This window comes from Streptomyces sp. NPDC001980 (assembly GCF_040296885.1).
Lineage (GTDB): Bacteria > Actinomycetota > Actinomycetes > Streptomycetales > Streptomycetaceae > Streptomyces.
The window spans coordinates 1-56262 of the sequence record NZ_JBEOYD010000033.1; the positions used below are offsets into that span (position 1 = coordinate 1).

At 72.8% G+C, this 56262-nt stretch carries 51 protein-coding genes (1 of these 51 only partly in view); 25 read left to right on the plus strand and 26 right to left on the minus strand.

The window, feature by feature from the left end:
* Nucleotides 1-107: 107 nt before the first annotated feature.
* Nucleotides 108-1328 carry an alpha/beta hydrolase gene (locus tag ABT137_RS36915; protein ID WP_351715587.1) on the plus strand — a complete coding sequence of 407 codons (1221 nt, stop codon included), beginning with the start codon at nt 108-110 and terminating at the stop codon, nt 1326-1328.
* 118 nt (nt 1329-1446) lie between these two features.
* Entirely contained in the window at nt 1447-2472 is a 1026-nt protein-coding gene (locus ABT137_RS36920; protein WP_351715589.1) for an alcohol dehydrogenase, read from the plus strand.
* Nucleotides 2473-2513: 41 nt separating this feature from the next.
* On the opposite strand, the gene ABT137_RS36925 is transcribed toward ABT137_RS36920, so the two are convergent.
* From ABT137_RS36925 to ABT137_RS36935, 3 genes are all read right to left on the minus strand, one after another.
* The gene (locus tag ABT137_RS36925) at nt 2514-2804 is read right to left on the minus strand and encodes a hypothetical protein (protein ID WP_351715591.1); all 291 of its coding nucleotides are present in this window, start codon (nt 2802-2804) and stop codon (nt 2514-2516) included.
* Nucleotides 2805-2918: 114 nt separating this feature from the next.
* Nucleotides 2919-3863, minus strand: coding sequence for a polyprenyl synthetase family protein (locus ABT137_RS36930; RefSeq protein WP_351715592.1), 945 nt, complete (start codon nt 3861-3863; stop codon nt 2919-2921).
* A 111-nt stretch (nt 3864-3974) separates the two neighbouring features.
* A complete protein-coding gene (locus ABT137_RS36935) occupies nt 3975-5864 on the minus strand; it encodes a SpoIIE family protein phosphatase (RefSeq protein WP_351715594.1) in 1890 nt (629 codons plus the stop codon).
* A gap of 316 nt (nt 5865-6180) precedes the next feature.
* Here ABT137_RS36935 and ABT137_RS36940 point away from each other — a divergent pair, with 316 nt between their 5' ends.
* Nucleotides 6181-10233 carry a bifunctional nitrate reductase/sulfite reductase flavoprotein subunit alpha gene (locus ABT137_RS36940; protein ID WP_502984638.1) on the plus strand — a complete coding sequence of 1351 codons (4053 nt, stop codon included), beginning with the start codon at nt 6181-6183 and terminating at the stop codon, nt 10231-10233.
* 3 nt (nt 10234-10236) lie between these two features.
* Here the strand turns inward: ABT137_RS36940 and ABT137_RS36945 are convergent, their stop codons facing one another.
* Complete coding sequence (locus ABT137_RS36945) at nt 10237-11325, minus strand: helix-turn-helix domain-containing protein (protein WP_351715595.1); 1089 nt, start codon at nt 11323-11325, stop codon at nt 10237-10239.
* A 194-nt stretch (nt 11326-11519) separates the two neighbouring features.
* Here ABT137_RS36945 and ABT137_RS36950 point away from each other — a divergent pair, with 194 nt between their 5' ends.
* The gene (locus ABT137_RS36950; RefSeq protein ID WP_351715760.1) at nt 11520-13574 is read left to right on the plus strand and encodes a xanthine dehydrogenase family protein molybdopterin-binding subunit; all 2055 of its coding nucleotides are present in this window, start codon (nt 11520-11522) and stop codon (nt 13572-13574) included.
* A gap of 31 nt (nt 13575-13605) precedes the next feature.
* Nucleotides 13606-14064: a (2Fe-2S)-binding protein gene (locus ABT137_RS36955; protein ID WP_351715597.1), complete on the plus strand. Its 459-nt coding sequence runs from the start codon at nt 13606-13608 to the stop codon at nt 14062-14064.
* 276 nt (nt 14065-14340) lie between these two features.
* On the opposite strand, the gene ABT137_RS36960 is transcribed toward ABT137_RS36955, so the two are convergent.
* Nucleotides 14341-15315 (minus strand): alpha/beta hydrolase, encoded by a 975-nt coding sequence (locus ABT137_RS36960; RefSeq protein ID WP_351715599.1) that lies wholly within the window; start codon nt 15313-15315, stop codon nt 14341-14343.
* A 265-nt stretch (nt 15316-15580) separates the two neighbouring features.
* On the opposite strand from ABT137_RS36960, the gene ABT137_RS36965 reads away from it, so the two are divergent.
* Nucleotides 15581-16462 carry an LLM class F420-dependent oxidoreductase gene (locus ABT137_RS36965; RefSeq protein WP_351715601.1) on the plus strand — a complete coding sequence of 294 codons (882 nt, stop codon included), beginning with the start codon at nt 15581-15583 and terminating at the stop codon, nt 16460-16462.
* 62 nt (nt 16463-16524) lie between these two features.
* Here ABT137_RS36965 and ABT137_RS36970 read toward each other — a convergent pair whose 3' ends face one another.
* Nucleotides 16525-17082 carry an NAD(P)H-dependent oxidoreductase gene (locus ABT137_RS36970; RefSeq protein WP_351715603.1) on the minus strand — a complete coding sequence of 186 codons (558 nt, stop codon included), beginning with the start codon at nt 17080-17082 and terminating at the stop codon, nt 16525-16527.
* Nucleotides 17083-17182: 100 nt separating this feature from the next.
* Here ABT137_RS36970 and ABT137_RS36975 point away from each other — a divergent pair, with 100 nt between their 5' ends.
* Nucleotides 17183-17863: a TetR/AcrR family transcriptional regulator gene (locus ABT137_RS36975; RefSeq protein ID WP_351715605.1), complete on the plus strand. Its 681-nt coding sequence runs from the start codon at nt 17183-17185 to the stop codon at nt 17861-17863.
* On the opposite strand, the gene ABT137_RS36980 is transcribed toward ABT137_RS36975, so the two are convergent.
* Together ABT137_RS36980 and ABT137_RS36985 are read right to left on the minus strand one after the other, a co-directional pair.
* Nucleotides 17838-19004, minus strand: a complete 1167-nt coding sequence (locus ABT137_RS36980) for an FAD-dependent oxidoreductase (protein WP_351715607.1) — start codon at nt 19002-19004, stop codon at nt 17838-17840. The two genes, ABT137_RS36975 and ABT137_RS36980, sit on opposite strands and share 26 nt — an antisense overlap.
* A 9-nt stretch (nt 19005-19013) precedes the next feature.
* Nucleotides 19014-19685, minus strand: a complete 672-nt coding sequence (locus ABT137_RS36985) for a TetR/AcrR family transcriptional regulator (protein ID WP_351715609.1) — start codon at nt 19683-19685, stop codon at nt 19014-19016.
* A 159-nt stretch (nt 19686-19844) separates the two neighbouring features.
* On the opposite strand from ABT137_RS36985, the gene ABT137_RS36990 reads away from it, so the two are divergent.
* Entirely contained in the window at nt 19845-20891 is a 1047-nt protein-coding gene (locus tag ABT137_RS36990) for a LacI family DNA-binding transcriptional regulator (RefSeq protein ID WP_351715611.1), read from the plus strand.
* A 170-nt stretch (nt 20892-21061) separates the two neighbouring features.
* On the opposite strand, the gene trxA is transcribed toward ABT137_RS36990, so the two are convergent.
* Complete coding sequence (gene trxA, locus ABT137_RS36995; RefSeq protein WP_351715613.1) at nt 21062-21442, minus strand: thioredoxin; 381 nt, start codon at nt 21440-21442, stop codon at nt 21062-21064.
* A gap of 136 nt (nt 21443-21578) precedes the next feature.
* Here trxA and ABT137_RS37000 point away from each other — a divergent pair, with 136 nt between their 5' ends.
* Nucleotides 21579-23006: a dihydrolipoyl dehydrogenase family protein gene (locus tag ABT137_RS37000; protein WP_351715614.1), complete on the plus strand. Its 1428-nt coding sequence runs from the start codon at nt 21579-21581 to the stop codon at nt 23004-23006.
* Between the two features lie 123 nt (nt 23007-23129).
* Here ABT137_RS37000 and ABT137_RS37005 read toward each other — a convergent pair whose 3' ends face one another.
* On the minus strand, nt 23130-23774 hold the full coding sequence (locus ABT137_RS37005) for a peptide deformylase (RefSeq protein WP_351715615.1): 645 nt from the start codon (nt 23772-23774) through the stop codon (nt 23130-23132).
* 123 nt (nt 23775-23897) lie between these two features.
* On the opposite strand from ABT137_RS37005, the gene ABT137_RS37010 reads away from it, so the two are divergent.
* Genes ABT137_RS37010 through ABT137_RS37020 form a run of 3 tightly spaced genes read left to right on the plus strand, consistent with a single transcriptional unit; the run spans nt 23898 to nt 26712 of the window.
* On the plus strand, nt 23898-25310 hold the full coding sequence (locus ABT137_RS37010) for a PepSY-associated TM helix domain-containing protein (RefSeq protein WP_351715617.1): 1413 nt from the start codon (nt 23898-23900) through the stop codon (nt 25308-25310).
* A gap of 58 nt (nt 25311-25368) precedes the next feature.
* Nucleotides 25369-25785, plus strand: a complete 417-nt coding sequence (locus tag ABT137_RS37015; RefSeq protein ID WP_351715618.1) for a BlaI/MecI/CopY family transcriptional regulator — start codon at nt 25369-25371, stop codon at nt 25783-25785.
* Nucleotides 25786-25791: 6 nt separating this feature from the next.
* Nucleotides 25792-26712, plus strand: coding sequence for a M56 family metallopeptidase (locus ABT137_RS37020; protein ID WP_351715620.1), 921 nt, complete (start codon nt 25792-25794; stop codon nt 26710-26712).
* Nucleotides 26713-26779: 67 nt separating this feature from the next.
* On the opposite strand, the gene ABT137_RS37025 is transcribed toward ABT137_RS37020, so the two are convergent.
* On the minus strand, nt 26780-27139 hold the full coding sequence (locus tag ABT137_RS37025) for a tetratricopeptide repeat protein (RefSeq protein ID WP_351715621.1): 360 nt from the start codon (nt 27137-27139) through the stop codon (nt 26780-26782).
* Between the two features lie 201 nt (nt 27140-27340).
* On the opposite strand from ABT137_RS37025, the gene ABT137_RS37030 reads away from it, so the two are divergent.
* Together ABT137_RS37030 and ABT137_RS37035 are read left to right on the plus strand one after the other, a co-directional pair.
* Nucleotides 27341-27619 carry a DUF6343 family protein gene (locus ABT137_RS37030; RefSeq protein WP_351715762.1) on the plus strand — a complete coding sequence of 93 codons (279 nt, stop codon included), beginning with the start codon at nt 27341-27343 and terminating at the stop codon, nt 27617-27619.
* A 228-nt stretch (nt 27620-27847) separates the two neighbouring features.
* On the plus strand, nt 27848-28420 hold the full coding sequence (locus tag ABT137_RS37035; RefSeq protein ID WP_351715624.1) for a dihydrofolate reductase family protein: 573 nt from the start codon (nt 27848-27850) through the stop codon (nt 28418-28420).
* Between the two features lie 43 nt (nt 28421-28463).
* Here ABT137_RS37035 and ABT137_RS37040 read toward each other — a convergent pair whose 3' ends face one another.
* The 9 genes from ABT137_RS37040 to ABT137_RS37080 all read right to left on the minus strand — a co-directional run bounded on the left by ABT137_RS37040 (nt 28464) and on the right by ABT137_RS37080 (nt 38803).
* Nucleotides 28464-29411 carry an endo alpha-1,4 polygalactosaminidase gene (locus ABT137_RS37040; RefSeq protein ID WP_351715626.1) on the minus strand — a complete coding sequence of 316 codons (948 nt, stop codon included), beginning with the start codon at nt 29409-29411 and terminating at the stop codon, nt 28464-28466.
* Nucleotides 29408-30076, minus strand: a complete 669-nt coding sequence (locus ABT137_RS37045; RefSeq protein ID WP_351715628.1) for a spherulation-specific family 4 protein — start codon at nt 30074-30076, stop codon at nt 29408-29410. The genes ABT137_RS37040 and ABT137_RS37045 overlap by 4 nt, the downstream gene beginning before the upstream one ends.
* Nucleotides 30073-30966, minus strand: a complete 894-nt coding sequence (locus ABT137_RS37050; RefSeq protein ID WP_351715630.1) for an NAD-dependent epimerase/dehydratase family protein — start codon at nt 30964-30966, stop codon at nt 30073-30075. Before ABT137_RS37050 ends, ABT137_RS37045 begins: the two co-directional genes overlap by 4 nt.
* 7 nt (nt 30967-30973) lie before the next feature.
* Entirely contained in the window at nt 30974-31687 is a 714-nt protein-coding gene (locus ABT137_RS37055) for a nucleotidyltransferase family protein (protein WP_351715632.1), read from the minus strand.
* Nucleotides 31688-31730: 43 nt separating this feature from the next.
* Nucleotides 31731-32732 carry a GDP-mannose 4,6-dehydratase gene (locus ABT137_RS37060; RefSeq protein WP_351715633.1) on the minus strand — a complete coding sequence of 334 codons (1002 nt, stop codon included), beginning with the start codon at nt 32730-32732 and terminating at the stop codon, nt 31731-31733.
* 40 nt (nt 32733-32772) lie between these two features.
* A complete protein-coding gene (locus ABT137_RS37065; RefSeq protein ID WP_351715635.1) occupies nt 32773-34200 on the minus strand; it encodes a hypothetical protein in 1428 nt (475 codons plus the stop codon).
* Nucleotides 34197-35711 carry a GT4 family glycosyltransferase PelF gene (gene pelF, locus ABT137_RS37070; RefSeq protein WP_351715637.1) on the minus strand — a complete coding sequence of 505 codons (1515 nt, stop codon included), beginning with the start codon at nt 35709-35711 and terminating at the stop codon, nt 34197-34199. Before pelF ends, ABT137_RS37065 begins: the two co-directional genes overlap by 4 nt.
* Nucleotides 35712-35824: 113 nt before the next feature.
* Complete coding sequence (locus ABT137_RS37075; protein WP_351715639.1) at nt 35825-37957, minus strand: hypothetical protein; 2133 nt, start codon at nt 37955-37957, stop codon at nt 35825-35827.
* A gap of 318 nt (nt 37958-38275) precedes the next feature.
* Nucleotides 38276-38803, minus strand: a complete 528-nt coding sequence (locus ABT137_RS37080) for a hypothetical protein (protein WP_351715642.1) — start codon at nt 38801-38803, stop codon at nt 38276-38278.
* Between the two features lie 376 nt (nt 38804-39179).
* On the opposite strand from ABT137_RS37080, the gene ABT137_RS37085 reads away from it, so the two are divergent.
* A complete protein-coding gene (locus ABT137_RS37085; RefSeq protein ID WP_093508481.1) occupies nt 39180-39395 on the plus strand; it encodes a hypothetical protein in 216 nt (71 codons plus the stop codon).
* A gap of 140 nt (nt 39396-39535) precedes the next feature.
* Nucleotides 39536-40393, plus strand: coding sequence for a chitosanase (locus ABT137_RS37090; RefSeq protein ID WP_351715644.1), 858 nt, complete (start codon nt 39536-39538; stop codon nt 40391-40393).
* Nucleotides 40394-40465: 72 nt separating this feature from the next.
* Here ABT137_RS37090 and ABT137_RS37095 read toward each other — a convergent pair whose 3' ends face one another.
* The 3 genes from ABT137_RS37095 to ABT137_RS37105 are packed head-to-tail and all read right to left on the minus strand — an operon-like array spanning nt 40466 to nt 42454.
* Nucleotides 40466-41272, minus strand: a complete 807-nt coding sequence (locus ABT137_RS37095) for an SAM-dependent methyltransferase (RefSeq protein WP_351715645.1) — start codon at nt 41270-41272, stop codon at nt 40466-40468.
* Between the two features lie 37 nt (nt 41273-41309).
* The gene (locus ABT137_RS37100) at nt 41310-41582 is read right to left on the minus strand and encodes a DUF397 domain-containing protein (RefSeq protein ID WP_217545234.1); all 273 of its coding nucleotides are present in this window, start codon (nt 41580-41582) and stop codon (nt 41310-41312) included.
* Nucleotides 41579-42454, minus strand: a complete 876-nt coding sequence (locus ABT137_RS37105; protein WP_351715647.1) for a Sco1979 family transcriptional regulator — start codon at nt 42452-42454, stop codon at nt 41579-41581. The genes ABT137_RS37100 and ABT137_RS37105 overlap by 4 nt, the downstream gene beginning before the upstream one ends.
* A gap of 277 nt (nt 42455-42731) precedes the next feature.
* Here ABT137_RS37105 and ABT137_RS37110 point away from each other — a divergent pair, with 277 nt between their 5' ends.
* The 7 genes from ABT137_RS37110 (at nt 42732) to sbnA (ending at nt 52983) form a co-directional block, all read left to right on the plus strand.
* A complete protein-coding gene (locus ABT137_RS37110) occupies nt 42732-43172 on the plus strand; it encodes an ATP-binding protein (protein ID WP_351715649.1) in 441 nt (146 codons plus the stop codon).
* Between the two features lie 78 nt (nt 43173-43250).
* The gene (locus ABT137_RS37115) at nt 43251-43529 is read left to right on the plus strand and encodes a hypothetical protein (RefSeq protein WP_351715651.1); all 279 of its coding nucleotides are present in this window, start codon (nt 43251-43253) and stop codon (nt 43527-43529) included.
* A gap of 322 nt (nt 43530-43851) precedes the next feature.
* A complete protein-coding gene (locus ABT137_RS37120; protein ID WP_351715653.1) occupies nt 43852-46431 on the plus strand; it encodes a Pls/PosA family non-ribosomal peptide synthetase in 2580 nt (859 codons plus the stop codon).
* A gap of 13 nt (nt 46432-46444) precedes the next feature.
* Nucleotides 46445-49717, plus strand: coding sequence for a non-ribosomal peptide synthetase (locus ABT137_RS37125; protein ID WP_351715654.1), 3273 nt, complete (start codon nt 46445-46447; stop codon nt 49715-49717).
* Nucleotides 49718-49756: 39 nt separating this feature from the next.
* Complete coding sequence (locus tag ABT137_RS37130; RefSeq protein WP_351715656.1) at nt 49757-50761, plus strand: TauD/TfdA family dioxygenase; 1005 nt, start codon at nt 49757-49759, stop codon at nt 50759-50761.
* The gene (gene sbnB / locus ABT137_RS37135; protein WP_351715658.1) at nt 50758-51828 is read left to right on the plus strand and encodes a 2,3-diaminopropionate biosynthesis protein SbnB; all 1071 of its coding nucleotides are present in this window, start codon (nt 50758-50760) and stop codon (nt 51826-51828) included. The genes ABT137_RS37130 and sbnB overlap by 4 nt, the downstream gene beginning before the upstream one ends.
* A gap of 36 nt (nt 51829-51864) precedes the next feature.
* A complete protein-coding gene (sbnA, locus tag ABT137_RS37140) occupies nt 51865-52983 on the plus strand; it encodes a 2,3-diaminopropionate biosynthesis protein SbnA (protein WP_351715660.1) in 1119 nt (372 codons plus the stop codon).
* A gap of 82 nt (nt 52984-53065) precedes the next feature.
* Here the strand turns inward: sbnA and ABT137_RS37145 are convergent, their stop codons facing one another.
* Nucleotides 53066-54271 (minus strand): cytochrome P450 family protein, encoded by a 1206-nt coding sequence (locus tag ABT137_RS37145; RefSeq protein ID WP_351715662.1) that lies wholly within the window; start codon nt 54269-54271, stop codon nt 53066-53068.
* A gap of 39 nt (nt 54272-54310) precedes the next feature.
* Nucleotides 54311-55078, minus strand: a complete 768-nt coding sequence (locus ABT137_RS37150) for a hypothetical protein (RefSeq protein ID WP_351715664.1) — start codon at nt 55076-55078, stop codon at nt 54311-54313.
* 135 nt (nt 55079-55213) lie between these two features.
* On the opposite strand from ABT137_RS37150, the gene ABT137_RS37155 reads away from it, so the two are divergent.
* On the plus strand, nt 55214-55732 hold the full coding sequence (locus ABT137_RS37155) for a P-loop NTPase family protein (RefSeq protein ID WP_351715667.1): 519 nt from the start codon (nt 55214-55216) through the stop codon (nt 55730-55732).
* A gap of 16 nt (nt 55733-55748) precedes the next feature.
* Here the strand turns inward: ABT137_RS37155 and ABT137_RS37160 are convergent, their stop codons facing one another.
* On the minus strand, nt 55749-56147 hold the full coding sequence (locus ABT137_RS37160; RefSeq protein WP_351715668.1) for a VOC family protein: 399 nt from the start codon (nt 56145-56147) through the stop codon (nt 55749-55751).
* Between the two features lie 91 nt (nt 56148-56238).
* Here ABT137_RS37160 and ABT137_RS37165 point away from each other — a divergent pair, with 91 nt between their 5' ends.
* A protein-coding gene (locus ABT137_RS37165; RefSeq protein WP_351715670.1) for a helix-turn-helix transcriptional regulator crosses the window boundary here: on the plus strand, nt 56239-56262 show its 5' portion. 966 nt of this gene lie beyond the right edge of the window; only the first 24 of its 990 coding nucleotides appear in the window; the start codon lies at nt 56239-56241; its stop codon lies beyond the right edge, outside the window.

Below are 56262 nucleotides of genomic sequence, written 5' to 3' on the forward strand. Positions count from 1 at the left end.
ATATTCGAAAGTTTAAAACACAAACGAGTTCGAGTAAAACGCCAAGAGAGTATATTGCGGCGACCGGCCCCCACCGGCCCGCACCCGAACGAGAGACACGCACCTCCATGCACAACAACCCCCCAGCCACCCGGGCCCGGCGCACCGCCCGCGCCGCGTTGCTCGTGGTGGCCGTCGCCGTCGCCCTGTTCGTCCTCCTCGGACAGCTGACGGCGGTGCTGCCCGTCGGCTTCTGGTCGCCGGTCCTGTCGGTCCTGGCGCTCCAGCTGCCGATGCTCCTGCTCTCCATCGTCCGGGACACCTTCGGCTCCTGGAACATCGTGCTGGCGGCCCTGGCCCTGGCCGTCGGCATCCTCACCCTGCGCCGCCGGGGCGGGCGGCGGCTCCCCGTCGCCGTCACCGCGCTGAGCGGAACCGCGCTGCTGCTCACCCTGGTCACCACCACCGTGCAGGTGTTCTCGGTGCACGGCGCGACCGGCGACTGGTTCGTGTTCTCGCCGGCCTCTCCGGCGAAGGCCGCGGGCCGGGGGCCCGACCGGACCGTCACGTACGCCACGGTCGGCGGCGAGCAGCTGAAGGCGGACCTCTACCTGCCGAAGACGAAGGCCGCCGCGCCGCTCGTGGTCAGCATCCACGGCGGCGGGTTCATCTCCGGCTCCCGCGGCCCGACCCCGTACACGGGCTGGCTGGCCGACCAGGGCTACGCCGTCCTCGACGTCGACTACCGGCTGGCCACCAAGACCCGGCACACCTGGAACACCGCGGACGCCGACGTCGGCTGCGCCCTGACCTGGGCCACCGCGCACGCCTCCGAGTACGGGCTGGACATGGACCGGGTGGCCACCTTCGGTGGATCCGCCGGCGGCAACCTGGCCATCAACGTCGCCTACAAGGCCGACGCGGGCACGCTGAAGCCGAGTTGCGGCTCCGCCGCGCAACTGCCGAAGGTGAAGGCCGCGATCGGCTCGTACCCGGTGGTCGACATGACGGCCTCCGTGCCGGACTCCGCGTACGGCGGCCAGGTCGCCGACGAGTACGTCGGCGGCAGCCCCGCCCGCTACCCGGAGCGCTTCCGGGCCGTCGACGCCGCGAACCAGATCGGCCCCGCCGCCCCGCCCACCCTGATCCTCCAGGGCTCCCGCGACCACCTCGTCTTCGCCGACCACACCAAGGCGTTCGCCGACAAACTGACCGCGGCCGGCGTCACGCACCGCTATGTCGAGCTCCCGTTCCTGGAGCACGCCTACGACCAGTCCTCGGTGAACATCGGCACGAAGGCCACCCGGGCGCTGATGCTGCCGTGGCTGCGGAAGTACCTCGGGAGCTGACCGCCGGACCGGGGCGAGGGTGCCGCCCGGGGCTCGACGCGCGCGATCGGCGCGGAGCTGGTGTGCTGGGTGAGGGGGCTTCGGACCCTACCCGTCGTACCCGTTCCGGGAGAGACGCATGAGTATCTACCGAGTCGCGCAGGTGCCCGCCCTGGGCGGGCCGTTCGAGATCGTCGAGCGGGAGGTGCCCAGGCCGGGCCCCGGCCATGTGCGGATCGCCGTGGAGGCCTGCGGCATCTGCCACAGCGACACCTTCTTCGTCACCGCCGCACTGCCGGGTGTCACGTTCCCGGTGGTGCCCGGCCACGAGATCGCCGGGCGGATCGAGGAGCTCGGCGAGGGCATCGAGGACTGGGGCTGGCAGCTCGGCGACCGGGTGGGAGTCGGCTGGTTCGGCGGCAGCTGCGGCCACTGCAAGCCCTGCCGCCAGGGCGACTTCATCGTCTGCGAGAACCTGAAGGTGCCCGGCTGGTCCTACGACGGCGGCTTCGGCCAGCAGGTGATCGCGCCGGTCGACGCCCTGGCCCGCATCCCCGACGGGCTGACCTCGGCCGACGCGGCACCGCTGGGCTGCGCGGGCGTGACCACCTTCAACGGCCTGCGGCGCAGCCCGGCCGAGCCCGGTGACCTGGTCGCCGTCGTCGGGCTCGGCGGACTCGGCCACCTCGGGGTGAAGTACGCGGTGGCCATGGGCTTCGAGACGGTGGCCGTCGCCCGCGGCGCCGAGAAGGCCGACTTCGCCAAGCAGCTCGGCGCCCACCACTACGTCGACTCCACGACCGAGACCCCGGTCGCGGAGGCCCTCCAGTCGCTCGGCGGCGCCAAGGTCGTGCTCGCCACCGCGGGCAACTCCCAGGCGATCACGGCGGCCGTGGACGGGCTGGCGCCCCGGGGCGAACTGGTGGTGATCGGCATCGACCCCGAGCCGCTCGGGATCAGCCCGTTCCAGCTGCTCTCGGGCGCGCGGGTGGTCCGCGGCCATCCGTCCGGCACCGCCCAGGACGTGCAGGACACCATGGAGTTCAGCGCCCTGCACGGAATCCGCCCGACGATCGAGACCGTACCGCTGGAGCAGGCGGACGAGGCGTACCAGAAGATGCTCACCGGGGCCGCGCGCTTCCGCATGGTCCTCACCTACGACTGAACCTACGACTGAGAACGTACGGCTGAACCTACGACCGAGCGTCACGCACCGACCACCGCCACGGCCAGGGCGGTCCGGCCGGTCAGCGCCCACAGGGCCGCGGGCAGCAACACCCGCTCCGGCAGGACCAGCAGCAGGAACACCGGTGCGGTGGATGGCCCGAGCCGGCCCGGAAGCAGCAGCGCCCCGGCGTACCCGGCCACCGCCGGCGCGGCCAGCACCGTCCGCGCCCGGCCGGGACCCTGCCGTACCGGCAGGGTCCGGCAGCCCGCGCGCACGTCGTGCGGGCGGTCGTCGACGGCGAGCAGCAGATTGCCGAAGGTGCCCTGCACGCCCAGCAGCACCGGCGGGGGCGGCCAGCGCGGCGCCGAGCGCGGTGACGACCGGGGTGACCACCAGGTCGTACGGGCGCAGCGTCTCCAGATGGCCGGACAGCCGCCTCAGCGTCAACCGGTACCGCCCGCGCGCCCCGGCTCGGGCGCCAGCGCCTCGGCCGTCCGGCACAGCGCGGCCCGGTGCGGGCCCTGCGGCAGCGCCTCCAGTTCCCGGCGGGCCCGTTCCGCGTACACACGCGCCAGCCGCGTGCACTCCTCCAGCGCGCCCGTCTCCGCCAGCAGCCGCCCCACCTTCTCCGGGTCCTTCGAGACCGGCCCGGCCAGCAGCAGGGGCAGGCTGGGCCGGTCGTTGCGCAGGTCGCTGTCGGCGGGCTTGCCCTCCCGCCCGGCCTCCGGGCCGTACGGCAGCAGGTCGTCGCGGATCTGGAACGCCACCCCGAGCGCGTTGCCGTAGCCGGCCAGGGCCCGGGCCTGCCCCGGCGAGCCGCCGCCCAGCACCGCGCCCGTCTCGCAGCACGCGCTCAGCAGCGCCGCCGTCTTCAGCCGGACCATCTCCAGGTACCCGCCGACCGCGTCCGGCGCCCGGACCGGGTCCAGTTCCCGGGCCACCCCCTGCGCCATCCGCCGGCCGGCCCGCGCCAGCACGCCCACGGCCCGGTTCACGGCCGCCTCCGGCACCCCGCGCCGACCGCACTCCACCACCTGCTCGAACAGCGCGAACATCAGCGCGTCGCCGCCCAGCACGGCCGCGCCCGGCCCGAACCTGGCATGCCCCGACGGCTTGCCGCGGCGCAGCTGGTCGTCGTCGAGGATGTCGTCGTGCAGCAGGCTCGCCACATGCACCAGCTCCACCCCGACCGCCGCGGGCATGACCCGCTCGTACGACCCGCCCACGGCCGCCGCCGACTCCAGCAGCAGCACCGGTCGCAGCAGCTTGCCCGGCGGATGGAGCGCCCAGCGGTGCACCTCCGTGAGCGGACCCTCGGCGTCCCGGGACAGCCAGTCCCGCAGCGCCTGCTCCACGGCGGCCGCCGTGCCGTTCTCCTCGTGCCGCATACCCGGTCCTCACTGCTGATCGCTTCCCTGGCGGTGAACGAGCCACGCACGGCGGTGTCACAAGGCTGCCGGAGGCACGGCGGGCGCGTACCCCGGCGTACAGCCGTGCGCTCAGCCGCGTACCGCGCGGGCCGCGAGCAGCGCGATGTCGTCCTCGGAACCGGCGCCGAGGCGCGCGAGGACCGTGTCGAGGATCTTGTCCAGCGGATCGGTGGGACACAGCGACAGTCCCGTCAGCCGGGCCAGACCGCGGTCGATGTCCTCGCCGCGCCGCTCCACGAGCCCGTCCGTGTACAGGAGCAGCACACCGCCGCGCTCCGGGCTGACGCGCTGCTCGTAGCGGCCGAGCCCGCTGCCCAGCGGCGGACCGACCGGCACCGGGACCAGCTGTATCTCGCCCTGCGGGGTGAGCCAGACCGGCGGCAGATGGCCGGCGCTGGCGTAGGTGAGGGTGGCGACGTCCGCGTCACCGAGCGCGAGGAAGCAGGTGGCCACCCGCTCGAAGCCGGAGTCGGCGACCATGCGGTCCGCGTGCTGGAGGATGCGGCGCGGCGAGAGCCCCGCGAGGGCCAGGGCGCGCAGCGTCGAACGGTAGTGGCTCATCGCCACCGACGCGTCCACCCCGTGGCCCATCACGTCCCCGATGACCAGCATCGTGCGGCCGTCGGGCAGGGCCAGGACGTCGTACCAGTCGCCGCCGATCATCGAGCCGTCGTCGGCGGGACGGTAGCGGGCGGTGGTCTCCACACCGCCGTGCCGCCGCAGCTGGCCGGGCTCGGTCAGCAGGGCCCGCTGCAGTTCCAGGGCCATGGTGTGCTCGCGTTCGAAGCGGACCGCGCGGTCCAGGGCGCGGGCGGCGCGGGCGGCGAGCTCGCGGGCCACCGTGGCGTCCTCGTTCGAGAACGGCGCGGAGTCCCCGGCACGGGCCAGCAGCAGGATGCCGAGCACCCGGCCGTCCGAGACCAGAGGGGCGAGGAGCACCGAGTGGACCCGGGCGGTCAGACACGCCTGGGCGGGCGCCCAGCGCGGGATCAGCGACCGCCACTGCGCCGCGGTGATCGCGTTGCGGCGCCAGATCCGGCCCGCCGCCAGGTTCCGCCGGGTCCCGGTGCCGCGCGGCCAGCCGACCAGGTTGCCGCGCGCGTCGAGGGCCGCCAGCCCGGTGACCAGCCCGGGACGCGTGGCGTACGCCGCGAGCCTGGTCGGCGTCCGCCGTGCCGACACGGTGTCCGGCGGACTGAGCTCCACGCCGGCCGCGTCCGCCAGCTCCGGTACGACGAACTCCGCCAGCTCCCGGCAGGTCCCGGCGACGTCGGTGCCGGTGCCGATCCGGGACGCGGCCGAGTCCAGCAGCGCCAGCCGCCGATGGGCGCGCTCCAGCTCGTACACGTACTGCTGCGGCTCGCTGATCTCCAGGCCCACCCCGGCGACGCCCACCACCTTGCCCGTGCCGTCCACGAGCCGGTGGTAGACGCACCGCCACTCCCGGACCTGGTACGGCGAGTCCACCCAGGTCCGTCCGGTGACGATGGCCTCACGCGGCCGTCCGTCGCGGATGACGTCCCGCAGCACCTGGTCGGGCCGCTGGATGTGCGGCAGCACCTCGTGCTGGGTGCGGCCCAGGTAGGCGGCGGCGGGCAGGCCCGTCGCCCGGGCCATGTGCGGATTGACGTAGAGGTAGCGCAGATCGGTGCCGAGGACGGCGAAGCCCACGGCCGCGTCCTCGACGATGCCGCGCAGCATGTCGAGGTAGCCGATGCCGACGGGGGGTGCGTCCGCCGCGGCCGAAGCCGGTGTGCCCCGCGCGACGGGCGCGACCGGCGTCTTCAGGGTGTCCCGCGCGTCCGGTGGCGTCGGTGTCTTCCGCGCGTCCGGTGGTGTCGGGGTGTCCCGCGCGTCCGGTGGCGTCGGGGTGTCCCGCGCGCCCCGTGACGTCGGTGTGTCCCGCGCGGTCGCCGCCGCCGGTGCGGCCGGTCGTCGTGAGGAGGTGTCCCTGTCCACCCGGTCCTCCTCGCCTGCCCCCTCCCTCGGCCGCCCTCATCGTGCAACAGGTCCCGGCACGGCGCATCCCGGGACGGCTCCGGTCGGCATCCCGGGCGCCGTCGCTCACATCGCCCGGAGCGCGGCTGTGCGGCGGCCTTAACCCCCGTTGATCAGGAGCGGTGACGCCGGTGTAATCAGCCGTACATACCGTCGGGGTCGAATGGAAGAGGCTGACCAGCAGGAACAGGGGGCGCCCGTGGCCGCGCCGGACTCGCGCAGCACCGACACCGGACGGGTGCGGACCGTCTGCTCGTACTGCGGGGTCGGCTGCGGCATGGTCCTGGACATCGGCAGGGGCCCGGACGGCCGCCGTACCGTCCTGAAGGCGTCCGGCGACAAGGAGCACCCGGCGAACTTCGGCCGGCTGTGCACGAAGGGCGCCACCACCGCCGACATGCTGGCCGCTCCCGGCCGCCTGACCACCGCCCTGCTGCGGCCCGAGCGGGGCGCGGAGGCGGTGCCGTCGGCCGTGGACGCGGCGGTCGCCGAGACCGCGCGGCGGCTGCGCGCGATCGTCGACGAGCACGGCCCGGACGCGGTCGCCCTCTACGTCTCCGGCCAGCTGAGCCTGGAGGCCCAGTACCTCGCCAACAAGCTCACCAAGGGCTGGCTCCGCACCAACAACATCGAGTCCAACTCCCGGCTGTGCATGGCCAGCGCCGGCACCGGCTACAAGCTCTCCCTCGGCGCCGACGGCCCGCCCGGCTCGTACCAGGACCTCGACAAGGCGGACGTCTTCCTGGTCATCGGCGCCAACATGGCCGACTGCCACCCCATCCTCTTCCTGCGCCTGATGGACCGGGTGAAGGCGGGCGCGAAGCTGATCGTCGTCGACCCACGCCGTACTGCCACCGCCGAGAAGGCCGACCTGTTCCTGCAGGTCAGGCCCGGCACCGACCTCGCTCTCCTCAACGGCCTGCTCCACCTCCTGTACGAGAACGGGCACACCGACCCCGACTTCGTCGACGCGTACACCGAGGGCTGGGAGGCGATGCCGGAGTTCCTCGCGGACTACCCGCCCGCCGCCGTCGCCGACATCACCGGGATCCCCGAGGCCGACCTGCGCGCGGCGGCCCGGCTGATCGGCGAGGCGGGGGAGTGGACCAGCTGCTGGACCATGGGCCTCAACCAGTCCACGCACGGCACCTGGAACACCAACGCCCTGGTCAACCTGCACCTCGCGACCGGGAAGATCTGCCGCCCCGGCAGCGGCCCGCTCTCCCTCACCGGCCAGCCCAACGCCATGGGCGGCCGGGAGATGGGCTACATGGGCCCCGGGCTGCCCGGCCAGCGGTCGGTGCTCGTCGACGCCGACCGCGCGTTCGTCGAGGAGCAGTGGGGGCTGGCGCCGGGCTCGATCCGCGCCGACGGCGTCGGCAAGGGCACGGTGGAGATGTTCCGGAAGATGGCCGACGGCGAGGTCAAGGCCTGCTGGATCATCTGCACCAACCCCGTCGCCTCCGTCGCCAACCGCCGGACCGTCATCGAAGGCCTGGAGGCCGCCGAGTTCGTCGTCACCCAGGACGTCTTCACCGACACCGAGACCAACGCCTACGCGGACGTCGTCCTGCCCGCCGCCCTGTGGACCGAGACCGAGGGCGTCCTCATCAACAGCGAGCGCAACCTCACCCTCGCCCGCCCCGCCGCCGACCCGCCCGGCGAGGCCACCGCCGACTGGCGGCTGATCGCCGGCGTGGCCCGCGCGATGGGATACGAGGACGGCTTCTCCTACGACAGCGCGGAGGAGATCTTCGAGGAGATCAAGCGTTTCCACAACCCGCAGACCGGCTACGACCTGCGGGGCGTGACCTACGACCGGCTGCGCACCACCCCCGTCCAGTGGCCGGCCGCCACCGCCGACGGCCCCGACCGCAACCCCGTCCGCTACCGCGACGCCGACGGTTCCCTCACCTTCGCCACCGCCTCCGGACGCGCCGTCTTCCACGCCCGGCCGCACCTCGATCCCGCCGAGATGCCGGACGACGACTACCCGTTCGTCCTGAACACCGGCCGCCTCCAGCACCAGTGGCACACCCTGACCAAGACCGCGAAGGTCGCCAAGCTGAACAGGCTCAACCCCGGCCCGTTCGTCGAGGTCCACCCCGAGGACGCGGCCGCGCTCGGACTCGCCGACGGCGACTCGGTGGAGGTCGCCTCACGGCGCGGCCGTGCGGTGCTGCCCGCGGTCGTCACGGACCGGGTGCTGCCCGGCTCCTGCTTCGCGCCGTTCCACTGGAACGACCTGTTCGGCGAGTACCTCAGCGTGAACGCGGTGACCAGCGACGCGGTCGACCCGCTGTCGTTCCAGCCCGAGCTGAAGGTCTGCGCGGTGTCGCTGACCAAGGTGTCCACGCCGGTGAGTGTGCAGGTGCCCGGTGCGGAGGAGGCCCGGGCCGCCGTCGTACCCGCGCCTACCGCCGTCGTAGCCGGTGCCGGTGCCGGTGCCGGTGCCGTCGCGCCGACCGCCGTGCTGCCCTCCGCCGCCTCCGTCTTCGGCCTCGACCCCGCCCCGCCGCCGGTCCTCACCGCACCCGAGCGGCAGTACCTGGTCGGTTTCCTCGCCGGTATCCCGGTCGGCGCCCCCGGCGTCCCCGTGCTGCCGCCGGACGCGCCGTTCAGCCCCGAGCACGCCCTGTGGGTCAACGGCACCCTCGCCGGCATGTACTCCCGGTCCGCCGCGACCCCGGCTCCGCTGCCCACGCCCGGCCGCCAGGTGGTCGTCCTCTGGGCCTCGCAGACCGGCAACGCCGAGGACTTCGCCGCCACCACCGCCGAGCGCCTCACCGCGGGCGGCCACGCCGCCTCCCTCCTCGCCATGGACCAGGCCGACCCGGCCGCCCTGCCCACGGGCGCCGACCTGCTCCTGATCACCAGCACCTTCGGCGACGGCGACGCCCCCGACAACGGCGCCGGTTTCTGGGACGGCCTCGCCGCCCTCGACGCCGGGCGCCTCGAAGGCCGCCGGTACGCCGTGCTGGCCTTCGGCGACTCCAGCTACGACGACTTCTGCGGGCACGGGCGGCGCCTGGACAGCCGGATGGACGAGCTCGGCGCGGTCCGGATCGCGCCGCGCACCGACTGCGAACCGGACTACGGGACCCAGGCGGAGTCCTGGCTCGACCAGGTGCTCGCCGCCCTCAAGGACGAGGCCCCGTCTTCCTCCGCGGCAGCCCCCGCCCCGGCCCCCGTGCCCGCCAGGTCCCGGCGCCCCGCCCCCACCACCGCCCGCCTCGTCGGCAACCGGCCGCTCAGCCTGCCCGGCGCCGGCAAGGAGGTCCGCCGCTTCACCTTCGACACCCGCGACAGCGAGACCCCCCTGGTCTACGAGGCGGGCGACGCGCTCGGCGTCCGTCCTCTCAACTCCCCTGCCCTGGTGACGGAATGGCTGGATGCCGCGGGCCTCGACGCCGCAACCGGCGTGGAGATCAACGGAGTCGGCGAAGTCCCCCTCGCCGAAGCCCTCTCCCGCCATCTGGACATCACCCGCGTCACCCCGGACCTGCTCCGCTTCGCGACCGAACGCACCCGTGATCCTCGCGAGTTGCGGAAACTCCTTCGCCCCGACAACAAGGACGAGCTGGCCAAGTGGTCCTGGGGCCGGCAGGCGGTCGACGTCGTCGGCGAGTTCGGGATCCGCGCCGGCGCCCAGGAGTGGGCGGGCGTCCTCGGCAGGCTGCAGCCGCGCCTGTACTCCATCTCGTCCAGCCCGCTGACCGACCCCCACCAGGTCTCGCTCACCGTCTCCGTCGTCCGCTACGAGAACCTGCGCGGCACGCCCCGGCAGGGCGTCTGCTCGCCGTTCCTCGCCGACGCCGAACCCGGCACGCCGGTCCCGGTGCACGTCCAGCGCTCCCCGCACTTCCGGCCGCCCGCCGACCCGGCGACCCCCATGGTCATGGTCGGCCCCGGCACCGGCGTGGCGCCGTTCGTCGGGTTCCTGGAGGAGCGCCGCGCCCGCGGCCACCGCGCCCCCAACTGGCTGTTCTTCGGCGAACAGCACCGGGCCACCGACTTCTACTACGAGGAGGAGCTCACCGCCCTGCTCGCCGAGGGCACCCTGACCCGCCTCGACACCGCCTTCTCCCGCGACCAGCGCGCCAAGGTCTACGTGCAGGACCGGATGCGCGAACACGGCCCACTGCTCTGGTCCTGGCTCCAGGACGGCGCCCACTTCTACGTCTGCGGCGACGCCTCCCGGATGGCCAAGGACGTCGACCGGGCCCTGAAGGACATCGCCACCGTGCACGGCGGACTGACCGAGGACGAGGCGACCGGGTTCGTCAAGCAGCTGACCGCGGACAAGCGTTACGTCCGGGACGTCTACTGACCCTTACCGGCTGGTCATCAGGTGGTGCATGGTGAGGGCGAGGTGCAGCCGGAACCGGCCCTGCGGGGAGCGCACCGACCAGCCCAGCAGATGCTCGGCGTGCGTCAACCGGTCCTGGAGCGTGGAGTGATGGACGTTGACGTCGGCGGCCGCCGCGCGCAGGCTCGCCGTCGACGCGACCGCGTGCAGCGTACGCAGCATCCAGGGCGCGTCCGCCGCGGCGGCCCGCACCGCGCGGACGTCCGGCGCCGGTTCCGCACCGGGTACGACGAGGTCGGCGAGGAGCGCGACCCCGCCCAGCTCGTCGGCGTGCACGATGGGCGGGCCGCCGGACTCCGGGGCGCCGCCGTCGGAGGTGAACCGCAGCGCGGTACGGGCCGCCGCCCAGGACCGGGGAAGGTCCGCGACGGCCACGGCCGTCCCCACGCCCGCGCGTCCCGTCGGCAGCACCGGCGGCAGGCCGTCGGCCATGATCCGGGGCGTCCCGTCGGCCGCGATCCCGGGCGGCCGTTCGGCCGCGATCCGTGACGGTCCGTCGGTCACGATCCTGGGTGGCCCGTCGGCCACCGCCACCGCCCGGTACCGGGCCGCCGGGTCGGCGGTGTCCAGGCCGAGCCTGCGGGCCGCGTGCAGCCGGGCCGGTAGCGGGGCGCCGCCGTCCAGGACCGTCTCGACCAGCGCGGGGTCGTCCACCGGCGGCCCCGGGGCCCGCCCCCGGGTGCGGTCGAGCACGGACCGTACGGCCGCCGAGGCCCGCTCCAGGATCACCGCGTCGACGACGCTCGGGCCTTCGGCCCCGGCCCGCTCCAGCCACAGCGCCGGCGGCCCGCCCGGCACCAGCGGCGCGCACGGCCACCCGGGCTCGGACGCACCCACCACGTCCGTCCGCCGGCCGTCCGGCTCCACCCGCAGGCGGACCCGCCGCTCCTCGTCGGTCAGCCGCGCCGGACACCCGGCGAGCACGGCGGCCCCGCGCACCAGCGCCTCCAGACCGGCCCTGGTCTCGGCCAGCCGGTCGAAGTAGGCGATGACCGCGACGGCGGCCCCGGCATCCGGGTCCACCGCGGCCAGCCGCCCCGCCAGCTCTTTCATACGGCCATGATGCGCCATCCGGCGGTACGGCGAGGAGAGCCCGGCACCGCAGGCAACCCGCGCGAGCCCCCGCCCCTCCTAGCTGTCGAGACCCGGCGTCCCACAGCGCCGGCACAGGAACCGACCGACAGGAGCCCCGCTTGGACCGCAACGAACCCCCGCGGGCCGCCGCCGGACCGTCCCGCCGGAGATTCATGGTGTACACGGTGGCCGCGACCACCCTCACGGTCGCCGCCCCGCTCGGCTGCGACACTCCACGGGCCGACGGCGCCACCGCGGCCCCCGGCGTCCTGGTCACCGGCACCGACGAGGAGATGCTCGTCCTGGAGGTCACCGCGGCCAACGAGGTCGTCGTACGGCTGCCCCGGGTCGAGGTCGGCCAGGGCATCACGACCGCCGTCGCCATGATGATCGCCGAGGAGCTGGACGCCCGCCTCGCCGATGTCCGGATCCCGCTCGCCGACGCCCGCGGCAAGGGCAACCAGTACACCGGAGGCTCCAGCTCGGTCAGTTCGCTGTACGGCCCGGCCCGGCAGCTGGCCGCCACCGCCCGCGCCCGGCTGGTGACCGCGGCCGCCCGCCGCTGGCGGCTCCCCGCGCGCATCCTGCGCACCTGGAACACCATGGTCGTGGCCCCCGACGGCCGGACGGCCACCTTCGGTTCCCTCACCGCGAGCGCGGCCCGGATCCGTACCCCGGACGTGTCGAGCAAGCCCAAGCCGGCCTCCCGGCACCGGGTGATCGGGAAGCCCACGACCAGGATCGACGCGCGGGACATCGTCACGGGCGCCGCGAAGTACGCCGGCGACCTGGCGGTGGCGGGCGCGAAGCCGACCGTGGTGGCCCGGCCGCCGACCCTGCGCGGCAAGCTGGTCTCCCTCGACGACACGGCGGCCCGCGCTCTGCCCGGCGTCCACGCGGTCGTGAAGATCCCGGGCGGGGTCGCCGTCGTGGCGGACACCTTCCACCACGCCTTCCAGGCCCGGGACGCGCTCAGGATCACCTGGGCGGACGGCCCGCTGGTGCCCCTGTCCGACAAGGAGATCCGCGCCCGGCTGCGGGCCGCGGTGCCCCGGCCCGGCAGCCCGCCGCGCGGATCGACGCAGATCGAGGGCGAGTTCGCGTTCGCGTTCGTCAGCCATGCCCCGATGGAGGTGCTCACGGCCGTCGCCGACGTCCGCTCCGACCGGGCCGAGCTGTGGTTCGCCACCCAGACCCCGATGGACGCCCGCGAGGCCGTCGCCGAGCTGCTGGGGCTCTCGAAGACCGTCGTACGGGTCCATGTGACGCGCGGCGGCGGCTCGTTCGGGCGGCGGCTCAATTTCGACCAGGCGATCGAGGCGGCCCTCGTCTCCAAGGCGGCCCACCGGCCCGTGAAGCTGATGTGGAGCCGCAACGACGACATCCGGCACGGCAGGATGCGCCCCGCCGACCACCACCGGATCCGGGCCAGTGTCGCCGGCGGCCGGGTGGTGGCCTTCCAGCACATGTCGGCCTCGGTGGGGGAGTCGTCCGACGAGCAGGGCCTGACCGCGCAGTCCGGTGCGGTACGTCCGCTGCCCAGTGACAGCGGGCTGTACAACTTCGGCCGGGTGGGCGGCGATTCGGGCGGCATCGAACTGCCGGTACCGCTCGGCGCCTGGCGCTCGGTGGACTCCGGAACCATGCGTACGGCGGAGGAGATCGTCGTCGACGACATCGCCCGCGCGCTGGGCCGGGACCCGGTCGCCTTCCGCCGTACCACCCTGCGCAGCAAGACGGTGCGGACGGTCCTCGCCAAGGCGGCCGCCGCCGGGCACTGGGGGCGCCGGATGCCGGCGGGCACCGCGCAGGGCGTCGCCGTCCACGAGGAGTACGGGTCCGCCGTCGCCTGCCTCGCCGAGATCGACGCCACCGACCCGAAGAACCCCCGGGTCACCAAGGTGGTGATGGCCGCCGACGTCGGTACGGCCGTCAACCCGCGCGGCCTGGAGGCACAGCTCATGGGCACCGCCGTCGACGGCATCTCCACCGTGCTGCGCGCCGGGCTGCACATCGACCGTGGCGCGGTCCGCGAGGGCAGCTTCGCCGACTTCCACTACGCCCGCCAGCGGCACGCCCCGCTGGAGTTCGAGGCCCACATCATCCCGTCCGGCGGGGATCCGGGCGGCGCCGGTGAACTCGGCGTCCCCGCGGCGGCGGGCGCGGTCGCCAACGCCTACGCCCGCGCCACCGGCACGAAGCCCCGCAGCTTCCCCCTCGACTTCTGACCCTGCCGTTCCCAACTCCCAGAAGGCACCGATGCGTTCGTATTCCTTCGTCCTCAACGGCAAACCGGTGACGGTCGAGGCCCCCGCCGACATGCCCCTCCTCTGGGTCCTGCGCGACCTGCTCGGCGTCACCGGCCCCAAGTACGGCTGCGGGGTGGGCGTCTGCCGCGCCTGCACCAGCCACCTCGACGGCGAGGAGATCCAGCCGTGCACGGTCCCGGTCGCCGACTGCGCGGACCGCGCGGTCACCACCATCGAGGGCCTGGCCGACGGCGACACCCTGCACCCCGTCCAACAGGCCTGGGTGGACTGTGACGTGGCCCAGTGCGGCTTCTGCCAGCCCGGCCAGATCATGGCGGCCGCCGCCCTCCTGAAACGCACCCCGCACCCGACGGACGCCGACATCGACGCCATCGAGAACGTCTGCCGCTGCGGCACCTACTCCAGGATCAGGGAGGCGATCAAGAAGGCGTCGGCGAACGGGGGTTGAGCCCCGGCCCCACTCCTTCTCCTGCTGACGCGTGAACGGCGACCAAAGGTACCGAGGCATGGACCATGGACGCCCAGGCACAGAGGATCGGCCGACGCGCCCGCAACCACTCCCGCCCGACGATGGGGTCCATCCGACGAGCGGGAGGTACGAGACGTGAGGACAGCACGGGGGAGTGCGGCCGCCGCCCTGGCCGTGGCGGCCGCACTGGCACCGCGGCCGCCGTACCGCGGGGAACTGGGCCTGGGACCGCGCTGACCGCGGGCCGACCGGCTCTCAGCGCGCCAGCACCCGCCGCAGCCAGTCCACATGTGCCGCCCGTGCCGACTGGGACACGGCGGCCTGTGGGGCGAAGCCGTCGAAGCCGTGGAAGCCGCCGGGCCAGACGTGGAGTTCGGCGATGCCGCCGGACTGCCAGATACGGGAGGCGTAGGTGACGGTCTCGTCGCGGAAGGTCTCGGCGGAGCCGACGTCGAGGAAGGCCGGGGGGAGGCTCGTGAGGTCGGTGGCGCGGGCCGCGGCGGCGTAGGGGGAGACGTCGGGGCCGCCCCGGTGGTCGCCGAGGAGGGCGGTCCAGCCGGTCTCGTTGGAGGTGTGGTCCCAGATGCCGAGGCCCTTCATCTGGTGGCTGGAGGGGGTGTCGTTGCGGTCGTCGAGCATCGGGCAGAGCAGCATCTGGCCGATCACGGACGGGCCCTGACGGTCCCTCAGGAGCAGGGCCAGGGCCGCGGTGAGGCCGCCGCCCGCGCTGGCGCCGGCGATCACGATCCGTTCCGGGTCGCCGCCGATCTCCTGCGCGTGCTCCGCGGTCCACAGCAGGCCCGCGTACACGTCCTCCACCGGCGCCGGATGCGGATGCTCGGGCGCCAGCCGGTACTCCACCGACACCACCACCGCGCCCAGCTCCTTCGCCCAGCCCAGCGGGACGTCCACGCCCACCCGGTTGTTGCCGAGCACCATGCCGCCGCCGTGCACGTGGTAGATCACCGGGAGCGGACCGGAGACGGCCGGGGCGACCGGGCGGCAGATGAGGAGCGAGATCTCGGGGGCGTCCGCCGGTCCGGGCACCGTGCGGTCCTGCACCTCGAACGCGCCGTCCATCGTGAGGTCCAGCTCGGCGAGCAGCTGTATCCCCGCGCCCTCCCGGATCGTGGTGATGTCCGCCATCGTGAACGACGGAGAGATCACGTCCTTGATCAGCTCCAGGGCGGCGGAGAGTTCGGGGTCGAACGGGGGCGGTACGGAGGTCATGGCGGCTCCTCACGGTGGTGCGCTGCGGCTCGTGCACCCATGATCCGCGCGGTCGTGCGCTCCCCGGAGGCCGCCGGACGGCGGAAGCTCCCCGCCATCCGGCGGGTGCCTGTCCGGAAACGTGCCCGGACACGTCGGGCCGCCGGTGCCGAGGCTTGACTTCGAGCGCACTCCAGGACCTAGCGTCGAGGAGGCAGGCGACGATCAGCGCGGAACAGCGGAACAGACGATCCGCGCGGACATCAGGGCGGAACGGAGAACGGCCATGCGCGTGGGCGTGCACATCAACCGGTTCAACCACCCCGGCGGCGGACCCGCACTCGGCGCCGAACTCGCCGCCGCCGGTGCCGCGGCCGAGGCGGCGGGCGTCAGCTGGGTCTCGGTGATGGACCACTACTTCCAGATGGAGTTCAACGGCGGCGCCGAGGACCCCATGCTGGAGGCCTACACCACCCTCGGCTACCTCGCCGGCCGCACCTCCACCGTGCAGCTCGGCGCCCTGGTGACCGGAGTGACGTACCGGCACCCCGGACTCCTCGCCAAGATCGCCACCACCCTGGACGTGGTGTCGGGCGGCCGGGCCACCCTGGGCATCGGCGCCGCCTGGTACGACCGCGAGCACCACGGACTCGGCGTGCCCTACCCGCCGCTCGCGGAGCGCTTCGAGCGGCTGGAGGAGACGCTCAGGATCTGCCTGCAGATGTGGGACCCGGAGAACAACGGCCCCTTCGAGGGCACGTACTACCGGCTCGCGGAGACGCTGTGCAATCCGGCGCCGGTCAGCTCGCCGCGCCCGGAGATCATGATCGGCGGCGGGGGCGAGAAGAAGACCCTGCGGCTGGTCGCCCAGTACGCGGACGCCTGCAACCTGATCCCGGCCTCCCCCGAGGAGCTGCGGCACAAGCTGGAGGTGCTGCGCGGGCACTGCGACACCGTCGGTCGCGACTACGACACCATCCGCAAGACCATCGCGTACACCGGGGACTCGGCCACCGACGGAGACCTGGACGCCTTCACCCGGGACATCGAGGGGTACGCCAAGCTCGGCGTGGACACCGTCATCGTCGGCCCGCGCCTGGGGGAGACCTCGGGGTGGATGGAGAGCTTCGTGGCCCCGGCCGTCCAGCGGCTCGCCGGGATGGAGTGACGAGGCGGGACGCCGAAAACGCGAAAGGGGCCGGCGAGCGCCGGCCCCTTTCAGGGGGTGCCTCAGGCGGCCACGCCCACGTTGCCGTGCAGGCGGGCGACGACCTCGGTCAGCTGGGCGGCGACCTCGGTGTCGTCGGCCGGGTGCGTCTCGGCGAAGCGGGTCACCGAACCGGGGATCGACAGCTTGATGTCCTCGATCACCTTGCCGCCGGCGATGCCCACGGCCTTGCGGGCCTCGTCCTGCGCCCACACGCCGCCGTACTGGCCGAAGGCGGTGCCGATGACGGCGACCGGCTTGCCGCCGAAGGCGCTGGCACCGTACGGGCGGGACAGCCAGTCGATGGCGTTCTTCAGGACGGCCGGGATGGTGCCGTTGTACTCGGGGGAGAAGAGCAGGAAGGCGTCGGCGGCCTGGGCGGCCTCGCGCAGCTTCGCGGCGGCGGCCGGGACGCTGCCCGCGACGTCGATGTCCTCGTTGTAGAACGGGATGTCGGCCAGGCCCTCGAAGACCTCGACCACGGCACCCTCGGGGGCGAGCTTGACGGCCGCCTCGGCGAGCTGGCGGTTGTGCGAACCGGCGCGAAGGCTGCCGACGAGGGCAAGGATGCGGACAGACATGGGGAACTCCAAGGGGGTGAAACACTGCCGTAACGAATCCGGACCGAGGTCCGGTTAATTTCTAACACTCTAAACGGACCTCGGTCCAGTTCTGTTCCCGATGCTTTACGCTGTCTTCATGTCCAGCGTCCTGCCGCCCCTCCCGCAGCCCCAGGAGCCCTTCGACACCCCGCAGTTGCTCGAAGTCGGACCCGCTCCCGAAGAGCCGTGCCTGCGTGCCGACGCGGCCCGCAACCGTGCCCGGCTGCTGGAGGCCGCCGCCCGGCTGATCGCCGAGCACGGGGTGGCCGGCGTGACCATGGAGGCGGTGGCCGCGGCGGCCGAGGTGGGCAAGGGCACGGTCTTCCGCCGCTTCGGCGACCGCACCGGACTGCTGATGGCGCTGCTCGACCACTCCTCGCGGCAGCTCCAGGCGGACTTCCTGGGCGGCCCGCCACCGCTGGGCCCCGGCGCCCGGCCGGTCGAGCGGCTGCGGGCGTTCGGCGTCGCGGTGCTCTACCGCTCGGCGGAGCAGCTGGACCTGCAGCTGGCCGCCCAGCCCGAGCCCACCCGGCGCTACGCCAATCCGCCGATCCAGGCGCTGCGCACGCACATCATGATGCTGCTGCGGCAGATCGAGCCGGACGCCGACTGCGAACTGCTCGCCCAGACGCTGCTCGCGTACCTCGACCCCGCCCAGATCCATCATCTGACCAGGCAGTGCGGGATGCCGATGGAGCGCCTGGAGGCCGGCTGGACCGACCTGGTCGACCGCGTCACGCGGACGGCGCCGCCCCGCTGACGTCCGGCCCGGCGGCGGTGAACATGTCGACCAGGCCCTGCGGCGCGTCGGCGCGGAACAGCATGGCGCCGCTCGCCGCGGAGTCCGCGGCGGACCGCTCGGCGCGCGTGAACATCTTCTCCTCGTAGGCGGCCACGGCGGCCTCGGTGTCGCCGGGGTGCGCGACGAGCGCGAGGCCCAGGTCGGCGCCGTCGATCAGTGCCAGGTTGGCGCCCTCGCCGGCGAACGGCGACATCAGGTGTGCCGCGTCACCGAGCAGGGTGACCCCGGGTGCCCGGTCCCAGCGGTGGCCGGCCGGCAGGGCGTGGATCCGCCGCGGCACCAGCGGGCCCTCGGCGTCCGCGACCAGCGCCCGCAGGCTCTTGTCCCAGTCGCCGAAGTGGTCGAGCACGGCCCGCTTGGCGGCCTCGGCGTCGGTGAAGTCGATCCCGTCCAGCCACTCCTCGGGCGCCTCCACCGCCGTGTACACATGCAGGCTGCCGTCGCTCTCCCGGTGGCCGAGGAAGCCCCGGCCCGCGCCGAGCGCGAACAGCATGCCCCCGCCGACCACTTCGGCGCTCACCGGATGCCGTACGTCCGCGTCCGGCAGGTCCGCCTCCACGAACGAGACCCCGGTGTACGCGGGTCGCGCGTCCGAGACCAGCGGTCGCACCCGGGACCAGGCGCCGTCCGCGCCGACCAGCAGATCGGTCGTGAAGGAGCCGCCGTCCTCGAACGTCACCTCGTGCCGGCCGGCACCGAGCGGGCGGGCGCCGGTGACCTTCGCGCCCCAGCGGATCACGCCCTCCGGCAGAGAGCCGATCAGCAGTCGGCGCAGATCGCCCCGGTCGATCTCCGGCCGTCCGCCGGCGCCTTCGTCGGGGAGGTCCAGCAGGACCCGGGCGTCCTTGTCCAGGATCCGCGTCGCCTGGCCGCCCGCGTGGACGTGCGCCAGGAACGCGTCGTACAGCCCGGCCGCGCGCAGCGCCACCTGACCGGAGTCGTCGTGGATGTCGAGCATGCCGCCCTGGGTGCGGGCCGCGGCGGACGCGTCGAGGTCGAAGACGGCCGCCTCGACGCCGTGCACCAGCAGCACCCGGGCGAGCGTGAGTCCGCCGAGACCGGCACCGACGATCGCGACGGGGTGGTGGGGAGTGGGCATGAAGAGCTCCTAGTCTCGGGGTTCGGGTACGGCGGTGTGCTCGATGCCGTTGATCAGGGCCTGGAAGGCCCAGGACACGCGGGCCTCGGGCGCGCCCGACAGGAGCACCCCGGAGGCGGCGGCGATGTGCGGGTGGGTACGGTCCGACACCTGGCTCAGCGCCCGGCCGAGGGCGTCCCAGTCCTCCTGGGACGCCTCGCCCGCGTGCTCGGCGGCGGTCGCGGTGGCGCGCTGGAGCAGCAGGTCGACGCCCCAGGCGGCCCGCTCGCGCGGCACCCCGCCCTCGTCGAGGAGGCCCAGCAGGGTCTCGATCAGGTCCAGGTAGTGCGGGCCGCTCGGCCATGCGGTCAGCGCGGAGCGGGCGAGGCTCGGATACTCCAGGAGCATCTGCGTGTACGCGATGAGCACCCGCTCCAGCCGCTCCCGCCAGTCGCCCTCGGCCGGGGCCGGGGCCAGCGTGCCGAGCAGCTCGTCCAGGACCGCCGCGTGCAGCTCTGCGGTGTTGCGGACGTAGACGTACAGCGAGGCCGGTCCGGTGTCGAGCTCCTGGGCCAGGCGTCGCATGGTGACCTTCTGCAGACCTTCGGCGCGCAGGATCTCCACGGCGGCGGCCACGATGCCCTCCCTGGTCAGGGCGGGCTTGGCGGGACGCTCCCGGCGGGAGCGGGGGGTGGCTGGCATGCGTCCAGCGTAACGAACATGTTCGTTGAGAACAAGTTCGTGACGAACATGTTCGTCGACCGCCAGGGCCGCCCCTCAGGTCGGGTGGTCGAGGGCCCAACTCGTCGAACGGTCAACCACCTTGCCCCGCCGGTCCCCCCTCCCCGGGCTTCTGCCAAGATGCCGTACGTCATGGTGCACATCCCGAAACCGCCCTCGGCAGCGTCGCCGGTCCCGCGCTCGGTCCCCACGAGCGCCGATGTGGCCCGCCTGGCGGGCGTCTCCCGCGCGACCGTCTCCTACGTCCTCAACAACACCAGTGCCGTCCGGATCAGCGAGCCCACCCGCCGCCGGGTCCACGAGGCCGCGAAGGAACTCGGGTACGTCCCGCACGCGGCCGCCCGCAGCCTGCGCGCCGGACACAGCCGGATGGTCCTGATGCCCGCCCCGGCGATCGCGATGGGCCCGCTGTACGGGCAGTTCATCAACGATCTCCAGTGGGCCCTCAGCCGCCTCGACTACACAGTCGTCCAGTACGGCACCGCGGGCCTGCGCGGTGACGAAGCCGCCCGCGCCTGGGCCGAGTTGAGGCCGGTGGCCGTGCTGGTCCCCGGCTCCGAGCTCGGCCCCGAGGGAGTTGCGGTCCTCAAGCGGGCGGGCGCCCGCGCCGTGGTCACCTTCGGCCCCGAACGCGTCGAGGGCGCCCACGCCCTGCTGATGGACCACGACGCCGTCGGCCACTGCGCCGGACGCCACCTGTACGCTCGTGGCCGGCGCCGGATCGGTGTGGTCGTCCCCGAGGAGACCGGCCTGGAGACCTACTCCCGGCCCCGCCTCGAAGGCGTGCGCCAGGCCCTGCGCGGCACCGACGCGGCGGTGACCCGGGTGCCGCTCGGCTACACGGAACAGGCGGCGGCCGAACTCGCCGCGCGCTGGCCGGAGTTGGGGATCGACGCGGTGTTCGCGTACAACGACGAGTACGCGATGCTGTTAATGCGCGCCCTCCAGGACGAGGGCGTGCGCATCCCCGAGGACACCGCGGTGCTCGGCGCCGACGACCTGATGCTGGGCCGGCTGCTGCGGCCCCGGCTCTCCACGATCCACATCGACCTGCCCTCCGGCCGCGACCTCGCCGAGCTGGTCGACCGTGTGGTGCGCGACCCGGGCGGCGAACCGGAGACGCACCGGGTGCTCGGCGCCTCGGTGGTGCAGCGCGAGTCCAGCTGATCCTGCCGCGGCGGACCCGGAACGGCATCGTCCACACCGGCGAGCGGGCCGTGCACGAGAGCCGTGGCCCCCGTCGGCGGAGCCGCCGCCCCCCGGCACCGGTGCCCGGTTCGGCGGCGAGTCCGGCTTTCCAGTGATCTTTAAGAAGCTATAACTCGACTTACCGGGTCTCACTCGCTCTGCGCACTGCCCTGCTGCGCGGCGATGCTCTTGCGGACCTCGTCCATGTCCAGCTTGCGGGCCTGGCCGATGACGTCCGTCAGGGCGGCCTCCGGCAGGGCACCCGGCTGGGCGAAGACGGCGACCTGGTCGCGGACGATCATCAGGGTCGGGATCGACTGGATACCGAAGGCCTGCGCCAGCTCCGGCTGCGCCTCGGTGTCCACCTTGCCGAAGACCAGGTCGGGGTTGTCCTGCGCGGCCTTCTCGTAGACCGGCGCGAACATCCGGCACGGGCCGCACCAGGACGCCCAGAAGTCGATGAGGACGAACTCGTTCTCGGTGACCGTCTGGTCGAAGTTCTCCTTGGTGAGCTCCACGGTGCTGCTCATGCGTGCTTCCCTCTTCCTGACGTGGGGGGCACCCCGGGGCGGGGCGGAACCGCTCGCGACAACATGTCCGACCGGGCAGGTATTCCGCCTGCCTACCCGTGTGGCCCCCGCGCACACCACCCGCAAGACTGGCCCCATGACGGAAACGGAATCCATCGCTTACGACGTCGTGGTGCTCGGGGCCGGGCCCGTGGGGGAGAACGTCGCCGACCGCACCCGTGCGGCCGGCCTCACCACCGCGGTCGTGGAGAGCGAACTCGTCGGCGGCGAATGCTCGTACTGGGCCTGCATGCCCAGCAAGGCCCTGCTGCGCCCGGTCATCGCCCAGGCCGACGCCCTCCGCCTGCCCGGCCTCGCCCAGGCGGTCCAGGGCCCCCTCGACACCGCCGCGGTCCTCGCCCGCCGCAACTACTTCACCTCGGACTGGAAGGACGACGGCCAGGTCGCCTGGCTCGACGGCATCAGTGCCGACCTCTACCGCGGCCACGGCCGCCTCGCCGGACCCCGCACGGTCACCGTGACCGGCCCCGACGGCACCCTCACCACCCTCACCGCCCGGCACGCGGTCGCGGTATCCACCGGCACCCGTGCCCAGCTGCCCGACCTGCCCGGCCTCGCCGAGGTGAAGCCCTGGACCAGCCGCGAGGCCACCAGCGCCCAGCAGGCACCCGGCCGGCTGATCGTCGTCGGCGGCGGTGTCGTCGCCACCGAGATGGCGACCGCCTGGCAGGCCCTCGGCTCCCGGGTCACCCTCCTGGTCCGCGGCAAGGGCCTGCTCAACCGCATGGAGCCGTTCGCCGGCGAGTTCGTCGCCGACGCCCTCAAGGAGGCCGGCGTCGACGTCCGCACCGGTACGTCCGTCCGGTCGGTCACCCGGGAGAACGGCACGGTCGTGGCCGTGACCGACAGCGGCGACCGCATCGAGGCCGACGAGATCCTCTTCGCCACGGGGCGCGTCCCGCACACCGACGACATCGGTCTCGACACGGTCGGTCTGGAGCCGGGGTCCTGGCTGCTGGTCGACGACACCCTCCTGGTCGAGGGCACCGACTGGCTGTACGCCGTCGGGGACGTGAACCACCGGGCGCTCCTCACCCACCAGGGCAAGTACCAGGCCCGGATCGCGGGCGCGGCGATCGCGGCGCGCGTCGCGGGCACGCCGCTCCTGGACGCGCCGTGGGGTGCGCACGTGGCCACCGCCGACCACCACGCCGTACCGCAGGTCGTCTTCACCGAACCGGAGGCGGCGGCCGTCGGGCTCTCCCTCGCCGAGGCGGAGGAGGCGGGCCACCGGGTGCGGGCCGTCGACGTGGAGTTCTCCTCCGTCGCCGGGGCCGGGCTGTACGCCGACGGCTACAAGGGGCGCGCCCGGATGGTGGTCGACCTGGAGACGGAGATCCTGCACGGGGTCACGTTCGTGGGGCCGGGGGTGGGTGAGCTCATCCACTCGGCGACGATCGCCGTGGCAGGGGAGGTGCCGATCAGCCGGTTGTGGCATGCGGTGCCGTCTTATCCGACGTTGAGTGAGGTTTGGCTGCGGCTGCTTGAGGCGTATCGCGGCTGAGCCTTAGGAGGGTACTGCGCGGTCGGTCGTCGGTCGGCTGCGGCGCCGTCGTGGCTGGTCGCGCAGTTCCTCCCCCAGCCTTCGGCCGGGGGTACCCCCAGCGCCCCTTACGGGGCGCTGTTGTCACGGCAGTTCGAAACCAAGGGCCTCGGCCGCCGTCGCCGGGGTCGGCTGGGCCCAGCGCTCCGCCATCGCCGTGGTGGAGGACAGGGAGCGCAGCTCCGCGCGGTCCAGGTAGAGCATGCCGTCGAGGTGGTCGGTCTCGTGCTGGACGATGCGGGCCGGCCACCCCGTGAACACCTCGTCCAGCGGGTGCCCGTGCTCGTCCGCGCCGGTCAGCCGGACGCTCGCGGGCCGGGCCACCACCGCCTGCCAGCCCGGCAGGCTCAGGCAGCCCTCGAAGAACGCGGCGCGGGCGGTGCCGACCGGTTCGTAGACCGGGTTGACCAGCACCCGGAACGGCTGCGGGACCCGGCCCCGGGCCGCCGCCACCTCCTCCGGCACCGGTGCCGGATCCTCGATGACCGCGATCCGCAGCGGGACGCCGACCTGGGGCGCGGCCAGGCCCACGCCCGGGGCCGCGTGCATGGTGACGCGCAGCGCCTCGACGAAGCGGGCCAGCAGGGCCGGGCCCAGCTGTCCGTCGTACGGCTCGGTTCCGCGCCGCAGGACCGGGTCGCCGGCCGCGACGATGGGCAACGGGCCGCCGGGGGCGAGGAGTTCCTCGATCCGCTCGGCAAGGGGCGCGCGATCACTGGGAGATGCCATCGAGCCAGCATGCCATGGCATGGCGTGTGACTCAGGTCACTTCGACTGGGGGGAACTCCGCCCGGGCGCGCTCCGACTACTGGACCGTCCCCGCCCCGCAGAAGCCCCCCGGAGAAGCCCTCGATGTCCATCGCCCCCTCGACCTCCACGGACGAGGCCCCGCAACCCACCGTCCCGGCCGCGTCCCCGAGCCGCTGGGCCCCGCTGCGCCCGCTCGTCCTGCGTCTGCACTTCTACGCAGGCGTCCTGGTCGCCCCGTTCCTGCTCGTCGCCGCCACCACCGGCCTGCTGTACGCCTTCTCCTTCCAGGCCGAGAAGCTGGTGTACGCCCACGAGCTGACCGTCCCGGTGGGCGGGACCGAGCTGCCGATCTCCGAGCAGGTCGCCGCCGCCCGCAAGGCCCACCCCGAGGGCACGGTCTCCGCGATACGGCCGTCGCCCGAGGCGGACGCGACGACCAGGGTGCTGCTGTCGGGTGTGAAGGGCGTGAACCCGGACCACACCCTCGCGGTGTTCGTCGACCCGTACACCGGCAAGGTGCGCGGCGCGCTCGAACAGTACGGCTCGACGGGCGCGCTCCCGCTGCGCACCTGGATCGACGAACTCCACCGCGACCTGCACCTCGGCGACACCGGTCGGCTCTACAGCGAGTTCGCGGCGAGCTGGCTGTGGGTGATCGCGGGCGGCGGCCTGGTGCTGTGGTTCGCCCGGCGGCGGGCGCTGCGCAAGGTGCGCGGCACCAGCGGGCGGCGCCGCACGCTGGGCCTGCACGGCACCGTCGGCGTCTGGGCCGCCGCCGGTTTCGTCTTCCTCTCGGCGACCGGCCTGACCTGGTCCACCTACGCCGGCGCCAACATCGACGAGCTGCGCACCTCGCTCGGCCAGGCCACCCCGTCCGTCTCGGCGGCCGCGAGCGGCGGCGAGCACGCGGGCCACGGCACGGCGGCCGGGACCGGCGGCGACGCCGAGCACGGCGTCGGCCTGGACAAGGTGCTCGCGGCCGCCCGCGCCGAGGGACTCGGGGACCCCGTCGAGATCGTCCCGCCCGCCGACGCGAACAGCGCCTACGTGGTGCGGCAGGTCCAGCGCAGCTGGCCCGAGAAGCAGGACTCCGTCGCCGTGGACCCGGGCACCGGCGAGGTGACCGACGTCCTGCGCTTCGCCGACTACCCGGTTCTCGCCAAACTCACCCGCTGGGGCATCGACCTGCACACCGGCATCCTCTTCGGCCTGGTCAACCAGCTCGCCCTGGCCCTGCTCGCGCTCGCCCTGATCCTGCTGATCGTGTGGGGCTACCGCATGTGGTGGCAGCGCGGCCGCGGCTCCGCCTTCGGCCGGCCGATCCCGCGCGGGGCCTGGGCGGAGGTCCCGCCGTACCTCCTCGTCCCGGCGATGGCGGTGGTCGCGGTCCTCGGCTACTTCGTGCCGCTGCTCGGGATCCCGCTGGCCGCCTTCCTCGCCGTGGACATCATGCTCGGCGAGATCGCGCACCGTCGCGGCCGGCGGACGTACGGGGGCAGGGCCGGCGTGAAGTAGCGTGGTCAGACACGCCGATGCGGGTGTCACCACATGCTGACGCCGGAGGGAGACGGGTATGGCGCGGGCCCGGCGGGGGCAGGGGGAGCTGGAGGGCCAGGTGCTGGGTGCGCTGCGCGAGGCCGGCGGTCCCGTCACCGCCGCCTGGGTGCAGGAGCGGCTCGGCGGCGACCTCGCCTACACCACCGTCGTGACCATCCTGACCCGGCTGCTCGCCAAGGACGTCGTCGCCCGCGAACGGCAGGGCCGCTCCTTCCTGTGGACGCCGACCGCCGACGTGGCCCGGCTCGCCGCCCTGCGGATGCGCCGGCTCCTCGACGGCGAACGGGACCGCGAGGCGGTGCTCGCCAGCTTCGTCACCGCCCTGCCGCCCGGTGACGAGCAGGTGCTGCGGGCCCTGCTGGAGGCCGCCGGGCCGGGCCCGGTGAACACTCGGAACGTTCCGCCCGCGGACCACGGCGGTACGGAAGACTGACCGCCCATGGGGGTCTTCGTCTTCCTGCCGCTGGTCCTGCCGCTGACCGCGTGGCCGGTCGCCCGGCTGGCCGAGGGGCGGCTGCATCCGCGCACCGCCACCCGGCTGCTCACCGCGGTGGCCGTGGTCATGGCCGGGTGCAGCACGCTGTGCCTCGCCCTGCTGATGGTGGTCGGCACCGCCCAGCTCCCCGGCAACCCCCTCCCGGACGGCTGGTCCGACCCGGAGGTGCGGGCCGCCGTCCCGCACGACGAGATCGCCGGCCGCGCCGCCATCCCCGCCCTCGCCGCGGTCGCGGTCCTGGGCGGCCGCACCCTCCGCCTGCACCGCCGGGTCACCCGGCAGGCCCGCCGGACGCTCACCGCACTGCCCGGCCGTGCGGTCGCCGTGCTGCCCGACAGCACCCCCTACGCGTACGCGCTCCCCGACCGGATCGTCGTCACCACCGCGCTCCTGGACGGCCTCGCCCCGGGCGAACGCCGGGCCCTGTTCGCCCACGAACGCGCCCACCTCGCCGCCCGGCACCACCGGCACCTGCTCGCCGTCCACCTGGCGGCACGCGCCAACCCCTTCCTACGGCCCCTGCGCACCGCCGTCCGCTGCACGGCCGAGCGCTGGGCGGACGAGGAGGCGGCCCGCACGGTGGGGGACCGGCGCACGGTCGCGCGGGCCATCGGCAAGGCCGCGCTGCTCTCCGCGGGCACCCCGGCGCCGACGCTGGCCGCGGTGGCCGCCACCGGTCCGGTGCCGCGCCGGGTCGCCGCGCTGCTCGGCCCCGCCCCGGTGGCCCGCAGCTGGCCGTCCGCGTTCACCGCGGCCGGCCTCGCCGTCTGGGGCGCCGCCGCGGGCACCCTCGTATCGGCGATGTCCTCGGCGAACTCGGCGGTGACCCTGTTCCTGATCCTGCGCGCGGCCGCACCGCTGTGACGGCCGCCCGTACGACGGCGAAAGGGGCTCCCGGCCATGCCGGGAGCCCCTCCTCGTCAGCGGCTGCTCACTCCTCCGGGAAGTCCCCGGCCAGCGCCGAGGCGATCCGCAGATGCGGCTCCGCCTCCTCGTGCCGGGCCTGCCGCTGGAGCGTACGGCCCAGCATCAGCCGGGCGTAGTGCTCCACCGGGTTGCGCTCCACGACCTTGCGCAACTCGGCCTCAGCGCGGCGCAGTTGGGCCGAGTGGTAGTAGGCGCGCGCCAGCAGCAGCCGGGGTCCGGTCTGCTCCGGCGCCTCCTCGACCAGCCCGGCGAGCACCTGCGCGGCGCCCGCGTAGTCCTTGGCGTCGAAGAACAGCTGGGCCCGGGCCCAGCGCTCGGCGGCGGTTCCCTGGTCGTAGTACGTGGTGTCGTACGTCGTGTCCACTCGTGACCTCCTTCGACGCCGACAACAGACCGAGGTGGTTGAAAATTCCACCAACTCGGCGGAGTGGCTGGTTTGGCGGTGCCGGTGCGGGCAACGCGACTGTGGACGGATGCCCGATCGCCGAGGAAGGGGAGAGCCGTGGACCACCAACCTCCCGAGCCGGAGCGGGCCCGGCGGCCGGCGCCGCGGGAGCGCTCCGCGATGACCGGCGGCCGCCGCCCGCGGACCGGTACCGAACCGGTCACCGCCCGCAGCCCGGTGCGTCTGCGCCGGCTGCTGAGCGGTCTCTTCCTGCCCCTGTTCGCCGCGGCGGCCGTCCTGTTCGCTGCCTGGGCCGCCGGCTCCGGAGCCGGTGACAGTCCCGGCCGCGGTCCTCTGGTCACCCTCGCCGCGGTCTGTGCGGCCCTCGCTGTGGCGGCGGCCGTGGACCTGCTGGTCGTGGCCCGCAGGCTACGCCGGGAGCGCGCCGGCCTCCGGTGAGGTCGGGCCCCGGCGGCGGGCCCTGTGAAGCGGCCGGAGGCGGTACGGGTGCTGCCCGCGCGCGGGCCACGGTGGTGATGGACCGCGCCGCCGGTCGTGACGGCCAGGCCCAGGCAGAAGAGCAGTGCAACCGACAAGTTTAGTTTTCTTGACAATATTAGTTGTCGGTTAGAGGGTGGGAGACACCGCGGACGACCGCGGCGGACCCCGGACGGCGAGGAAACCCCGATGCGTACCCTGATCAGCACTGCCTTCATCTCTCTCGACGGTGTCGTCGAGGGCCCGGGCGGCGAGCCCGGCTACCGGAACTCCGGGTGGACCTTCAAGGACGTCGAGTTCGTCCCCGAGGCGTTCGAGATCAAGGAGCGGGAACAGAAGGAGTCGGCCGCGGTCCTGATGGGCCGGGCCAGCTACGCGGCGTTCAGCCCGGTCTGGCCGGACATGGCGGAGTTCGCGCACTACAAGACGCTGCCGAAGTTCGTCGTCTCCACCACCCTCACCGAGGGCGACCTGGTGTCGAACTGGGGCGAGACCACGATCCTGCGCTCGCTCGACGAGGTCGCCGCCCTCAAGGAGACCGAGGGCGGCCCGGTCATCGTGCACGGCAGCGCCGCGCTCAACCACGCCCTGTCCGACGCGGGCCTGATCGACCGCTACCACCTGCTCGTCTACCCGCTGCTGCTCGGCGCGGGCAAGCGACTGTTCAGCGCCACGGACAAGGACACCCAGCAGCTGAAGCTGGTCGAGCACGAGGTCTACGCCAACGGCGTGCAGAAGAACGTCTTCGACGTCGTCCGCTGAGCCCGCACCACGCCGGACCACCCCGGACCGCGCCGCGCAGCCGTCAGCAGGGCTTGCGCCACACCCCCAGTTCCAGCTTCTTCTGCATCGACGACAGGCCCAGCCGCCGGGACTCGGCGCAGAAGGCACTGGTCGGCTCCTTGTACTCCACGTGGAACACCGCCTTGCCCGCCTTGATGAACGGGGTGAGGCTCGTGCACTCGTCGTACTGGGCGCATTCCTCGTTGACCGCGAAGTCGAAGTCCGCGAGCAGCTGCGGGATCTGCGCGAGGTCGTTCTTGAGGCCCACCGACAGGCCGCGTTCATGGGCGATGTCCGCGATCATGCGGTTGTAGCGGAGCTGGTCGGCGGCGGTGAGCCGAAAACCGGTGTCGTTGGCGTAGCCCTCCACCAGGTCGGGCTCGACCGCGTCGAAGCCCTTGTCGCGGCACATGTCGAAGCGTCGCTCCATGATCGGCCGCAGGACGGACAGCTTGCGGATGTCCAGCCAGCGTTCGCCCGCCCAGCCGTTGTTCTTCCCGAGCACCGACGAGGGGAAGTTGTCCTTGTCGGGCCGGAAGTCCTCCCACGCGCCGACGTTGACGTAACAGATGACCTTCCGGCCGGCGCGGTGCAGCTCGGCCACGTCCGCCTTGGTGTTCTCGAAGCCGTCGATGTCGTAGACGGGCACGTCCACCGTCGGCTTGACCTCCCCGTCCAGCTGCCACTGCCAGGCCAGGCCGGGCCCGGGTTTCCAGACGGCCGCGACGGGGCTCGCCTCGGGGGAGTCCGAAGGGGTGGGGGCAGGAGAGGACTTGCTCGGGGTCGGGCCCGGGTTCGTGGTCGGGCTCGGGGAGTTCCTGCCCGCGGCCGAGGACCTCGTGGTCGTGGACGGGGCGTCCGACCGCGGGGTGGAGGCGTCCGGGTGTGCTGTGGAGCAGCCCGTGAGGAGTGCCGCGGTCAGGGCGGCGGGCAGCAGGATCCGGGCCGGTGGCCGTGCGGGTGTCCTCATCGTTCGGCCTCCGCCCCGGTCAGCGCCGGTGTCAACTCGGCCCAGGGATTGGGCGGTTCGCCCGTCACGGGGCCGCACACCGCCGCACCCCGCTCGTGCGCGGTGCGCACGGCGAGCGGGACCAGGGCCTCGGGCACGCCGTAGACGAGATGGCACAGCCGCTCCGGCGGCTGCCGGCCGGCCCACGCCGGACGGGTGAAGGCCGACACGTACGTCGACCAGTGGCCCTCGAAGGTGACCGTCAGGTCGGCCAGCCGGAGGTATCCCGGCGCCGGGTGGACGCCCGGGTTGAGGACCACCGTCCCGGCGCCCGACTTCCGTACGGCGCGCACCAGTCTGCGGCAGGCGGGCAGGCCCTGCGGGGTCGCCGTCACCCGGTCGAGGAAGCAGCCGTCGGTCGCGTACCACTCCTCGTGCCGGCGCAGGTCCTCGGTGACCTGGGCCGGTCCGCGCATGCCGTAGTCGGTGTCGACGTACCCGAGGAGGAGCGCCCCGGCCGTGCGCAGTGCGTCGGCCGCCGCGGCGAACGCCGGGTCGGGGCGGTCGCCGGGGCCGTTCGCCGGGTTGAGGACCACGCCGTAGGTGCGGTGCGCGGCGGTGATCAGGCGGTGCCAGGCGCCCGGGTCCTCGGCCGGGTGCACATACAGCGGAATCAGCAGGCTCACCGCGTACCGTCACTCTCCCAGAGAGCGGCCAGCGCGTCGTCCAGCGTGTGGGCCGGGCGCCAGCCCAGGGTCCGCTCGGCGGCGGCGATGTCGGAGCACTGCCACGACACCCGCGCCGAGCGGACCGAGCCGGTCGTGCTCTCCTCGATCCGGCCGCAGAAGCCGGCCCGGCCGGCCAGGGCGTGCACCAGTTCACGGACCGGGACGGCCCGGCCGCCGCCGACGTTGAGGACGGGTGGCAGCGGTCCGCGTGCGGTGGCCGCGAGGACCACCGCACGGGCCACGTCCCGTACGTCCACGAAGTCGCGGTACGCCGACAGGTCGCCGAGCCGCAGCACCGCCTCCGGGTCCGGCCCCGCCTCGCGGAGCAGGGCGGTGATCCGGCCGGGCAGCGAGGCGGCCGGCGCCCCGGGCCCCACCGGGTTGCCCACCCGCAGGACCACCGCGTCCAGGCCGGCCGCGGTCACCGCGGCCGTGCCGGCGAGCTTGGTCGCCCCGTACGGGCCCGCCGGGCTGGTGGGCGCCGACTCGGTCACCGGGGCGTCCGGGACGCCGGGGCCGTACTCGGCGGCCGAACCCAGGTGGACCAGGCGGGCCGCCGGAGCCGCGTCCCGCAGCGCGGCGCACAGCACCGCCGGGCCGCGGGCGTTGACCTCGGCGAGGGCGACCGGGTCGCCGCCGGTCGCGCCCGCGCAGTTGACCACGGCGTCGGGCGCGACCGCCGCCAGGGTCTTGGCCAGCTGTTCGGGGCGGACGGTGGCGAGGTCGACGCGGTGGTCCGCGGTGGCCGAGCGACCGCCGCCGAGGACCTGCGCGCCGGGCACGGCCCGCAGTCCCGCGGCGACATGGGTGCCCAGATAACCGGTGTGGCCCAGGACGAGAATGCGCATGGCTCGGTCAGGCTCCCTTGAGCAGAAGCGACTTGCGGGTGGTGAACTCGGCGTTGGCCCGGTCGTAGTCGTCCGGGCGGCCGATGTCCAGCCAGTACCCGTCGAACTCGTAGGCGTGCGGGGGAGTTTCGGCCTTGAGCAGATCCAGGACCAACTCGTCGAAGCCGAGCGGGAGTCCGGGCGTGTAGTCGTCGAGCGTGGCGCGGGACAGGCCGTAGACGCCCATGGAGACCCGGTAGTCCATGCTCGGCTTCTCGGTGAACGCGACCACCTTGCTGTCGGCGGTGGTCAGCACCCCGAAGTCGATGTGCACCTTGCGGGCGTAGGCGGCGATGGTCAGCGGGGCACCGGAGGCTCTGTGCCGGTCGAGGACGTCGGCGTAGTCGAGGTCGGTGAGGATGTCGCCGTTCATCACCAGGAACGACTCGGGCAGCCGGTGGCGCAGGTTGAGCAGCGGGCCCATGGTGCCCAGCGGGCTCTCCTCGGTGGCGTAGTCGACGGCCACGCCCCACTGGGAGCCGTCGCCCACGTAGGCGCGGATGATCTCGCCGAGATGGCCGATGGCGAGGGTGACGCTGGTGAAGCCGGCCGTGGAGAGCTGGCGCAGCACGATCTCCAGGATCGCGTGCTGGTCGCCGATGGGGACGAGCGGCTTGGGCAGCGCCGTCGTGTAGGGCCGCAGCCGGACGCCCTTGCCTCCGGCCAGGATCACTGCGTGCATGGGGCTCCTCCTTCGTGTACGTGCGCAGATGTGCCGGACGGGGTCAGATGTTGTAGATGCCGGTCTTGTAGCGGGCGAGGTTGGCCGGGTCGCGGAAGAACCCGGCGGTCTGCGCGAGGCCCTCCTCCAGGGAGTGGGCGGGCCGCCAGCCGGTGGCCGCGGTGAGCCGGCTCGCGTCGGCGACCAGCCGCATCACCTCGGAGCCCGCCGGCCGGATCCGGGCCTCGTCCTCGCGGACGTCCACGGCGGTGTCCATGACCTTGCCGATCAGCGCGACCAGGTCACCGACCGAGATCTCCCCGCCGGTACCGGCGTTGAAGGTCCGGCCCACCACCTGTTCGGCGGGCGCGGTGCCGACCGTCAGGAACGCCTGGGCGGTGTCCTTGACGAACATGAAGTCCCGGGTGGGGCGCAGGTCCCCGAGGGTGATCGTCCGTTCCCCGGCGGCGAGTTGCCCGATGACCGTGGGGATCACCGCGCGCATCGACTGACGGGGCCCGAAGGTGTTGAACGGCCGCAGCGTCACCACCGGGGTGTCGAAGCTGGCGTGGTAGCTGTCGGCGAGCCGGTCCCCGCCGGCCTTCGAAGCGGCGTACGGGGACTGCGTGTTGATCGGGTGGTCCTCGGTGATCGGTACGGTCTGGGCGGTGCCGTACGTCTCACTGGTCGAGGTGTGCACCAGCCGGGGCGTGCCGAGCGCGCGGACCGCCTCCAGGACGTTCAGCGTGCCGGTGACGTTGGTGTCCACGTAGCTGTGCGGGGCCCGGTAGGAGTACGGGATCGCGATCAGCGCGGCCAGATGGTAGGCGGTGTCGGCGCCGTCGAGCAGGCCGCGGACCGAACCGGGGTCCCGGACGTCGCCGAGGACGATCTCCACCTGGTCCAGGACGTCCGGGGCGAGGGTCTCCAGCCAGCCGTACGAGGAGAAGGAGTTGTACTGGGCCATGGCCCGCACCCGGTGCCCGGAGGCGACCAGCGCCTCGGTGAGGTGCGAACCGATGAAACCCTCGGCCCCGGTGACGGCGGCGAGCGGTTGGGAGGTCAACTGCGGTGTCCTTCCGATTGGTTGTGCGTGGGGGGAGTGACTATCCGTGCGGGGCGGGGCGGCCGAGCAGGGCCAGCGCGCAGACCGCGAGACACAGCGCGGTGGCACCGCAGCACAGCGGCAGGGCGAGGCCGGCCCCGGGGAGGCCGAGGAGGGTGACCGCGCCGGCGACGGCGGCGGCCGTGAGACAGAGCGCGGCCGACGGCCAGGCCGCGCCGAACGCCTGGAGCAGCAGCGCGGTCCACAGGGTGGCCGCGAGCAGCAGCAGGGCGGCCGGGTCGGCGCCCGTGAACAGGGCGGCGGGCAGCAGCGGCAGCAGGTACAGCAGCAGGCAGAGGGCGAGAATGCCCGCCGAGCGCAGCAGGAACGCGGCGGGGGTGGCGGTGGCGCGCAGCGCGGCGACCGACAGCCCGCGGTAGCGGTACAGCAGCCACTCCGCCGGCCCCATGCTCACCGTCAGCACGATCACCGCGTACGGCGCGTGCGGCTCCCGGAGCCCCTCCAGCAGCACCAGCACCCCGGCGGCCAGTCCGAACAGGCCGTACGGCAGCGACCACAGCACCCTGGGACGGCCCGCCGTGGCGGCGGCCGGGACGGCGAGGGTGCGCCGCAGGACCCAGGCGGTGACGCCGAGCGTGGCGGCCAGGGCCAGCGCCGGCAGCCCCGCCCGCAGCGGACGGCCCGGCTCCCACCAGGGCAGCACGGCCGCACCGGCGATCAGCGGGCCGAGCGCGGCCAGCAGCAGCCGCTCCCGGGCCAGTACCAGGAGCACGCCCGCCGCGGCCAGGTAGCCCGACTGGGCCGCCGCGGCCAGCACCACCGGCCCGCCCCCGGCGACCACGGCGGCCGCCCCCGTCGCCAGCACCGCCCCCACCGGGGCACCGCGCAGCAGGGTACGGCCTGCCTCGTGCCGGCCGGTCGCCATCCGCAGATGGGCGCGGTGGCCGAGGGCCTGCCCCCAGGCCCAGGACACCAGCCCCGCCACGATCAGCGCCGGGGCCTGCCCGGCCGCGTTCCACAGCGGCGCGGTCAGCAGATAGGCCAGTCCGGGCAGCGCGAACAGCACGCCCCGCAGCAGGCAGCGCACGGTGTCCGGGCGCCACGGGTCGGCCGCGGGCGCGGGTTCCGGGAAGGTCCTGGGCACCCGTTCGTAGAGCGCGGAGGCGAGCGAGAACAGGTTCGGGTGGCCGTACCGCTCGTTGATCACGGCGGCCGACAGGCCCTCCGACTCCAGTAGGGCGGCCACCTCGTAGGGGTGGACGGCGGGGCCGATGCGGTCGGCGAGTTCGGCGGCGAGTTCGCTGACCGCGTCCTCGTCCGGGCCGCGCCGGGGTAACCGGATGGTCAGCGTGGTGTCGTCGAGGGCCCAGCGCGGCCGGCGGCGGCGTGGCGGCCGGGGCTCGGCCAGACGCAGGGCGAGCGTCTCCTGTTCGGAGCCGCCGGGTTCGAGGGACATCGGTCCGCTCACCGGGCCACGCTCCCGGTGACCGGCTCCGCGGACCGCTCGGCCGGGGCCGGCTCGACCGCCGGCTCCCGTGCGCGGCCGGGTAGTTCGAGGTAGATGGCACGGAAGGTGTCGATGGTCTGCCGGAGCGTGAACTGCTCGATCACCCGCAGCCGGGCCGCCTCGCCCATCGCCCGGCGGCGCGCCGGATCGCCCAGCAGTTCGAGGGCGGCCGCGGCCATCGCCGCCGGGTCCCGGGGCGCGACGACCAGCCCGGTGTCGCCGACGGCCTCCCGGACCCCGCCGACGTCGGTGGAGACCGTGGCCCGCCCGCAGGACATGGCCTCGATCAGGGTGAACGGGAAGCCCTCGCTGATGCTGGAGAGCATGACGACGTTGCCGGCCGCGTAGGCGTCCTTGATGTCGTCGACGCGGCCCTCGAAGGTGACGGCGTCGCCGTGCCCGAGTTCGGCGGCCAGCGCCTCGCAGCGCTCCCGGTACGCCTCGCCGCCCCGGGGTGTGCCGCCGAACAACCGCAGCCGCGCGTCCGGGAGTTGGGCACGGACCAGCGCGAACGCCCTGATCAGGGTCTCCAGGTCCTTGATGGGGTCCACGCGGCCCGCCCAGCTGAGGGTGGGCACCTCCGGCTCCGGTCCGGCCGCCGGGAACGCGGCCGGGTCGACGCCGTTGTACACGGTGCGGATGGACTCCGGATCGGCGCCGCCCTCCTCCTCCCAGAGCCGGTTGTAGCGGTTGCCCGGGGTGATCAGGGCCGCCTTGCGGTAGGACTCGTGGGCCAGCAGCCGGAAGAAGCCGAGCACGACCGCCTTGACCGGCCACCGGTAGGGCGCGGTGCGGTAGCCGAGGTAGCGTTCCCGCAGGTAGACGCCGTGCTCGGTGAGCAGCAGCGGGACCCCGTGCCGTTCCAGCGCGGCCAGGCCGGGCAGCGCGGCGACGCCCCCGCTCACCGCGTGTGCGACGCCGGTGGTGGGCAGCGGAGCGGTCAGCGGACGCAGCGCGTGTTCCAGGAGCGCGGTCGCGGTGAGCGCGTCGTGCAGGGTGGGCCGGGCCTCGCGGACGGCGACGCCGGGCCGGTTCCACAGCGAGGTCAGGACGGTGATCGCCGGGTCGGTGCGCAGGAACGGGCTGAGCGTGCCGTCCGCCGCGGCGCGCGCCATGGCGTAGAGGGCGGCCGGGAAGCCGTCCTCCTCCCGCGGGTCGAGCAGCGCGGCGAGGAACCGGCCGTAGGCGTCGGCGAGTTCCCGGCGGGCCCGGCCCCGGGGCGCGCGGCCCGCGGGCGGGTCGCCCCACATCGGCACGGACCACACGTGCGAGACATGCGCGGGCAGGTTCCAGACGACGGGCTCGCGTCCGGTGCCGGTGACGGCGACCACGTCGAAGTCGATGTCGGGCATGCCCTGCACCAGTTGGTCGCACCAGACGCTGACGCCGCCGTGACTGTGCGGGTAGGTGCCTTCGGTGAGCAGGGTGACGCGCGTAGTACGGATGCTGGGCGCGCCATGGGGAACGGGCATCGGTGTGCTCCACGGCCGAGGTGTGGGGTGGTCGTGCCGGTCCCGGCCGCCGGGTGGGCGGCCGGGACCGCGGTGCGGTTCTCGGTTCGGTCGTCTGTGCTGCGGAGCGCCGTTCAGTTGCCGATGGTGGCGGGTACCGACTCGGTCACACCCGCGGGGACCCGGGTGCCGGGCGCGGGATCGGTGGCCGGGGCGGTGGAGCTGCCCGCCGTTTCCGCCGAGGCGGTTGGGGTGGCGGGCAGGGTCAGGGTGAGCGCGGAGCCGGCCGAGGGGGTCCAGCCGGAGACCGCGCCCGCGTACGCCGAGCCGAACGCGGCGCCGCCCACCGTGGTCCCGGTCGGCAGGGTCGCGGTGACCTCCAGTCCGGCCGGTGCCTCGACGGTCACGGTGTCGCCGGTGCGGTAGGCGGTGACCTGGCCGGCCTGGAGCGCGGTCTGCCAGTCCGCCCGGCGCTTCAGCTCGGTACCGATGTCCTTCAACCGCAGGTTCACCACGGGGGTGTTGTCCGCGAACAGGGCCTGGTAGCCGTCGAGTACGCCGTTCAGCACCGGGTAGGCGATGCGGTCCTCGGTCAGGTTCGACTGGTGGATGTAGTGCGGCCTCGGGTCGTTGGACAGCACGTGCCCGAGGTCGATCCGGGTCTCCAGCGGCACGATCTGGTCGGTGTAGCCGGTGCTGGTGTCCAGCGGCGCCGGCAGGCAGGTCGTGGTGGTCGGGTTGTCCTCGCAGACACCGCTGCCGCCCTGGGCACGGCTGGTGTACAGCCAGTTGTACTCGTCGACCTCCTCGGAGGCCTTGGCGGCGTTGTAGAAGATGTTCATCGGGTAGCGGGGCACGGTCTCGGCCGCGCCGACCTGACGCTGCTGCGGGTCACGGGAGTTGTCCGAGCCGAGCCAGTCGATGCCGTTGGCGGCGAGGGCGGGCGCCAGGTTCGGGTTGTCGTCGGGCTGCTGCGGCAGGATCCGCATCCCCGAGTGCTCGCCGGTGACCAACTCGTCGTTCTCCAGGGGGAGTCCGTTGGTCTCGGCCCAGACCCGGTTGTTGGCGATCTCGTCGGAGATGTCGTTCTCGCTGACCCACTTGGTGCTGCCGTCGGCGTTGGTCTCGCAGACCCAGGGCACCACGGTGGTGTTCTGCACACAGCCGAGGAACGCGTGCGTGTAGGTGTGATTGATCCAGCGGAAGTCGTTCTTGTCCGCGGTCAGCTTGTCGGCGAGCTCGTCGGCACCGTTGTTGTCCTCGCGCTGGTCGACGCTGCCGGAGCCGTTGAAGGCGAGGTCGAGGGTGAAGTTCTTGCTCTGCTCCCAGGCCACCGCGTAGTCGACGTCGGCGGACGTCATCCGGATCGGGTCGGCCGTGGCGCCGGAGTCGGTGCAGTCGACGTCGCCGGGCGTGCAGTTGAGTTCGCTGTTCCAGCGGTCGTCCTGCGCGAACACGTCGTCCACGTGCACGGCGAAGTAGTTGCGGGAGGCGCCCAGGTGCACCCCGCCGGTCATCCACTCGACGATGCCGCGGGCCAGCAGCCGGAACTGCTCCTGGTACTCGTTGTAGACGAAGGTCACGACGAGTTCACGGCGGTTGTCGTGCCGGTACTCGCCGACCAGGGAGCCCTTGGTGGAGGTTCCCGGGATCGTCGCCTCGACGTAGGGGGTGAAGTCGGCGCCGGCCGCCGGCTGCGCGAGGTAGGCGTAACTCTCGGCGACGGAAGGGTCGTTGTCCTCGAAGGGGACCGTGCCGTCGAGGTAGCCGAAGGGGCCCGACGTGCCGGCGGCGGTCACGTCGGCCCGGGCGCCGTCGATGCTGCCCGAGTAGCCGGTGCTGCCGACCGGATACTGCAAGCCGGCTTCTGGACGTGCGTAGGTATAGGCATCGACCTGGGGTATCTGATAAACCTGTTCGTACGCTGTGAGTGCCGCCATCTCGCTCGAACCGGTCGCGAACGGGTTGTCGTTGGGCAGCACCACGGCCTGGAACTTCGCGCGCGCCTGTCCGTCGACGGTGTCCGCGAGAAAGCCCGCGTCAATGACCTGCCGCCCGGACTGCGTCAGGTCGATCTCGGTGAACGGTGTGCCCTCGTCGGTCAGTTCGGCGGCGATGGCGGCGGTCGACGGGCCGCCGTCACTGACCAGCAGTACCCGTAAGTCGATTCTGGGTGCGTCGTCCGCGTGGGCCGTGCCGGCCGGCAGGCCGAGCGCGGCGATGAGCGCACCGACCGTGAGCACGGTCGTGCGTATGGTCCGCTTCATGCGGTGAAGTCCCCTCCCCGGACAGGGGTGAGTACGGCTCCGCAGAGCGGACGCACCCCCTTGCGCCGGCGCCGGCTTCCCTCTGAGAGGCCAGTCGTCGACGCATCCGTCGCGTCACATAGTGGTGTCTGTGTGTAGCTTTCGTGGTCGCGTTGCGAAACATGACGGAAAAGAGCAGACGACCAACAGGCTTTAGATGGAACCGAGTTGGCCGTTTTTCCGTCCGCGGTGCAGGCCGGGCCCTCGACGGGGGCGAGCGGGCCCGGCCCCGGATCATCGGCTGATCGCGGGCCTTTTCAGGTCATCCCCGACAGTCCGTCAGGCGCACAGGATGCGGGTCTCGGGCGTGTAGACCGGGCCGCCGCTCGTGTTCGTGGAGTCGCTGAACTCGGCGTAGTAGTACGAGTAGAAGCCGATGTTGCCGTTGCAGCCGGAGTCGGCGGCCACGCTGAGCGCCAGGGTGACGGTGCGGCTCTGGCCGGGCGGGATGGTGGCGCCGTAGTCGGTGCCGAGGTCGGTGGGCCCGGTGCCGGAGCAGGCGGTGGCGGTGCCGTCGGACGCGGCCAGGCTGCAGCCGGTGAAGCTGTACTTCAGGTCGGGGCGCTGGGTGGTCAGGTAGGTCGGGTCGATCGTCTGGTACACGAACCAGATGTCGTAGGTCTTGTTGTTGGTGATCGTCATCGACAGGTTCACCGTGCCGCCGGGCGTGGTGGTCGCGGCGCTGGTGGCGAAGGTGAGCTCGGCCGGCGCCGGGTCCGCGTTCGCGCTCGGGGCCAGGCCGAACAGGGCGAGCGCGAGGGCGAGGACGGTGCCGAGGCCGAAGCGTCTCATCAGTGGTGATCGCATGGCGGGGAGGCTAGGCAGCCCCGCGCACGGGCGTCTGCCCCGGGCGGCCGGCCCGACACGCCGTGTGACCGAAAGCACGCGTGCTGTGAAGATCGTGTAACCGGCACGTGAAGGCGTAATCGGCCGGCAAAACACGCAAGTACCCGGTGCTGCGTCGGGGCCGCCGCACGGACCCGGCGGCGGACGTCGTCCCGGCGCCCCGCACCGCGGTTATTGGCGCGTATCGGATGCACCGAAACACCCTCCCGTCACTCCGCCCCCCGAAACTCTCGGCCAACCACCGAATTCCGGCCCCGTCTGCGGGGCTCCGCCTTTCGGGGGCGTCCAACAGTGGGGCCGCCGCATGATCCGTGCCGCTCGGGGGCATCCGGACACTATGGAAGGCGCGCCTGTGATCGTGCAGCCGCCGGGCCCCGACGGCGGCCGGCGGGTCACCATTCGCGGAGAGTACGTCGGCATCGCGTACCACCTGCTCGACATCGTCGAGTTCCTGCGTCGTGCGGGCCTGCCCGAGGCCAGTACGACGGTCGACGACCCCGAGCTGATCGAGTGGCGCGGCATCGGCCCGAGGGCCTGGACCGCCACCGGCTGACCCGTGTCGGCCGAGCCGGACCGCACCGGCGGACTTGTTCGACTCTACGAACTTTCTGCGTGACGGGTACACATCAGTGGGCTCAACTGATAGGAAACCTTCCTATCGGTGAAATACCTCAACCCCCCACTGGAGCCGCTGTGCGGAACCCGAACGACACCACCACGACGAACCCCGTCCTGACCTCCCGCCGCACCCTGCTCGCCCTGCTCGGCGCGTCCGCCGTCGGTGCAGGAGCCGTGCTGCTGCGCCCGGCGCACGCCTCCGCCGCCGCGACGGCCGCGGGCTGCGTGGGCCTCGACGACCCGGCGAAGAAGGAGATCGCCATGAAGCTGGTGTCGAGCGCGGAGAACTCCTCGCTCGACTGGAAGGCGCAGTACAAGTACATCGAGGACATCGGCGACGGCCGCGGCTACACCGCCGGGATCATCGGCTTCTGCTCCGGCACCGGCGACATGCTCGACCTCGTCCAGCTCTACACCGACCGCAAGCCCGGCAACGTGCTCGCCAAGTACCTGCCCGCCCTGCGCCGGGTCAACGGCACCGACTCGCACAGCGGCCTGGACCCGAACTTCCCGGCGGACTGGCGCAAGGCGGCCCAGGACACCGCGTTCCAGCAGGCGCAGAACGACGAACGCGACCGCGTGTACTTCAACCCGGCCGTCCAGCAGGGCAAGACGGACGGGCTGGGCACGCTGGGCCAGTTCACCTACTACGACGCCATCGTCATGCACGGCGACGGCGACGACGCCACCAGCTTCCGCAACATACGCAAGCGCGCCCTCGGCAAGGCCAAGCCGCCGGCGCAGGGCGGCAACGAGACGACGTACCTCAACGCCTTCCTCGACGCCCGGGTGTGGGCCATGAAGCAGGAGGAGGCGCACAGCGACACCACCCGGGTCGACACCGAGCAGCGGGTCTTCCTGAACAAGGGCAACCTGTGCCTGAACACCCCGCTGGACTGGAAGGTGTACGGCGACAGCTACCACATCGCCTGACACCCCCGGGCTGTCGTACCGCACCCCCATGCGGTACGACAGCCCAGGGGCGGCTCCCCCCTCGCAGTGGCCCTACGGCTTGATGCCCACCCCGGTCCACAGGCTGACCTCCGCGTCGGTGGCGGTCGGGTCGGTGTCCGGGCGCCAGTGGTGGCCGACGGCCACGCCGGGGTCGAGCAGTTCCAGCCCGTCGAAGAACCGCGCCACGTCCGCCCGCGAGCGGAACTGCACCGGGGTTCCGGCGTTGTTGTAGATGTCGGTGACCTTCTGCCAGGTGTCCGGGTCGAAGTCGGGCGTGCAGTGGCTCAGGGCGAGCGCGCTGCCCGAGGGAAGCACGTCGAGCAGCCGGCCGACGATGCCGTACGGGTCCTGGGCGTCCGTCACGAAGTGCATCAGGGCGTTGAGGGACAGTGCCACCGGCCGGCCGAGGTCCAGGACCTCCGCCAGTTCGGGGGCGTCGAGCAGCGTCTGCGGGTCGTTGACGTCCGCCTCTATGTAGGTGGTACGGCCCTCCGCCGTGCTGCGCATCAGGCGCTCGGCGTACTTGAGCACCAGCGGGTCGTTGTCCGCGTACACCACCCGTGCGTCGGGGACCACGGACTGCGCCACCTGGTGCAGGTTCGGCTCGGTGGGGATGCCGGTGCCGATGTCGAGCCACTGCCGGATGCCGTGCTCGCGGGCGAGGACACGGGTGGCCCGGTGCATGAAGGCACGGTTCTCCCGAGCGCACACGAAGATGCCCGGGTAGGCGGCCGCCACGGTCTCGGCCGCCTGCTTGTCCACCTCGAAGTGGTCCTTCCCGCCGAGGTAGTAGTCGTACATGCGGGCGGAGTGGGGCCTGCTGGTGTCGATGTCCCGCGCCGCGTGCGAGTTGGTCATCCTGAACCTTTCAAGAGGGGGGAGCGTGGGGGAGAGGTCAGCCGGTGGTCAGGTGGTCGGCGAGGCCCCGTTTGACCCCCGCGACGAACGCGGTGATCTCCTCCGGGGTGTAGATCAGCGCGGGGCCGGCCGGATCCGTCGACTGCCGCAGCGCGATCCGGCCGTCGGCGAGTTGCTTCGTCTGTACGCACTGACCGCCGTTGGGCCCGCTCCAGGGCGACTCCCAGCCCTGTTCCCCCAGGTCCGACGCGGGCATGCCGTTGTACACGTCGTGGACACTGCCGTCGAAGGAGGTGTCGAAGGTGGTCATGAGTACTCCTTGCGCATGCGGTTCAGGAGCGCCCTGCTCTGCGCGTCCGAAGTGAGCAGGGACATGCGGTTGTGCGCCTCCAGGTGGGCGACGACGTCGGAGCGCTGGTCCAGGTACATCGCGCCGGAGAGGACCTCGGTGTAGACCACGTCCGGCAGCTCGGGCTCCGCGAACCGGAAGTAGGTGAACGGGGCGCACACGCCCACATGGGCACCGGCGGTGAACGGGACGACGTCGACGCTGACGTGCGCCAGCTCCGAGGCCTCCAGCAGCCGTTCGATCTGCTCCCGCATCACCTCGGGCCCGCCGACCACCCGGTGCAGGACGGCCTCCTCCATCACCACCCACAGCGTCGGCGCGTCGGAGCGCTCCAGCAGGACCTGACGGCGCAGCCGCAGGTTCACCCGCCGCTCCAGGTCCTCGTCGCTGTCGTTGGGGAAACCACCGCTGAGCACGTGGCGCGCGTACTCCCGGGTCTGCAGCAGCCCCGTGGCGTAGTGCGGCTCGTACGTGCGCAGGGTCGTCGCGCCGGTCTCCAGGCTCACGTAGGCGCTGAACCAGGTGGGCAGCACATCCCGGTACGTGTGCCACCAGCCGGGCTCGTTGGCCCGCTCGGCGAAGGCGACGAACTCGTCCCGCTCCTGCCGGTCGGCACCGTAGGTCTCGAGCAGTTTCTCCACGTAGAGGGGTTTGAGCGTGACCTCCGCCTTCTCCAGCCGGCGAATGGTCAGGGGGGTGACCCGAAGCGCCCGCGCCGCGTCCTCCAGTGACACGCCCGCTCCCTGGCGCCGCTCCTGGAGCCTGCGGCCCAGGATCATGCGCAGCACGGTGGGCGCACTGGTGCTCCCAGCGTTCGAACGGCCTTCGCTCACGCCCTACCTCCTGAGGGACTGTCACCCGGTCGAGTGTGACAGGCACTTGCTGCAGCGGCCAGACCGATACCGGCATGCTGAAATTATCAGGGAGTCGGTTGCAGCCTGAACTCGCATGCGCGCATGATTACTTGAGTAAATCGCGGTCACGATCACCGGCGATGCCCCGCTCCCCGTGCGGCCGTTGCCCGGTCCTGGCCGCACTGCCGCTCTGCTCCGCCCGTTCTGCCTGCTCAGCCCGCTCTCCGCCGCGCCCGCCTTACGGAAGGCAGCCATCGTGTCCCCCCACGCGACTACCCCCCGCGACCTGTTAGACGTAGACGCGCCCGACCGTGCGCACTGGATCGAGCTGCCCTCGCACCGTTCCAGCGTCAGAGTCGCCCGCCGCTCCGTGAGAGCCCGGCTCACCGAGTGGGGACTCTCCCGCGAGCTGTGCGAGGACGCGGTGCTGCTCGTGTCGGAGCTGGCCACCAACGCCGTCATCCACACGCTGAGCGTGCGGATCCTGTGTGGCATGGGGCTCGTCGCCGACGGATGCCTGCGGCTCGAGATCCACGACCACGACTACTCCGGCCGCGGTCTGCCCAGGCGCGATCCCGGCCCCGACGACGAGGGCGGCAGGGGGCTGCTGCTCGTCGAGCAGCTCGCCGACTCCTGGGGCGTCGACCGGTCGCGGCTCACCAGCGGCCACGCGGTGTGGGCGACACTGACGGCCTGACGCGGGAGTGAAGAGGGCTTCGGGAGGCCGCGGTTGCCGATTTCGTGCGGGTGCACGGGCCCGCATATGATCTTGGTCGTGACTGTGCAGAACTCTGGCGGAACGCCGTCCCGTAAGCAGCGGCTCCAGGAGAAGCAGCGCCGCCAGCTGGCGGTGGTCGACACCGTGGACAAGGCCGAGGTCAAGGTCCGCAAGGCGGAGGCCGAACTGGCGGTGGCCGTCGCCGAGGCGGTGCAGGTGTTCGGTGACGAGCGCGCCGCCTCCGAGGGGCTCGACATGCCCATGGAGGCCGTGCGCCGCTTCGTCGGCATCGCGGCGCACGAGACCGCCGCGGCGGCGGACGGTGCCCACGACTGACGTGACCTGAGGATCCGTGCCCATGCGCCGCCGGTGAGGACGCCCGCCGGCGCGGCACGGATCCGGGGACGACCACCGCACGCCATGGCCCGATGCCTCGGCCGATGCCGGTACCCGCGCTGGGGGCTGCCGGCCGGGGGGCGGCCGTTCGGGTGATTCGCACGCTCCCCTTCCGGGCGTGAAACCAAGGGAATGCAGGCCTGACGGCTCATGCCGGGCACTCGTTCCTGCCCATGGGACAAGTGGCAGATAGCGCCCTTATCCGGACAAACTGAATCCGCCGGTTCGTGATCAGGAACATCCACGTTCTCCAGGAGATCGCATGGTGGAACAGTCCTCCGAGGTCGTTTCGGAGCCGGATGAACCTGCCGTCGCCCTCACCGGCACCAGCCCCAGGGGGGCGGGGACCGAGCGGAGGCTCGCGCAGGCACTGGCCGACCTCCTCGACGCCGAGACCGTCCCGGTCGACAGCCACTTCTTCACCGACCTCGGCGCCAACTCCCTGGTCATGGCCCAGTTCTGCGCCCGAATACGCAAGGCCGCAGACCTTCCGTCGCCGTCCATGCGGGACATCTACCGGTACCCCACGATCCAGAGCCTGGCGGCGGCACTCGGCCAGACCACCCCCGCTCCCGCCGATCCGGTGCCCGTCCCGCCCCCGCCCGAGTCGTCGCCGGCCCCCGGCCCGCGCGCCGCCCGGTGGAACCATCTGGTCTGCGGAACCCTCCAGTTGCTGGTCTTCCTGGGCTACTCCCTGGTCTCCGGATTCGTCACCGCCGCGGGATACGAGTGGATCGCCTCCGGCAAGGGACTGGCCGACGTCTATCTGCGGTCGCTGCTCTTCGGAGGCGGCGCGTTCGTGGCGATGTGCGTCTTCCCCCTCGTCGCGAAATGGGTGCTCGTCGGACGCTGGCGACCGCGCGAGTTCCCCGTCTGGGGCCTGACGTATCTCCGGTTCTGGTTCGTCAAGGTGCTGCTGCACGCGAACCCGATGGTCTTCCTCACCGGGACCCCGCTGTACGTGCTGTACCTGCGGGCCCTCGGCGCACGGATCGGCAAGGGCGTCACGATCCTCTCCCACTCCGTTCCCGTCTGCACCGACCTGCTGACCATCGGAGCGGGCACGGTGATCCGCAAGGACTCCTTCTTCCTCGGCTACCGGGCGCACGCCGGACAGATCCAGACCGGCCGCATCACCCTCGGTGCGAACGCCTTCGTCGGCGAGAAGACCGTCCTGGACATCGACACCGCCCTCGGCCACGGCGCCCAGCTCGGCCACTCCTCCGCCCTGCACCGCGGCCAGGCGGTCCCGGACGGCGAGCGCTGGCACGGATCCCCCGCGGAGCCCACCCGCACCGACTACATCCGGGTCGCCCCGGCGAGCTGCGGCACCCTGCGCCGCGCCTGGTTCGCCCTCGGCACGCTGCTTCAGCTGATCTTCCTGTACGTCCCGCTGGCCGTCGGCGGCGCCTACATGCTGTTCACCGAAGTACCGGTGATCGGCAAGCGACTCGACCCGACCACGGTCGCGCTCGGCTGGTCCGAACTCCTCCCCGACGCACTGCTGCTCTCCGCCGTGCTCTTCTTCGGGTTCCTCGTCCTGGGGCTGGCGGCCCTGTGCACCCTGCCGCGCCTGCTGGGCCTCCTGGTCAAGCCCGACAAGGTCTATCCGCTCTACGGATTCCACTACGCGCTGCAGCGGACCACGGCCCGCATGACGAACATCAAGTTCTTCGCCTGGCTCTTCGGCGACAGCTCCTACATCGTGGGCTACCTCCGCGGCATCGGATACGACCTGTCACGGGTCGAGCAGACCGGGTCGAACTTCGGCACCGAAGTGCAGCACGAGACACCGCTGCTGGTCAGCGTCGGCAGCGGGACGATGGTGGCCGACGGCCTCTCCGTCCTGAACGCCGACTTCTCCAGCACGTCCTTCCGGCTGTCCCGGGCCTCGATCGGGGCGCACAACTTCCTGGGCAACAACATCGCCTACCCGGCGGGTGCCAGGACCGGGGAGAACTGCCTGCTCGCGACGAAGGTGATGGTTCCCCTCGACGGCGAGATCCGGGAAGGCGTGGGGCTCCTCGGCTCACCGTGCTTCGAGATCCCCCGCTCGGTGGACCGCGACGCCGGCTTCGACCATCTCCGGACCGGCGAGACGTTCCGCCGCCGGCTGGCCGCGAAGAACCGCTACAACCTGTGCTCCATGGCGCTCATGCTGTTCGCGCGCTGGCTGCACACCTTCGCGCTCACCCTGTTCGGTCTCGCCTCCGTGGACCTGTACGGCGTGGTCGGCCACGTGGTGATCGGCGGCTACCTGGCGCTCACCCTCGCCTTCTCCGCCGCCTACTTCGTCCTGGTGGAGCGCTGCCTGGCCTCCTTCCGCGCGCTGCGCCCCCGGCTGTGCTCCATCTACGACCCGTACTTCTGGTGGCACGAACGGCTGTGGAAGGTGCCGGACCACTTCCTCAATATCTTCAACGGAACCCCGTTCAAGAGCCTGGTCTGGCGGCTGCTGGGGGTACGCATCGGCCGCAGGGTGTTCGACGACGGCTGCTACCTGACCGAGCGGACCCTCGCCACCATCGGCGACGACTGCACCCTCAACGCGGGCAGCAAGATCCAGTGCCACTCGCAGGAGGACGGCACCTTCAAGTCCGACGTCACCACGCTCGGCGCCGGCTGCACGCTGGGCGTCGCCGCCCATGTGCACTACGGCGTGACCATGGGCGACAGCGCGGTGCTCGAGGCCGACTCCTTCCTCATGAAGGGCGAGGAGGTCCCGCCGAACGCCCGGTGGGGCGGCAATCCCGCGGTGGACATGCCGGACGGCGGCAGCAGGACCGCCGGCGCCGCCCGGGTCACGACAGCAGCCGACGCCGCCACGGCGACGGTGAGTTGAGGAAGGCCATTCGATGGGAACGCGCGTGGAGACGGACCGGGAGTTCTGGACCCGGACACTGACCGCAGGCGGCGCCACCGCCGTACCCCGGTGGGCCCGGGAACCGGCGCCGGGAACGGCCGGGCACGACATACCGCTGCCGGACGACGTGACGCGGGAGGTGCGTGAACTGGCCGCGCGGCAGGGCCTGTCGGCCGGCACCGTGCTGCTGGCCGCCCACCTCAAGGTGCTGGCCGCGCTCTCCGGCGAGCCGGAGGTGGTCACGGGTCACGCCACCGGCTCGGGCGGCGAACCGCTGCCGTGCCGGGTGTCCGTCCCCTCCGGAAGCTGGGCGGCCCTGCTCCCGGCCGCCGCACACGCCGAGGCGGAGGTGCTGGCACACCGCGACCACTCGGTGGCCGAGCTGCGGCGCGAACTCGGGCTGACCGAGCCGCCGTACGAGGTCGTCTGCGGTCCCCTCGGCACCGAGGAGAGCCACGCCGACGACGGCGTCCTGCACGTGCGCTGGTCCGACCGGGACGACCGGCTGACGCTGCGCCTGCGGTACCGCACCGACGTCCTGGACGCCGAGGCCGCCGCCCGCATCGGCGGCTACCACCTGACCGCGCTGCGGCTGCTGACGGCGGACCCCGACGCCGACCACACCCGGCAGAGCCTGCTCTCCGCCGAGGAACGGCACGAGCAGCTGGAAGGCCTGGCCGGGCCGCACCGCCCGCTGCCGGACGCCCGCGCGCACGAACTCTTCGAGCAGCGGGTGCGGGCGCATCCGCAGGCCGTGGCGGCCGTCCACGGCACGTGGGAGTGGACGTACGACGAACTCAACCGCCGCGCCAACAGGCTGGCCCGCGCCCTGCTGGCCAGGGGCCTGGGCCGGGAGGACGTGGTCGCCGTCGTCTCCGAGCGCACCCTCGACTGGCTGGCGGCGGTGCTGGCGGTGTTCAAGGCGGGCGGCGTGTACCTGCCGATCGAACCGCACTTCCCGGCCAGGCGCATCGAGGCCACCCTCTCCCGGGCCGCATGCCGGATCGCCCTGACCGAGCCCGGCAGCACCGGCACCCTCGACGAGGCGCTGGCCGCCCTGCCGGACGTCGGAAAGCTGCCGTTCGACACGGCGTACGCCGAACCGCACGCCGACGACGACCCCGGGATCCGCGTCGACGCCGGTCAACTCGCCTACATCTACTTCACCTCCGGCTCCACCGGCGAGCCCAAGGGCGCGATGTGCGAGCACGCGGGCCTGCTCAACCACCTCCACGCCAAGATCGACGACCTGGAGATCGGCGCGGGGACCGTGGTCGCGCAGACCGCCCCGCAGTGCTTCGACATCTCCCTGTGGCAGCTCGTCGCCCCGCTGCTGGCGGGCGGGCGGACCCTGCTGGTCGAGCAGGACGTCATCACGGACGTGGCACGGTTCACCGACACCCTGGAGCGCGGCCGGGTCGGCGTGGCCCAGCTCGTGCCGTCGTACCTGGAGGTCGTCGTCTCCTACCTGGAGCAGCACCCGCGCACCCTGCCGGACCTGCGGTACGTGTCGGTGACCGGCGAGGCGCTCAAACGGGAACTGGTCCAGCGCTGGCTGGCGGTCCAGCCGGGCATCGGCCTGCTCAACGCCTACGGACTGACCGAGACCTCCGACGACACCAACCACGAACTCCTCAGGGAGGTGCCCGACCGGGTGCTGCTCGGCCGGGCCGTCAACAACGTCCGCGTCCACGTCGTCGACGAGCACCTGTCACTGGTACCGCTGGGCGCCCCGGGACTGATCGCCTTCTCCGGAGTCTGCGTGGGCCGCGGATACGTCAACGACCCCGAGCGCACCCGGGAGGCGTACCGCACGGACCCGTACCGGCCCGGTGAACGGCTCTACCTCGGCGGCGACTGGGGTCGCTGGCACCCCGGCGGCAAGCTGGAGTTCCTCGGCCGCCGGGACAGCCAGGTCAAGATCCGCGGGTTCCGGATCGAGATCGGCGAGATCGAGAACTGCCTGCTGCGGGCGGCCGGCGTACGGGACGGCGCGGTGGTCGTCGCCGAGCGGTCCGGCGGCGGCAAGCAGCTCATCGCCTTCTACTCCGGCGGCCGGCAGCGGCCGGAGGCCCTGCGCGAGGCGCTCGGCGCGGCGCTGCCCGTCTACATGGTGCCCTCGGCCTTCCACTGGCAGGACAGCCTTCCGCTGACCGCCAACGGCAAGATCGACAAGAAGGCCCTCACCAAGCTGGCCGAAGCCGCCCCCGTCAGCGAGGCACACCGGGCGACCGGCGCCCCGCACCGGGCGGCCGCGGGTCGACTCAGCGCGACCGAGCGGAGAGTGACCGCGGCCTGGGCCGACCTGCTGGGTGTGCCCGAGGAGCAGGTCGGCCGCACCGACCACTTCTTCGACTCCGGCGGCACCTCCCTGACCGCGGTCAAGCTCAGCCTCGCCCTCGACCGCGCGGTGTCCCTGAAGGACATCACCCGGCACCCCGTCCTCGCCGACCTGGCCGCCCTCCTCGACGGCCCGGCACGGCAGCACCCGGAACTGCTGCTGACCCTGGCGGACGGGACCGGCACCCCCGAGTGCGCCCTGGTCTGCTTCCCGTACGCGGGCGGCAACGCGGTCAACTACCAGCCCATGGCGAGCGCCCTGACGGGCAGCGGCCTCACCGTCCTCGCCGTGGACCCGCCCGGCCACAACCTCGCCGCACCCCCCGAACCGTTCGCGCCCGTCGAGGAGGTGGCCGAGCAGGTCGCCGCCGAGATCACGGCACGCGGACTGACCCGGGTCATGCTCTGGGGCCACTCCTCCGGAGCCGCACCGGCCGTCGAGACGGCCAGGAGGCTCCAGCAGCGGGGCGTACCCGTGGAGCGGCTGTTCCTCGCCGCGCAACTGCTGGGCACCGCCGCCGAACGGCACACCGCCGTCACCGAACTGGCGCACCTGAGCGACGCCGAGATCGCGGCACGCCTCGCCGCGGACGGCGGTCACCCCGAACTCGCCGAGCTGAACCCGCGGCACGCCGCGCACATCGCCGCCGCCTACCGGCACGACTGCGACGCGGCCCACCGCTACTTCGGCACGGCCCTGGAAGCCCCGCCGCCCGTCAAGGTGTCCGCCCCGGTCTCGGTGGTCGTCGCCGCCGACGACCCGCACACCGCCGGCCACGCCCGACACCACCGGGACTGGCTGCTCCTGGCCGACCGCGTCGAGGTGCACGAACTCGCCGACGGCGGCCACCACTTCCTGCGCACCCGCCCCGCCGAGGCCGCGCAGGCCGTCCTGACCACCGTCCTCCCCGTCACTTCCTCCTGACCCGTCACACCCCAGGCGGTCGACCGAAAGGAACCCGAGATGCCGTTCTCCTCCCTGGCATCACCGCTCGATGTGGAGCTGCGGCCGGACAAGCCGGCACTGCTGTGCGTCGATCCCCCCGACGACCCACCGAAGTGGGCGGCCGAGCACCGCGAGTCGCTGCGCGCCCAGGTCACCGAGCACGGGGCACTGGTCGTCCGCGGCCTCGGACTCCGCGACACCGACCAGGCCGGTGCCGTCTTCGGACACCTGGCCGGGGAACTCATGACGGAGCGGGAGGCCTTCGCCCCCCGCGAGACCCACCGGCCCGGCGTGTACGCGTCCACGCCCTGGCCGGCCAACCAGCCCATGTGCATGCACCACGAGCTGAGTTACCGGCTCCAGGCGCCCGGCCTGATGCTGTTCGCCTGTCTCACCGCGCCCGAGCAGGGCGGGGCGACGGCGGTGGCCGACGCCGAGGAGGTGCTGCGGGCGCTGCCCGCCGGGCTCGTCGAACGGTTCGAGCGGGAGGGCTGGATCCTGACCCGCTCCTACACCGACGAGATCGGCGCGAGCCTCACGGAGTCCTTCGGCACCGGTGACCACGCCGAGATCGAGCGCTACTGCCGGGCCAACGCCATCGACTTCACCTGGCAGCCCGACGGCACCCTGCGCACCGAACAGCGCCGCAACGCCGTCGTCCGGCACCCCCGCACCGGCCGCCGCTGCTGGTTCAACCAGATCGCCTTCCTCAACGAGTGGACCCTCGCACCCGAGGTGCGCGAGTACCTGGTCGACGTCTACGGCGCGGACGGACTGCCGTTCAACACCCGCCACGGCGACGGCACCCCGATCGGCGAGGACGTCGTCCAGCTGATCAACAGCACCTACGAGGCACACACCCGGCGCGACCCCTGGCACCAGGGCGACCTGCTGCTCGTGGACAACATCCGCACCGCGCACAGCAGAGAGGCGTTCAGCGGAGAACGGCAGGTGCTGGTCGGCATGGGCGAGCCCGTCCGGCCGACCGATGACTGCCCGGCACTGGAGGCGAGCGAGCGATGACCGATGTACTGTCGTCGGCCGCCCGGGCGGCCGGCCCCGAGCGGGGATCCGCGCCGACCTTCGCGGTGGTCACCGGTGAGCGGGTGCAGCGCGCCCTGAGCGGCCGCGAGAAGGACCTCGTGGAGCTGGTCGAGACCGTCTACCGGCTGCACGACGCCGGGGACTCGGTCAACCCGCCCTCGTACTTCCTGCGCTTCGAGGACCGGCCGACCTCGCGGATCATCGCGCTGCCGGCCTCCCTCGGCGGGACGGTCCAGGTGGACGGCCTGAAGTGGATCTCCAGCTTCCCGGAGAACGTGGGCGCCGGGCTGCCGCGGGCCTCCGCGGTGCTCGTCCTCAACGACCACGACACGGGCTACCCGTTCGCCTGCCTGGAGAGCTCGATCATCAGCGCCACCAGGACCGCGGCCTCCGCCGCCCTGGCCGCCGACTGGCTCAGCCGCAACCGCACCCGCCCCACCCGGGTCGGATTCCTCGGCACCGGCCTGATCGCCCGCTACATCCACACGTTCCTGGCCGGCACCGGCTGGGACTTCGACGAGATCGGCGTGCACGACCTGTCCGCCGACAGCGCCGGCGGCTTCCGCGGCTACCTGGAGCAGACCGGCACCGGCGCGCGGATCACCGTCCACGAGAGTGCCGAGGACCTGGTCCGCGGCAGCGACCTCGTGGTCTTCGCCACCATCGCCGGCCAACCCCATGTCACGGACCCGGCCTGGTTCACCCACAATCCGCTGGTCCTGCACGTGTCCCTGCGCGACCTCGCCCCCGAGGTCCTCATGGGCGCGGCCAACTTCGTCGACGACGTCGACCACTGCCTCAAGGCCGACACGTCACCCCATCTGGCCGAACAGCTCACCGGAAACCGGGACTTCCTCAACGGAACCCTCGGCGACGTCATGTCGGGCCGGGCCGCACCACCGCCCGACCGCCCGGTGATCTTCTCGCCCTTCGGACTCGGCGTCCTCGACCTCGCCGTCGGCAAGTACGTCTACGACGAGGTGTCCCGGGCCGGGGACCTCTGTCTCATCGATGACTTCTTCCACGAACTGCGCCGCTACGGCTGAGGCCGTCGTCCTCGGCCCGGCACCAGGAGGCCCGCCGTGCCTGTCATCTCCGCTCCCTACGCCTTCAACGAGGGCGATCTCTACGTCGACCTGGAGTCGATCTGCGGACACCCGCTCTACCTGAAGTGCGAGGCCTTCAACTTCGCCGGATCCATCAAGCTGAAGGCCGCGAACGAGATGGTGGAGAAGGCCGAGCGGGACGGAATCCTGAAAGCGGACTCCGTCCTCGTCGAGTCCTCCTCCGGCAATCTCGGCGTCGCGCTCAGCATGATCGCCGCGAGCAAGGGTTACCGGTTCCTGTGTGTGACGGACTCCCGTTGCAACCTGTCGACCAGGCTCCTGATGGAGGCGCTCGGCAGCGAGGTGCACATCGTGGCCGACCAGGACACCAATGGCGGGTTCCTGGGCACGCGGATCGAGTACGTCCGCTCGCTGTGCGCGTCGGACGACCGGTACGTGTGGCTCAGCCAGTACACCAACGCGGGCAACTGGATGGCGCACTACCGCACCACCGCCCCGGAGATCGCCCGCCGGTTCCCCGAACTGGACGTGCTGTTCGTCGGGGCGGGCACCACCGGAACCCTGATGGGCTGCGCCCGTTACTTCCGCGAGTGGCACCGTCCGGTGCGGATCGTCGCGGTGGACGCGGCCGGCTCGGTGGCGTTCGGCGGCGAGCCGGGCCGCCGGATGATCCCGGGCCTCGGCATGAGCATGCGCCCGCCGCTGCTCGACGAGGCCTTCGTGGACGAGGTGATCCGGGTGGAGGAGCCGGACACCATCCGGATGTGCCACCGCATGGCCCGGCACGGTTTCCTCTTCGGAGGCTCCACCGGGACCGTGGTCAGTGGCGCGACGGACTGGCTGAAGCGGCACGACGCCCGTGACCTCACGGGGGTCGCCATCGCACCGGACCTGGGCGAGCGCTACCTCGACACCATCTACCAGACCAACTGGCTGCAGGACCTGTACGGCGACCAGGTGCTGGCCACCGAGGACGGCGACAGGGTGCCCGACGCCGGGGACGGCGACCGGGTGCTCGACGCCAGGGACGGCGACCAAGTGCTCGACGCCAGGGACACCGCACCGCCGAAGCCCCTGCCCCGGGAGCCGAAGTCCGCCTCCCGCGCACCGGCCCGCCGGCGCAGCAGCACCTGACGGCGGTTCACGCCGGAGCGCGGCCCCCCGGAGACGTCCACGCGGCGGCATCCGGGGGGCCGCGGCGTGCCCGCCGGCCTGCTCAGTAGCGCACGGGCAGGGCGCGCAGTCCGCGGGTGCGCATCGACGGACGCCACTCCAACCGGTCGACCGGGACGTCGAGTTCGAGGCGGGGGAAGCGTTCGAGGAGCGCGCCGAGGGCGATCTCGGTCTCCAGCCGGGCCAGCGGTGCGCCCAGGCAGTAGTGGATGCCGTGCCCGAGGGCCAGGTGCCCGGTGGCGTCGCGGCCGAGGTCGAGCCGGTCGGGCTCGGCGAAGCGGCGCGGGTCGCGGTGGGCCGCCGCCAGGGACAGCAGCACCGTCTCGCCCGCCGGAACGGTGACCCCGCCGATGGTGACGTCCTCGGTCGGGAAACGGCGGATGGCGAGCGGCGCGGGCCCGTCGTAGCGGGCCAGTTCCTCCACGGCCGGGCCGAGCAGGTCCGGATCCGCGCGCAGCGCGGCCAGCTGCCCTGGGTTCCGCAGCAGGGCCAGCGTGGCGTTGCCGATCAGGTGGACGGTGTTCTCGTACCCCGCGAACAGGATGAGGAAGGCCAGCGACATCAACTCGTCCTCGCTGAGCCGGTCCTCCTCGTCCCGTACGGCGATCATGGCGGAGAGCAGGTCGTCGGCGGGCTCGGCACGCTTGCCGGCGAGCAGCCCGGCGAAGAAGGCCAGCAGCGCCCCGACGGCCTCCTTCGTCCGCTCGGGCCGGGCCGGGTCCGGGACGACGAGCGCGTCGGTCCAGGACCGGAAGTCCGGCCGGTCCCCCTCGGCCACGCCCAGCAGCTCGCAGATCACGGCGATGGGCAGCGGTGCCGCGTAGGCGGCGATCAGATCGGTACGGCCGAGGGGAGCCATCGCGTCGAGCAGCGCGTCGGCGGTGACCCGGACGGGTTCGCGCAGCAGGGCGATACGGCGGGGCGTGAACGCCCGGGACACCAGGCGCCGGACGCGGGTGTGGTCCGGCGGGTCCATGTTCAGCAGGTTGGCGTCGAGCGCGGGCGGCAGCGCGAGCCCGCGGTAACCGCCGGGCTTGGCGTGGGCCTTGTCGAGGGAGAGCCGCGGGTCGGCCAGGGCCTGCCGCACGTCCTCGTACCGCGTCACCAGCCAGGCCGGCAGCCCGTCGGTGCCGGCGACCCGGTGCACGGGCCCGGCCTCCCGCAGCCGGGCGTACCCGGCGTACGGGTCGGCGAGCAGCTCCGCGGGGTCAACGGCGGCCGGGTCGGGGGGTGTTGTACTGGCGTCCATGCCTCAACCCTAGACAGTGCGGGCGCAGGCGGCGGCCGGTCACCCGGAGGCCGGGGTGCCGTCGGCGGCGTCGGTGGAGTGCAGCAGTCGCAGGAACGCCTTGACGCCCGCGATGAGTTCCTGATTGTCGGTGAGCCGGTTCACCGTGGACTCGAACTGCCTGCCCAGCGCCACGATCCTGCGGTCCGCCTGCTCGGCCCGCTCGTACGAGCTCAGGGCCAACGCGTCCACGGTACGCCGCAGTTCGGCGAGGGCCCGGTACTGCTCCTCCGCCTTCTCCTCCAGGACCCGCGTCCCGGCCTCGGCGCGGTTCAGCCGGGCGTGCAGCTCGACGACGTCGTCCCGCGGATACGTGACGTCCTTGAGGAGGCTTCCCAGGCGCCTGCGGAGCTGGCCGAAGTACGCGCCGGCCGGCCGGAAGAAGGTGCTCAGCAGGAAGAACGCGGCGAACCAGTACCCCGTGAACTCGCCCGTCGCCCAGGTGACCGCGACGACGACCGCAGCCGTCAGGACGTGCCCCGCGACCGCCGCCCGGAGCATCGCGCGGGCGATGCGCGCGGCTTCGGCGTCCCGGGCCGCCGGGACCGTCATGCCCTTCTCCCGGCTGACCGCGATCTCGGCGAGGACCGCATGCGCCCGGAAGTACAGGTTCCAGGGCAGGGTGAGCAGGAGCAGCAGCCAGAGCAGACTCAGCACCCCCGCCCCCACGGCGAACACCACCGCGGGCGGCGCCCCCGCCACATACGCGAGGACCAACGCCGCGCCCGCGGCCACGACCGCCGCCACCGCCCCGAGAAATCTGCCCATGGCCGTGTCCCCCGTCTCCCGCCCGCTCGCCGACACACCCCATCGTCCCCGCCCCGGCGCGGGGCGGCATGAGTAGCGGTACTCAGGGGAGCGCGCGGGAGACAGCAGGGGAGGGCTGCGGGATAGGGTGCACCGGTGGAACGGATCTTGGTGGTGGGTGTCACCGGTGCGGGCAAGTCCACGCTCGCCCGGACCTTGAGCGGCCGTCTGGGCCTGCCCTACCACGAGATGGATGCCATGTACTTCAACGGCCCCGGCTGGGCCGTCAACAGCGAACTGGCCGAGGTCGTTGCACGGCTCGCGGCCGGGCCTCGCTGGATCATCGACTCACTCGGGTATCCGGAAGTCCGCGACCTGCTGTGGGGCCGGGCCGACACCGTGATCTGGCTGGACTATCCCAGACGCGTCGTCATGCCCCGCGTGCTGCGCCGGTCCGTCCGGCGCACCGTCACGCGCGAGGCCCTCTTCGGCGGCAACAGGGAGACCTGGTCGGGGTGGCTGAGCCGGGAACATCCGGCCTGGTGGGCCTGGTCCCAGCACGGCGCCCGAGGCCGTGAGATCGAGCGCCGGGTCGCCGATCCCCGCTTCGCCCCTCTCCACACCCACCGCTTCGCCCACCCTGACGCCACGGCGGCCTGGCTGGCATCCCTCTGAGGCCACAGCCGAGGCGTCAGCGCCCGAACTTCGCGACGGCCGCCGGGGTGACGGGGGTGAAGAAGTTGACGAGGTTGCCGTCGGGGTCGCGGAAGAGCAACGACCGGTTGCCCCAGGGCATCGTGGTGGGCTCGGTGACGAAGTCGCCGACGAAGCCCTTCAGGTTCTGGTGGACGCGGTCCACGTCGTCGACGAGGAACTCGGTGATCACGCTGTGGTTCTCCGCCGGGCGGGCGGAGCCCGGGGCGAACAGCGGGACGGTACGGGTACCGGCGATCGCGAGGGTCGCGCCGGCCGTCCTGAGTTCGGCGAAGTCCTCGGTGGCCCACGACGCCCGCGCCCCCGTGGCGCGCTCGTAGAACTCGACGAGGCGCGCCACGTCGCCGGTGATGATACGGATCGAGACGAAGTCCATGGGATCTCCTTGGCTGTGCTGAAGGCGTGCACCCCGAGGCTAGGAGAAATAGCGGACAGAATCGGTCCGGTATTCGCGTTAGGTTGTGTCCATGTCCCGACCCACCGGCCGCGTG

Coding starts and splice junctions, on each gene's coding strand:
- ABT137_RS36915 (WP_351715587.1), top strand. CDS start 108: ATGCACAACAACCCCCCAGCCACCCGGGCCCGGCGCACCGCCCGCGCC.
- ABT137_RS36920 (WP_351715589.1), top strand. CDS start 1,447: ATGAGTATCTACCGAGTCGCGCAGGTGCCCGCCCTGGGCGGGCCGTTC.
- ABT137_RS36930 (WP_351715592.1), bottom strand. CDS start 3,863: ATGCGGCACGAGGAGAACGGCACGGCGGCCGCCGTGGAGCAGGCGCTG.
- ABT137_RS36940 (WP_502984638.1), top strand. CDS start 6,181: ATGGTCCTGGACATCGGCAGGGGCCCGGACGGCCGCCGTACCGTCCTG.
- ABT137_RS36945 (WP_351715595.1), bottom strand. CDS start 11,325: ATGAAAGAGCTGGCGGGGCGGCTGGCCGCGGTGGACCCGGATGCCGGG.
- ABT137_RS36950 (WP_351715760.1), top strand. CDS start 11,520: ATGGTGTACACGGTGGCCGCGACCACCCTCACGGTCGCCGCCCCGCTC.
- ABT137_RS36955 (WP_351715597.1), top strand. CDS start 13,606: ATGCGTTCGTATTCCTTCGTCCTCAACGGCAAACCGGTGACGGTCGAG.
- ABT137_RS36960 (WP_351715599.1), bottom strand. CDS start 15,315: ATGACCTCCGTACCGCCCCCGTTCGACCCCGAACTCTCCGCCGCCCTG.
- ABT137_RS36965 (WP_351715601.1), top strand. CDS start 15,581: ATGCGCGTGGGCGTGCACATCAACCGGTTCAACCACCCCGGCGGCGGA.
- ABT137_RS36970 (WP_351715603.1), bottom strand. CDS start 17,082: ATGTCTGTCCGCATCCTTGCCCTCGTCGGCAGCCTTCGCGCCGGTTCG.
- ABT137_RS36975 (WP_351715605.1), top strand. CDS start 17,183: ATGCTTTACGCTGTCTTCATGTCCAGCGTCCTGCCGCCCCTCCCGCAG.
- ABT137_RS36980 (WP_351715607.1), bottom strand. CDS start 19,004: ATGCCCACTCCCCACCACCCCGTCGCGATCGTCGGTGCCGGTCTCGGC.
- ABT137_RS36985 (WP_351715609.1), bottom strand. CDS start 19,685: ATGCCAGCCACCCCCCGCTCCCGCCGGGAGCGTCCCGCCAAGCCCGCC.
- ABT137_RS36990 (WP_351715611.1), top strand. CDS start 19,845: ATGCCGTACGTCATGGTGCACATCCCGAAACCGCCCTCGGCAGCGTCG.
- trxA (WP_351715613.1), bottom strand. CDS start 21,442: ATGAGCAGCACCGTGGAGCTCACCAAGGAGAACTTCGACCAGACGGTC.
- ABT137_RS37000 (WP_351715614.1), top strand. CDS start 21,579: ATGACGGAAACGGAATCCATCGCTTACGACGTCGTGGTGCTCGGGGCC.
- ABT137_RS37005 (WP_351715615.1), bottom strand. CDS start 23,774: ATGGCATCTCCCAGTGATCGCGCGCCCCTTGCCGAGCGGATCGAGGAA.
- ABT137_RS37010 (WP_351715617.1), top strand. CDS start 23,898: ATGTCCATCGCCCCCTCGACCTCCACGGACGAGGCCCCGCAACCCACC.
- ABT137_RS37015 (WP_351715618.1), top strand. CDS start 25,369: ATGGCGCGGGCCCGGCGGGGGCAGGGGGAGCTGGAGGGCCAGGTGCTG.
- ABT137_RS37020 (WP_351715620.1), top strand. CDS start 25,792: ATGGGGGTCTTCGTCTTCCTGCCGCTGGTCCTGCCGCTGACCGCGTGG.
- ABT137_RS37030 (WP_351715762.1), top strand. CDS start 27,341: ATGACCGGCGGCCGCCGCCCGCGGACCGGTACCGAACCGGTCACCGCC.
- ABT137_RS37035 (WP_351715624.1), top strand. CDS start 27,848: ATGCGTACCCTGATCAGCACTGCCTTCATCTCTCTCGACGGTGTCGTC.
- ABT137_RS37040 (WP_351715626.1), bottom strand. CDS start 29,411: ATGAGGACACCCGCACGGCCACCGGCCCGGATCCTGCTGCCCGCCGCC.
- ABT137_RS37050 (WP_351715630.1), bottom strand. CDS start 30,966: ATGCGCATTCTCGTCCTGGGCCACACCGGTTATCTGGGCACCCATGTC.
- ABT137_RS37055 (WP_351715632.1), bottom strand. CDS start 31,687: ATGCACGCAGTGATCCTGGCCGGAGGCAAGGGCGTCCGGCTGCGGCCC.
- pelF (WP_351715637.1), bottom strand. CDS start 35,711: ATGCCCGTTCCCCATGGCGCGCCCAGCATCCGTACTACGCGCGTCACC.
- ABT137_RS37075 (WP_351715639.1), bottom strand. CDS start 37,957: ATGAAGCGGACCATACGCACGACCGTGCTCACGGTCGGTGCGCTCATC.
- ABT137_RS37080 (WP_351715642.1), bottom strand. CDS start 38,803: ATGCGATCACCACTGATGAGACGCTTCGGCCTCGGCACCGTCCTCGCC.
- ABT137_RS37085 (WP_093508481.1), top strand. CDS start 39,180: ATGGAAGGCGCGCCTGTGATCGTGCAGCCGCCGGGCCCCGACGGCGGC.
- ABT137_RS37095 (WP_351715645.1), bottom strand. CDS start 41,272: ATGACCAACTCGCACGCGGCGCGGGACATCGACACCAGCAGGCCCCAC.
- ABT137_RS37100 (WP_217545234.1), bottom strand. CDS start 41,582: ATGACCACCTTCGACACCTCCTTCGACGGCAGTGTCCACGACGTGTAC.
- ABT137_RS37120 (WP_351715653.1), top strand. CDS start 43,852: ATGGTGGAACAGTCCTCCGAGGTCGTTTCGGAGCCGGATGAACCTGCC.
- ABT137_RS37125 (WP_351715654.1), top strand. CDS start 46,445: ATGGGAACGCGCGTGGAGACGGACCGGGAGTTCTGGACCCGGACACTG.
- ABT137_RS37130 (WP_351715656.1), top strand. CDS start 49,757: ATGCCGTTCTCCTCCCTGGCATCACCGCTCGATGTGGAGCTGCGGCCG.
- sbnB (WP_351715658.1), top strand. CDS start 50,758: ATGACCGATGTACTGTCGTCGGCCGCCCGGGCGGCCGGCCCCGAGCGG.
- ABT137_RS37145 (WP_351715662.1), bottom strand. CDS start 54,271: ATGGACGCCAGTACAACACCCCCCGACCCGGCCGCCGTTGACCCCGCG.
- ABT137_RS37150 (WP_351715664.1), bottom strand. CDS start 55,078: ATGGGCAGATTTCTCGGGGCGGTGGCGGCGGTCGTGGCCGCGGGCGCG.
- ABT137_RS37160 (WP_351715668.1), bottom strand. CDS start 56,147: ATGGACTTCGTCTCGATCCGTATCATCACCGGCGACGTGGCGCGCCTC.